The 57671-nt window shown below is 34.7% G+C and carries 51 protein-coding genes and 1 tRNA gene (2 of these 52 only partly in view); 21 read left to right on the top strand and 31 right to left on the bottom strand.

Translation table 11 applies throughout. The features are described from left to right. The 7 genes from ACP7AT_RS03765 to ACP7AT_RS03735 form a co-directional block, all read left to right on the top strand. Positions 1–263, top strand: partial view of an NADPH-dependent FMN reductase gene (locus ACP7AT_RS03765; protein WP_426063016.1) — the 3' portion only. Its footprint begins 301 nt before the window's first position; 263 of the gene's 564 nt are visible here — the last part of the coding sequence; the start codon falls outside the window, past its left edge; it ends in the stop codon at positions 261–263. Between the two features lie 449 nt (positions 264–712). Beyond that, on the top strand, positions 713–1129 hold the full coding sequence (locus tag ACP7AT_RS03760; protein WP_426063015.1) for an aldehyde dehydrogenase family protein: 417 nt from the start codon (positions 713–715) through the stop codon (positions 1127–1129). A gap of 53 nt (positions 1130–1182) precedes the next feature. Next, a complete protein-coding gene (locus ACP7AT_RS03755; protein WP_426063014.1) occupies positions 1183–1278 on the top strand; it encodes a hypothetical protein in 96 nt (31 codons plus the stop codon). Between the two features lie 1236 nt (positions 1279–2514). Continuing rightward, a complete protein-coding gene (locus ACP7AT_RS03750) occupies positions 2515–3339 on the top strand; it encodes a formate/nitrite transporter family protein (protein WP_426063013.1) in 825 nt (274 codons plus the stop codon). A gap of 745 nt (positions 3340–4084) precedes the next feature. Beyond that, positions 4085–4660, top strand: coding sequence for a hypothetical protein (locus ACP7AT_RS03745; protein ID WP_426063012.1), 576 nt, complete (start codon positions 4085–4087; stop codon positions 4658–4660). Positions 4661–5428: 768 nt separating this feature from the next. Next, positions 5429–6880 (top strand): flavin-containing monooxygenase, encoded by a 1452-nt coding sequence (locus tag ACP7AT_RS03740; RefSeq protein WP_426063011.1) that lies wholly within the window; start codon positions 5429–5431, stop codon positions 6878–6880. Positions 6881–7844: 964 nt separating this feature from the next. Further along, positions 7845–8753: an NmrA family NAD(P)-binding protein gene (locus tag ACP7AT_RS03735; RefSeq protein ID WP_426063010.1), complete on the top strand. Its 909-nt coding sequence runs from the start codon at positions 7845–7847 to the stop codon at positions 8751–8753. 408 nt (positions 8754–9161) lie between these two features. Here ACP7AT_RS03735 and ACP7AT_RS03730 read toward each other — a convergent pair. From ACP7AT_RS03730 to ACP7AT_RS03670, 13 genes are all read right to left on the bottom strand, one after another. Further along, positions 9162–9233 (bottom strand) — tRNA-Glu (locus tag ACP7AT_RS03730). Positions 9234–9406: 173 nt separating this feature from the next. Further along, positions 9407–12052: a multicopper oxidase domain-containing protein gene (locus ACP7AT_RS03725; RefSeq protein WP_426063009.1), complete on the bottom strand. Its 2646-nt coding sequence runs from the start codon at positions 12050–12052 to the stop codon at positions 9407–9409. Positions 12053–12090: 38 nt separating this feature from the next. Beyond that, positions 12091–14628, bottom strand: a complete 2538-nt coding sequence (locus tag ACP7AT_RS03720; protein ID WP_426063008.1) for a heavy metal translocating P-type ATPase — start codon at positions 14626–14628, stop codon at positions 12091–12093. A 77-nt stretch (positions 14629–14705) separates the two neighbouring features. Continuing rightward, complete coding sequence (locus tag ACP7AT_RS03715; RefSeq protein ID WP_426063007.1) at positions 14706–14999, bottom strand: heavy metal-binding domain-containing protein; 294 nt, start codon at positions 14997–14999, stop codon at positions 14706–14708. 110 nt (positions 15000–15109) lie between these two features. Then, positions 15110–15823, bottom strand: coding sequence for a DUF3347 domain-containing protein (locus ACP7AT_RS03710; RefSeq protein ID WP_426063006.1), 714 nt, complete (start codon positions 15821–15823; stop codon positions 15110–15112). Between the two features lie 94 nt (positions 15824–15917). Further along, positions 15918–16727 (bottom strand): hypothetical protein, encoded by an 810-nt coding sequence (locus tag ACP7AT_RS03705; protein WP_426063005.1) that lies wholly within the window; start codon positions 16725–16727, stop codon positions 15918–15920. Beyond that, positions 16727–17257, bottom strand: coding sequence for a heavy-metal-associated domain-containing protein (locus tag ACP7AT_RS03700; protein WP_426063004.1), 531 nt, complete (start codon positions 17255–17257; stop codon positions 16727–16729). Before ACP7AT_RS03700 ends, ACP7AT_RS03705 begins: the two co-directional genes overlap by 1 nt. 6 nt (positions 17258–17263) lie before the next feature. Further along, a complete protein-coding gene (locus ACP7AT_RS03695) occupies positions 17264–17734 on the bottom strand; it encodes a TlpA family protein disulfide reductase (protein ID WP_426063003.1) in 471 nt (156 codons plus the stop codon). Positions 17735–17970: 236 nt separating this feature from the next. After that, positions 17971–18846: a DUF3347 domain-containing protein gene (locus ACP7AT_RS03690; RefSeq protein ID WP_426063002.1), complete on the bottom strand. Its 876-nt coding sequence runs from the start codon at positions 18844–18846 to the stop codon at positions 17971–17973. Between the two features lie 154 nt (positions 18847–19000). Further along, a complete protein-coding gene (locus ACP7AT_RS03685) occupies positions 19001–19372 on the bottom strand; it encodes a hypothetical protein (protein WP_426063001.1) in 372 nt (123 codons plus the stop codon). Positions 19373–19459: 87 nt separating this feature from the next. After that, positions 19460–19804: a phage holin family protein gene (locus tag ACP7AT_RS03680; RefSeq protein WP_426063000.1), complete on the bottom strand. Its 345-nt coding sequence runs from the start codon at positions 19802–19804 to the stop codon at positions 19460–19462. Positions 19805–19858: 54 nt separating this feature from the next. After that, a complete protein-coding gene (locus ACP7AT_RS03675) occupies positions 19859–20617 on the bottom strand; it encodes an alpha/beta fold hydrolase (RefSeq protein ID WP_426062999.1) in 759 nt (252 codons plus the stop codon). Positions 20618–20713: 96 nt separating this feature from the next. Beyond that, a complete protein-coding gene (locus tag ACP7AT_RS03670) occupies positions 20714–21427 on the bottom strand; it encodes a pyridoxine 5'-phosphate synthase (protein WP_426062998.1) in 714 nt (237 codons plus the stop codon). Between the two features lie 114 nt (positions 21428–21541). Here ACP7AT_RS03670 and ACP7AT_RS03665 point away from each other — a divergent pair, with 114 nt between their 5' ends. The 8 genes from ACP7AT_RS03665 (at position 21542) to murI (ending at position 29882) form a co-directional block, all read left to right on the top strand. Further along, positions 21542–22201, top strand: a complete 660-nt coding sequence (locus ACP7AT_RS03665; RefSeq protein ID WP_426062997.1) for a CBS domain-containing protein — start codon at positions 21542–21544, stop codon at positions 22199–22201. A gap of 86 nt (positions 22202–22287) precedes the next feature. Next, positions 22288–23172 carry an NAD kinase gene (locus ACP7AT_RS03660; protein WP_426062996.1) on the top strand — a complete coding sequence of 295 codons (885 nt, stop codon included), beginning with the start codon at positions 22288–22290 and terminating at the stop codon, positions 23170–23172. A gap of 168 nt (positions 23173–23340) precedes the next feature. Next, complete coding sequence (locus tag ACP7AT_RS03655) at positions 23341–24015, top strand: DUF6089 family protein (protein ID WP_426062995.1); 675 nt, start codon at positions 23341–23343, stop codon at positions 24013–24015. 4 nt (positions 24016–24019) lie between these two features. Continuing rightward, positions 24020–24760, top strand: a complete 741-nt coding sequence (locus ACP7AT_RS03650) for an isoprenyl transferase (protein ID WP_426062994.1) — start codon at positions 24020–24022, stop codon at positions 24758–24760. Beyond that, positions 24693–27422, top strand: coding sequence for an outer membrane protein assembly factor BamA (bamA, locus tag ACP7AT_RS03645; protein ID WP_426062993.1), 2730 nt, complete (start codon positions 24693–24695; stop codon positions 27420–27422). Before ACP7AT_RS03650 ends, bamA begins: the two co-directional genes overlap by 68 nt. Positions 27423–27459: 37 nt before the next feature. Further along, entirely contained in the window at positions 27460–28470 is a 1011-nt protein-coding gene (locus ACP7AT_RS03640) for an OmpH family outer membrane protein (RefSeq protein ID WP_426062992.1), read from the top strand. Positions 28471–28491: 21 nt separating this feature from the next. After that, entirely contained in the window at positions 28492–28992 is a 501-nt protein-coding gene (locus tag ACP7AT_RS03635; protein WP_426062991.1) for an OmpH family outer membrane protein, read from the top strand. Between the two features lie 110 nt (positions 28993–29102). Beyond that, positions 29103–29882: a glutamate racemase gene (gene murI, locus ACP7AT_RS03630; RefSeq protein WP_426062990.1), complete on the top strand. Its 780-nt coding sequence runs from the start codon at positions 29103–29105 to the stop codon at positions 29880–29882. A 12-nt stretch (positions 29883–29894) separates the two neighbouring features. Here murI and ACP7AT_RS03625 read toward each other — a convergent pair whose 3' ends face one another. Further along, positions 29895–30410: a gamma carbonic anhydrase family protein gene (locus ACP7AT_RS03625; RefSeq protein ID WP_091202831.1), complete on the bottom strand. Its 516-nt coding sequence runs from the start codon at positions 30408–30410 to the stop codon at positions 29895–29897. 11 nt (positions 30411–30421) lie between these two features. Then, on the bottom strand, positions 30422–31420 hold the full coding sequence (locus tag ACP7AT_RS03620; protein ID WP_426062989.1) for a PorP/SprF family type IX secretion system membrane protein: 999 nt from the start codon (positions 31418–31420) through the stop codon (positions 30422–30424). A 169-nt stretch (positions 31421–31589) separates the two neighbouring features. Between ACP7AT_RS03620 and ACP7AT_RS03615 the strand changes: the two genes are divergently transcribed. From ACP7AT_RS03615 to ACP7AT_RS03595, 5 genes are all read left to right on the top strand, one after another. After that, entirely contained in the window at positions 31590–32489 is a 900-nt protein-coding gene (locus ACP7AT_RS03615; RefSeq protein WP_426062988.1) for a NifU family protein, read from the top strand. A 113-nt stretch (positions 32490–32602) separates the two neighbouring features. Next, positions 32603–32803 (top strand): dodecin family protein, encoded by a 201-nt coding sequence (locus ACP7AT_RS03610; protein ID WP_426062987.1) that lies wholly within the window; start codon positions 32603–32605, stop codon positions 32801–32803. A gap of 151 nt (positions 32804–32954) precedes the next feature. Beyond that, complete coding sequence (locus tag ACP7AT_RS03605) at positions 32955–34973, top strand: thioredoxin domain-containing protein (RefSeq protein WP_426062986.1); 2019 nt, start codon at positions 32955–32957, stop codon at positions 34971–34973. 49 nt (positions 34974–35022) lie between these two features. Next, on the top strand, positions 35023–35793 hold the full coding sequence (locus tag ACP7AT_RS03600; RefSeq protein WP_426062985.1) for a hypothetical protein: 771 nt from the start codon (positions 35023–35025) through the stop codon (positions 35791–35793). An 80-nt stretch (positions 35794–35873) separates the two neighbouring features. After that, entirely contained in the window at positions 35874–36722 is an 849-nt protein-coding gene (locus ACP7AT_RS03595) for a mechanosensitive ion channel family protein (RefSeq protein WP_426062984.1), read from the top strand. A 3-nt stretch (positions 36723–36725) separates the two neighbouring features. Here ACP7AT_RS03595 and tsaB read toward each other — a convergent pair whose 3' ends face one another. From tsaB to ACP7AT_RS03580, 3 genes are all read right to left on the bottom strand, one after another. Continuing rightward, positions 36726–37394: a tRNA (adenosine(37)-N6)-threonylcarbamoyltransferase complex dimerization subunit type 1 TsaB gene (tsaB, locus tag ACP7AT_RS03590; RefSeq protein WP_426062983.1), complete on the bottom strand. Its 669-nt coding sequence runs from the start codon at positions 37392–37394 to the stop codon at positions 36726–36728. 84 nt (positions 37395–37478) lie between these two features. Beyond that, complete coding sequence (locus ACP7AT_RS03585) at positions 37479–38783, bottom strand: efflux RND transporter periplasmic adaptor subunit (RefSeq protein ID WP_426062982.1); 1305 nt, start codon at positions 38781–38783, stop codon at positions 37479–37481. A gap of 6 nt (positions 38784–38789) precedes the next feature. Then, on the bottom strand, positions 38790–40226 hold the full coding sequence (locus ACP7AT_RS03580) for a TolC family protein (RefSeq protein WP_426062981.1): 1437 nt from the start codon (positions 40224–40226) through the stop codon (positions 38790–38792). 193 nt (positions 40227–40419) lie between these two features. Between ACP7AT_RS03580 and ACP7AT_RS03575 the strand changes: the two genes are divergently transcribed. Further along, positions 40420–41829: a DUF4403 family protein gene (locus tag ACP7AT_RS03575; RefSeq protein WP_426062980.1), complete on the top strand. Its 1410-nt coding sequence runs from the start codon at positions 40420–40422 to the stop codon at positions 41827–41829. Positions 41830–41941: 112 nt separating this feature from the next. Here the strand turns inward: ACP7AT_RS03575 and ACP7AT_RS03570 are convergent, their stop codons facing one another. The 13 genes from ACP7AT_RS03570 to sprA form a co-directional block, all read right to left on the bottom strand. After that, the gene (locus ACP7AT_RS03570; RefSeq protein ID WP_426062979.1) at positions 41942–42184 is read right to left on the bottom strand and encodes a hypothetical protein; all 243 of its coding nucleotides are present in this window, start codon (positions 42182–42184) and stop codon (positions 41942–41944) included. A gap of 16 nt (positions 42185–42200) precedes the next feature. Further along, positions 42201–42743 (bottom strand): DUF420 domain-containing protein, encoded by a 543-nt coding sequence (locus ACP7AT_RS03565; protein ID WP_426062978.1) that lies wholly within the window; start codon positions 42741–42743, stop codon positions 42201–42203. Between the two features lie 2 nt (positions 42744–42745). Continuing rightward, a complete protein-coding gene (locus ACP7AT_RS03560; protein WP_426062977.1) occupies positions 42746–43432 on the bottom strand; it encodes an SCO family protein in 687 nt (228 codons plus the stop codon). Positions 43433–43438: 6 nt separating this feature from the next. Next, positions 43439–44080 carry a hypothetical protein gene (locus ACP7AT_RS03555; RefSeq protein ID WP_426062976.1) on the bottom strand — a complete coding sequence of 214 codons (642 nt, stop codon included), beginning with the start codon at positions 44078–44080 and terminating at the stop codon, positions 43439–43441. 75 nt (positions 44081–44155) lie between these two features. Further along, positions 44156–44506, bottom strand: a complete 351-nt coding sequence (locus ACP7AT_RS03550) for a cytochrome C oxidase subunit IV family protein (RefSeq protein ID WP_426062975.1) — start codon at positions 44504–44506, stop codon at positions 44156–44158. An 18-nt stretch (positions 44507–44524) separates the two neighbouring features. Next, positions 44525–45502, bottom strand: coding sequence for a cytochrome c oxidase subunit 3 (locus tag ACP7AT_RS03545; protein ID WP_426062974.1), 978 nt, complete (start codon positions 45500–45502; stop codon positions 44525–44527). A gap of 42 nt (positions 45503–45544) precedes the next feature. Beyond that, complete coding sequence (locus ACP7AT_RS03540; protein WP_426062973.1) at positions 45545–46132, bottom strand: cytochrome c oxidase subunit 3; 588 nt, start codon at positions 46130–46132, stop codon at positions 45545–45547. A 2-nt stretch (positions 46133–46134) separates the two neighbouring features. Beyond that, positions 46135–47037 carry a heme o synthase gene (cyoE, locus tag ACP7AT_RS03535; RefSeq protein WP_426062972.1) on the bottom strand — a complete coding sequence of 301 codons (903 nt, stop codon included), beginning with the start codon at positions 47035–47037 and terminating at the stop codon, positions 46135–46137. Between the two features lie 81 nt (positions 47038–47118). After that, the gene (locus tag ACP7AT_RS03530) at positions 47119–49290 is read right to left on the bottom strand and encodes a gliding motility protein RemB (protein ID WP_426062971.1); all 2172 of its coding nucleotides are present in this window, start codon (positions 49288–49290) and stop codon (positions 47119–47121) included. Beyond that, entirely contained in the window at positions 49262–50005 is a 744-nt protein-coding gene (gene deoC / locus ACP7AT_RS03525; protein ID WP_426062970.1) for a deoxyribose-phosphate aldolase, read from the bottom strand. Before deoC ends, ACP7AT_RS03530 begins: the two co-directional genes overlap by 29 nt. Positions 50006–50239: 234 nt before the next feature. Further along, a complete protein-coding gene (locus tag ACP7AT_RS03520) occupies positions 50240–50617 on the bottom strand; it encodes a VanZ family protein (RefSeq protein WP_426062969.1) in 378 nt (125 codons plus the stop codon). After that, entirely contained in the window at positions 50610–50990 is a 381-nt protein-coding gene (gene gcvH, locus ACP7AT_RS03515) for a glycine cleavage system protein GcvH (protein ID WP_426062968.1), read from the bottom strand. The genes ACP7AT_RS03520 and gcvH overlap by 8 nt, the downstream gene beginning before the upstream one ends. A 94-nt stretch (positions 50991–51084) precedes the next feature. Next, positions 51085–57671, bottom strand: the 3' portion of a protein-coding gene (gene sprA, locus ACP7AT_RS03510; RefSeq protein ID WP_426062967.1) for a cell surface protein SprA. Its footprint extends 598 nt past the window's final position; 6587 of the gene's 7185 nt are visible here — the last part of the coding sequence; the start codon falls outside the window, past its right edge; its stop codon occupies positions 51085–51087.

Raw genomic sequence — 57671 nt, 5'->3', positions numbered from 1 at the left:
AATGGAGACACAAACCCGTGGGTATTGTTACCGTTTCATCTGGACCTTTTGCTGGTAATCAAGCCCTCGTATCACTTCAGTTTACACTTTGGAAAATGATGGCTTGGACGATTCCTGCCATGTTTTCTGTTCCAACAGTAGATAATGCCTATGATGAAAATGGAAAAGCGTTGGACAAATCCAATTCCGATAAATTGGCAGCAATTTTTATAAAAGAATTACTCTGGTGTATTGAAGCTGATAAAGCACCTAAACATCTGTAAGGTATGCAATATCAAAATCTAAAGACTAAATTTATGGCAATTTAAGGACCAATCCTGCAACCAACAAAATGGTTAAAACATTTGAAGAAATAACTGAAAATGCGATCGAAAAATCTATTGCAAAATCAGTAGAAATATTTGCAACTTAAAAAAAACGCCTGATTCAAAAAGTACAGCTTTATTACAAAAAATAGCTAATTTGTTAAAAGAAAAAAGAAGAAGCTTGCCCAGTAAATCACCCTTGAAATGAGCAAGTTTATTGTTCAGACTGAAGGAGAAATTACACCAAGTGCAGAAATATTTGATTATTATGCTTGTAATGTGAAAGCATTTTTATCAGATAAAATATGAAATCCAGTTGATGGACAGGCGTTGGTTAGGCATAGTCACACAGTTGTATTTCGGGGGGGTGTAACCGTGGAATTTTCCGTTTTAGCAGGTAGCCGTTGTTGCATCCAATAATGTTGGGTAATGCTAAATTTATTAAGCATTCGTCAATTATTCCACAATGCGCTATAGCCATTGGGAAACTTTTTTTAGATTTAAGAGCCCCAATTGTGCTTTACACCAATCTGTTAGTATCCGTTAGAAGAGCATCGGAATTAGTATTTGATATAAGATTAAAATGCATTTCGCTTACGGGTTGTGAAGTTGCTGGTGCAAGTACTAAAACAAAGGCAGATAAGTATTTTAAAAAAAATATTCTGAAATTAGGAGGAAGCGATATCTTTATTGTTTTTTATGATGTGGATACTAACAAAGCCTCAAAATGGGCAGTCGTTAGCCGAATTAATAATAATGGCGAATGTTGCATTGCAATAAAAAGATTTATCGTAGTTGAAAATATAGATGATGAGTTCTTTTAAAATTTAAAAATAAACAAAAAGCAATTGATTTAGCCAACGATTCTACATTTGGTTTGGGCTGCTGTGTATCTAAAAAAGAAATCGAAAGAGGTAAACGTGTGGCCAATCAAATTCGTACAAGAATGTTTTCTATTAATCATCCAACTTGAACACCAGCCTATTTACTATTTGGCGGTAATAAAGGTTGCAGTTATGGGAGAGAACTTTGTGAAGTAGGTATGGATGAATTTGTAAATAAAAAACTCATTAGGGTTAGTGAAATAAACGATCCCTTTTTATTTGGACATTAATAAAATATAATTAAAATACTATCACCTATTCAACAACAAATCGTTATGTCCAGCAGACCGAAGCAAAATCCTGTATTGGAGAATTTTAAAACTAAATATATAAAACTAACCGAAATTTCGGAGAGTTAGACATTTGTTGAGATAATATTTTTCTGTTGATAAGTATATTAGAGGTTGAGTGAATGGTGCTAAATATTATACTCCGCCATTTTAATTGGGAAAACCAATTACTGGTGGAGTAATAGTTAAAGTATTAAAAAATAATTATATCAATTGTAAAGAAAATGATACCGTAACTGGTAGCTTACATTGGCAGTAGTTTTGCATTGCAGTAGAAATTAGCATAGTAAAAATTGACCCTTCAATTGCCCCTGCAAGTTATTTTCTGGGCGTATTAGGAATACCCAACCTTACCGCCTACTTTGGTTTAACTCGTTTTGGTAGAACTAAAAATGAAGAAACTGATGTGGTATCTTGAGCTACAGGTGCTGTTGATCTTGTAACTAATCTCGATGTTAATCAAACAGTTAAACTGCAGGTTTCAGTATATTTATTGTAACAGGCGGCGATAAAAAAGTAAAATTATAACAGGGAAAATTTGGCTTTGATCAGGTCTTAAATTATAAGTCCTGTACTGATTTAAATATAGCAATTACTGATGCTCGTCCAAAAGCAGTAGTTATCTATTACGATAATCTGGGAGGTGAAACTTTAAATGCTGTAATAAGCAATATAAATTTCAATGTCAGAATTATATTGTGCGGACATATTGCGTTCTACAAAAGCACTGAAATACCAATGGGTCCCCGACTCCAACCCATGTTACTGACCAGAAGTGTTTTAATACAGGGTTTTCTCATTGGCAATTACAAAAGTTAATTTAGTAAAGGTGACAAGCATTTGGCAGCATGGGTACAAAAAGGTAAATTAAAATATGAAGTAAAGATTGTAAAAGACGTTGACAATTTATCTGCATAACTGCTGAGTTTATTTATAGGTGATAACATTGGAAAAATGATTTTGGAAGTGTGAATTCGAAATCAAATAGAAAATAATAACACTATTGACTTCCTTCAGTACTAAAAAAATACGGCAATGGATACTAAAAAAAAAGAAGAGCTACCTACACAAACAGAACATACAGCAGAGCAACCAAAAGAACCTTATGAAATAATGGTTGAGCAAATAGACGCGGGCTTAAAAGAATACCGTCGTTCTAACACAGGGCTCTTTATATCGTCACTTTCTGCAGGTCTTGAGGTCGGTTTCAGCATACTTGTTATTGGTATAATTTATACACTATTTAAAACGGAGATAAGTCCTGGTAAACTATATTTAATGATGGCCTTGGTATATCCTCTTGGCTATATTTTTGTAATTATCGGGCGGTCGGAGCTTTTTACAGAACATACCGTTTTAGCGACTATACCTGTATTTAATGGTAAAGCTTCGCTTAGAAGTTTAGTGAATCTTTGGATAATTATTTATGTAGGGAATTTATTGGGAGGATATCTTTTTGGCTCAATTGTTTTACAATTTAATGCTGGCACACATCTTATTTCACTTGATTTTTTTCACTTTATATCGCAAAAAATGGTAGCGTACAGCAGCGCTAATATTGTAGTAAGCAGCATAATGGCAGGTTGGCTAATGGGTACGCTATCTTGGTTGCTAAGCGCGGCACAAGATACCCTTAGCCGTGTAGCAATGATATTTTTTGTAACATTCATTATTAGCATCGCAGGATTGCACCATTGTATTGTTGGATCTATAGAAATATTTATGGCTTATTTTGCCAATGCAAACGATATAAGCGGGTTGGAATTTTTAAAATTCCAAGTTCTTTCTACGTTGGGTAATATAATCGGCGGAGTAGTTTTGGTAGCTGTCGTAAAGTATGCACATAGCAAACGAAAATAGCAATATATGATTCACACCGCAATGTAAAATAAAAGTGTCAATATGCCTTCAGTTTATAAAGTAAGTGGCTCCCATTTCAGCGGAAGAAGATTTCTTTTTATTAAAAAATGAATTAAAAATAAAATCAGAATTTATTTTAAAAAAGAGGATTGGGCTTCTTATTTTTTAAAAAACGGCATGCTTTACACAAGTTAAAAGGCGACATCTTATCCTGTTGTAGCAAAAGAGTCAGTATAGATTGTGAAAAAACTATTGTTACATCAGCGTAATTTCTAATCATTCAGGTACAAAAAATGAAAAAGAAAAAAAAATTCTTAAAACTACTGTTAAAAGTCACGAGAATTCTTCTGGATGATCCAAATTTTCGGATAGTGACCATTATCATATCTGATAAAGAAACATCTTTAATAAAAATAAAATCTTAAAAAGATTACAACGATTGGTTACAATCAATGACTGTGAAATATTGCAACAGTTCTAAAAAATAATCTCTAAAAGTATTGGCTTAATATTTTGCTGCTCTGACAACGCTTTTTTAATACTTGTTAGCCTTATCTCCTTTTGAGAATGTGAAAGTCACTTCTATTAAAAAGAATTTTAATTGTAGTTTAAATCATATATATTTACTAACTGATTAGCTAAAATGAGCTCGTTTAAAGTTTTTTAGACGAACTAGCCTTAGCGGTCAGGCGATGCGCAACTAGGAAACTATTAGAGATTAGAAAACCTAAAAAAAGGTAAAAAAATGACAGAAAAAGAATTTTTTAAGATCGGTTTATATTTCACTACAATAATCACAGTTGCTATCTGGTCGCTTTTAATTTGGGATCATTTCCATGGTGGTGTACCTAGTCATCACATGCTACAAAATGAAGACTTACCTGAATTTTCAAATTGGTTGGGAGGAATTTTAATTCCATTGCTTACGTGGTTTCTATTTTACAGAGTACAAAAGAGAATTGGAAATGATTTAACTGTTTTTAAGTTCTCAGTAAATATACTTTATGCTTTCATTGCTGCATTATCTTTTAGTTTATTACTATCTGTTTTTTTTACTTTAAAATATTCAGAAATACCATTTTATATGATTGTCTCATTGCTAGTTCTTGCACTCTTTTTACCTATTTATGAGGCTGAGTATTTTCTAGGATTTGTTATCGGTATGACATTTACCTTTGGCGGCGTGCTTTCCATTGGAATAATATCAATTCTTAGTTTAATTGGAGCGATTTTATATCGGATAGTTAAACCAGGACTACTCTTCATCATAGCAAGAACTTCATATTTAATCTCTTCAAAAAAAAATACAAAGACATTATAAAAAACGGAAATCAGGACATGCCCGAACCGCTAAAACACGGTAAGCTCCATTGCCGATTTTTCACTCGCTGGTACTTCTTTTTCAAGAAAAACTTCTAACTTGTCGAAAGAACTCATCTCGCTTTAATCGGCAACGAGAGCCTAGGGAGAGACCGTTAACCGTCAATTTGCAGAATCAAAGAAACCACATAGAAAATATGAAATCGAAATTTTTATTCATTTTACTAATTGTTTTAAGCAATCCCATTTTTTCTCAAGAAAAAAAGGAAGTAATCCGATGGCTTGGAAATATACTCAGTTTTCTTGTTAACTTACAGCGCGGTTATGTAAAACGTGACTTCCAATTGGTGATTAAAACTTAATCGGCAGGGAACAGAAGAAGTAAATCTAACAAAACTATTGAAAAAATCTGACGTGATAACGTAAGAAAGCTTTGCCGTTGTAAGGGGATAGCTTTTCTGACTTGCTTTATTTTCCCTCGTTGGAGGGCACGTTTTGCAAAACCGCGCTATTCTTAGTGACGACATATCTGATAGGTTGGGAAATTTTAAAAGCCAAATTAATAGCTGGACAAAAGAATGACCCCCAGCGTTACAGCGTGTTTATTCAAAAATAAATTTGTCGTTCAATCCTAATAAAAACCCATTTTTTTCCACTTTAAAAGGTTTTCATATCAATTACAAACACCGTTACTTAAGAAAATGTAATGGTGTTTTTTTATTGCTACAATTTTGTATTTTGCAACAGCATTTAATTCTAAAATAAAAACATGAATACCGATCATATAGATATTGTTATAATAGGAGCAGGATTATCCGGTATAGGCGCCGCGTGTCATTTGTCACGCAAAAATCCAGACAAAAATTATGTTATTTTAGAGGCAAGAGCGGAACTTGGCGGTACCTGGAGTTTGTTTCAATACCCCGGAATCCGTTCCGATTCGGATATGTATACTTTTGGCTATTCCTTTAAAACATGGGAAGACCAAAAGTCTTTCGCTGACGGACCTTCTATTTTAAAATATCTGAATGAAGCCGCAGACGAATATAAAGTGCGCGCGCATATCATCTACAATCAACGCGCTCTTTCTTATAACTTCGATACAGAAAAAAAATCATGGACGGTCACTACCGTAAATACCGTTACGGAAGAAGAAACAGTTTACAGGTGCCAGTTTATCTTTAGCTGTAGCGGCTATTATAATTATAACAAAGGATACACTCCTGAATTTAAGGATCAATCCCGTTTTGAAGGCAAAATAATCCATCCGCAAAAGTGGCCTGAAAAATTAGATGTCGCCAATAAAAAAGTGGTTATAATTGGCAGCGGCGCCACTGCTGTGACCATCCTTCCGGAGCTTGCCGCCGAAGGTGCACAAGTTGTCATGCTGCAACGATCGCCAACCTATATTGCTGCTTTACCAAATAAAGACAAAATTGCTGCTCGCCTCAAAAGCCTGTTCCCAAAAAAAGTAGCCTATAGACTGATTCGTTATAAAAATATTTTTTACGCTATCGTCTTTTTTAATCTGTGCAAGTTCTTTCCGGAGGCAATGAAAAAATTCATCATTAAAGGGGCTAAAAAAGCTTTGGGTAACTTTCCCGTGGACCCTCATTTTATACCCAATTACAATCCATGGGAACAACGTTTTTGCATTGCGCCAAACGGAGATTTTTTTAGAGCCATCAGAAAAGGGAACGCATCGGTAGTTACTGACCATATCGATTGTTTTTTAACAAATGGCATTTTACTAAAATCGGGCAAGACACTGGCCGCCGACATTATAATTACCGCAACTGGACTTAATTTAGTGGCGTTTGGAGGCGTAAAAATTCAACTGGATTCGCAACCTTTTGATGTTTCTAAATCTTTTGTCTATAAAGGCCTCATGTTAAGCGACCTGCCCAACTTCTTTATTTTTGTTGGCTATACCAATGCTTCGTGGACCTTGAAAAGTGACCTTACCAGCGAATATATATCTCGGGTTTTAAAATATTTGGACAAACACCATTATAAAGCAGTGCAGGCAAAAGTAGTCGAGACAAATTTAAAACCCGTTCCACTACTAAACTTGAATTCCGGCTACATCAACAGAGCAGCGAATATGCTTCCTAGTCAGGGAAACAAAGCACCTTGGCGTGTTTATCAAAATTATGTGCTGGATTATAAAATGCTTCGCTTGGATGCCGTTAAAGATAAACGACTTACGTTTTTCAAATAAAGGAGGTTTAAGAGTACTGGACAGTAAAGAATTATATATTAATAATCCGAAAAGAAATGGTATTTTAGCTCCAAGATCCTAACAAAACATAGGAACGTCATATCACATATTAATAATTTTCAAATTAAATAGATTGAAAAAATATTTAAAATATCTCATTTCACTCTTTCTGGCTTTTGGCCTGATTGCAAATGATGGTGCTTTAGACTCTCAATCAAATCCAGCAGATTATTATCAATTCTCGAACGTAATTCTTAGAAAAGAATTAAACTATAAGGGTTCAAAATTATGTGCGTTCCACAAGGCAAATCCCTCTGAAAAAACATCATTCCTATTTCACTTAGTTTATCTCCAATTTCAAGATAGTTGTAGTCTTCAAATTACGGTTCTACTTAAATTACAGACGTTGCTTTATCAAAAAGTAAGTTCATTTGCATCTCAATACATTTTTATAAATGAGATGATTACTTCCCAAAACTCCTATAAAAGTTTACACACAGCCTAGATAATTCTTTCTACGCATTTATGCAATTCCATGCATAAAGATGATACCAAATGTCTAATCATTTATCATTTACAAAATGTATAAACACAATAACAAACCACGTTTAGAGCAATATAAACACCCTGTTCTTTGAGTAAAAAGAAAAATTATGCTCCTTATTACTGCATTTATGATCGGAATGTCAAACGGAATGAATGACCGCGATCATACAATTAACGGGAATCAAAATCACACGGAACAACTTAAAAAAGATTAATTTGATTGATTGTGAATATGTTACGCTACAGCCGATTGCTTAAATTTACAATCCATTCTCTTTTATAAAAAACTAATTACAATCTAAATCATCTATATTTACGTTGTATTTAAAAGCCGAGCAACCCAGTTTATCGGTTTTTAGGCGAACTGACGTTAATTTATTGGAAATCTTACAGCGGACAAAATAAAATAGAAAAGAAAATGAAAAAAATAATTTTAGTAGCAGGTGCGACGGGTAATTTAGGATTAAGAATAGTAAAGGCTTTAGTAAACAAAGATGCCGAAATAATTGTGGTTGTTCGTTCGAACAGTGATATTGAAAAAATAAAAGTACTTGAAAATTTAGGTGTTAAAATTTATGAGGTGAATAGTTGGAATTTGGAAGAATTAAAAACTTCTTGCGTTGGTGTTTCCTGCGTAGTTTCCGCTTTAGCCGGATTGCGTGAAGTGGTTGTAGATGCCCAAAAAGTTTTGCTAGAAGCAGCCATAGCAGCGGGCGTTCCTCGCTTTATTCCGTCAGACTACTCTTTAGATTTTACTAAGTTTTCATATGGTGAAAACCGAAACTTAGATCTAAGACGTGAATTTCACGAATATCTTGACAAAATGCCTATTGCTGCAACTTCAATTTTTAACGGAGCTTTTACTGAATTGCTGATAGATGAAATGCCTATGATTCTTTTCAAGCAGAAAATAATTCTATATTGGGGAAATAAGGATTACAAATTGGCCTTTACCACAATGGATAATACAGCAGAATTTACTGCTAAAGTTGCCCTTGACTCAAACACTCCTCGATATCTTAGAATTGCAGGTGATCTAATAAGTCCGCGCGAATTAAAAGTAATAACCAGTCAGGTCACAGGTCAGAAGTTTCGCTTATTTAGACCTGGCGGACAAAAACTTCTTGCCATAATTATAAAGATTGCACGAAAATTGGCACCAGGAAAAAAAGAACTTTACCCTGCTTGGCAAGGAATGCAATACATGCACAATATGATTGATGAACGTTCAAAAATAGCGAAGCTCGATATTAATCGTTACCCAGAAATACAATGGACAACGGTAAAAGATTTTCTATTAAAATATCAAAAGGAAAAAAGTATTTAATCAAATTGAAAGTTATGTTAGGCAGCGAATGAAAAAATTAAGTAACGCTACAAGCAGATTTACGGTAGTCGAGGTTTCGTGCCCAACTCCGCAAAATATCCATTAAAAGAATAAATTTGTTGCATAAGTTGCGCAAATATCTCTGACTTTGCGCCAAAAATTAAAAATAAAAGATATCGTAAATGCAAGGTTTTAACAGCAGAAATTATTTGTTACAAAGCCCCGAAACTAAACACAGCATGGCGCAACCTCAATTAGAGCACCCTGTTTCCTGATACTACCTTATATTTCTAAAATCTGAATTATTTTATTATTTCGTAAAATTCACAAAAAGAACAGCCAAAACCAGTAATGAAAAAAGCCTCGAAAAATAATTTTCGAGGCTTTTTTAGCTTGTGTTTGTGCATGTAGCCCGTAGCGGAATCGAACCGCTCTTACATGGATGAAAACCATGCGTCCTAACCGATAGACGAACGGGCCCTGTTTTTCTATTTCGGGTGCAAAAATAACAATATTTTTGAGATGCACAAAGCCAAAACCAAAAACCTTCCAATAAAAACAGCCTGTATTGAACTTGTGAATTGTAATCAATTCAGAACTAACACTTACCAAAATAAGTTTGCTTTTTTATGCAAACTTATTTTGAGAATTAATTAATAATTCAAACTCACTCCAAAACCCATTCCCATATCACTGTCATAATGCGTTGTAATTCCAAAATTTCTCTTGACAATATAACGCAATCCCGCCATGTATTCTCTATCAGTATTCCACATTAAATTCATGCGCAATCTTTTGGAAACCGGAATATCCATGCGTTCAAATTGCAATCTGAAATTTCCGTCGGTATAGACTTCAGCTTGTGCTTTGATCAGCAAGGGTAAGGTATATTCAACTCCGGCACTGAAAACAGCACGATTGTCTTTGGTATTGGTTTGACCAAAAAGATTTTCTTCCATTGCTCCCATTTCCATTTTTCGATACCGCCAGTCAAAACCGATGAACGGCATTAACCATTGCATTTTCCCGATGTATCGTCCAATGTGTGTTTCAGTTTCATAACCGTGTTCATCGGTATATCCTAAACGCCATTCGGTACCAATACTCCAACGCGTGTTTTGAATCATCAGCATTCCATCATTTCCGTTGGTGGCAAAATCATTTTCGGCCATCACACGAAAAGCTCTGTCATCAGCGAATAATTTGCGTTGCGCCAATTTTGGATTTGGAATCAAAGGATTGGGCTCTTGATTTTCATAGCTAAAAACACGACCCATTCCCGCCATCATGTGATAGAGAATGTGACAATGAAAAAACCAATCGCCTTTTACATTCGCATTAAACTCAATCGTATCGGTTTCCATGGGCATAATGTCAATGATGTTTTTCATGGGAGCGAACTCGTCCTGACCATTCAGGACTCTAAAATCATGCCCGTGTAAATGCATCGGGTGGCGCATCATGGAGCCATTGAAGAGTACAACTCGAACATTCTCTCCTTTTTTAATTAAAATTTTATCGGCTTCCGAAACCACTTTATTGTCCAGACTCCACACGTAGCGATTCATGTTTCCTGATAATTCAAACCGCAATTCTTTTACGGGCGCGTCTTTTGGCAAGGTTGTTTTAGTAGGTGATTTCAGCATGGCATAATTTAAGGTAGTAATATCAGATAATGCATTACTATTATAATCCTCCTCCGTCATTTTCATGCCATCCATCTTCGGAGAGGTCTCCTCCATTTTCATTTTTCCCATATCATGAGACGAATGATCCATTTCAACTTCTTTTTGCGTTCCTTCTTTAGCATCTATCGGCCCCGTGATTTCTGGATACATTACTACATTCATATCCATTTGGTTCAGCGACATTTTCATACCCATATCATCTAAATCGCCATTCATTTTCATCATGCCGTTCATCATTTTCATCCCTTCAAAATATTTTAATTTTGGCAAAGGCAACATCAGTTGTTTCACACCATCTCCTAAATATAACGAAGCGGATTTTGTGCGATCTTCAGAAGTGACTAAAAATTCAAAAGCAGTCTTCTCGGCAGGAATCGTCACGACAACATCATAGGTTTCAGACACCGCAACAATCAAACGATCCACTTCAACTGGCTCCACATCATTTCCATCACTGGCAACAACAGTGATTTTTCCTCCCGCATAATTCAGCCAAAAATAGGTCGAGGCACCACCATTGGCAATTCGCAACCTCACTTTATCGCCCGCTTTGAACTGCGAAAGTTGAGTTTCATTTTTACCGTTAATCAAAAACTTATTATAATAGACATCGCTTACATCCATCGCATTCATTCGTTTCCATTCGTTGGCAACTTTGGTCTTAAAATGTCCCGCTCTAATGGCTTCAGCGTAACTTTGTGTAGTTCCTTTTTGAATCGCAAACCAATCGGTTGCGTTGTGCAGCATCCGATGGACATTTTTTGGATTCAAATCCGTCCATTCACTTAAAATGATTGGTACCGTTGGTAAATCATCAATTCCTGTTCTAAAAGTTGGGTCCTCATTTCTTTTATTCATGATAAAAGAACCATACATACCAATTTGCTCCTGCAAACCCGTGTGACTGTGATACCAATGTGTTCCGTGTTGAATTATAGGAAATGTATATTTATGTACCGTATGTGGTTTAATTGGCATTTGGGTCAAATTGGGCACACCATCTTCTTTATTAGGCAAAAACAATCCGTGCCAGTGCAACGACGTTTCTTCATCCAACTCATTATGCACATAGATTTCGGCAATATCGCCTTCGGTAAAAGTAAGTGTTGGCATTGGAATCTGTCCGTTTACGGCAATCGCTCTTTTGGGTGCATCGCCAAAAGTGACAATGGTGTCCCGAACATATAAATCATACCGAACCGTTTTGGGCGGTGCGTTTTTCGCTGTTCTTTTAACCGGTTCTTCTATAACTTTAGCATATTCTGAGGGAACAATTGTGTGATTTTGATGAGAATCATCACTTGTTGCTTTAGTTTCAATAACGGTTGTTTTTACAGGTACTCCTTGTTTTACAACTGGTTTTGCCACCTGCTTTTTTGGAACAGATTTTTTTACCGATTTGGCTTTTTCCTTGATTAAATCCATGCCACACTTTGGGCATTTTCCAGGTTTATTCGCATGAATTTCCGGGTGCATTACACAAGTGTACGTTACAGGCTGTGCCTGAAGAATCGATGCTTTTCTGGAAATGGCATTTCCACTTTTATTTTCTGCTATTGCAAAAAGAGGAATAAGCATCAGAAATAAAATTAATAAGATCGTATTTTTCATATTTTCTAATTTATAAATAAACTTTTAAATATTTTCGTTTAAAGTTTTAGACCACGCAATCTTAATGCATTTGCAATTACTGAAACCGAGCTAAAACTCATGGCCAAAGCCGCGATCATTGGCGAAAGGAGCACTCCAAAAAACGGATACAAAACACCCGCCGCAATGGGAATTCCAAGTACATTGTAAAAAAAAGCAAAAAATAAATTTTGTTTTATATTTCGCATTACCGCGTGACTTAAATTTTTGGCTTTTACTATGCCTTGTAAATCACCTTTCACCAACGTTATTTTTGCACTTTCTATCGCCACATCAGTTCCGGTTCCCATGGCAATGCCGACATCCGCTTGCGCCAAAGCCGGAGCATCGTTGATTCCGTCGCCTGCCATAGCTACAATTTTTCCTTCAGTTTGCAATCGTTTTATTTCTTTCAGTTTGTCTTCCGGTAAACAACCCGCTTTGTAAGAACTTAAATTCAGTTCCGCTGCCACAGCCTTTGCCGTATTTTCATTATCGCCCGTTAGCATGATTACTTCCACACCCTGACGAATTAATTCTTTTATGGCTGTAACACTTGTTGCTTTTATCGCATCTGTAATTGATACAAATCCCACTGCAATTCCATTAACTGAAATATAAGAAACGGTTTTCCCTAGTTTTTGTTGAGCAATAATTTGATTTTCGAGCTCTGCAGAAATCGTGGCATTCACTTGTTCCATCAATTTTTTATTTCCCAACGCTACTTTTTTATTAGTTACTGTTCCAATCACGCCTTTGCCTGAAATTGCTTCAAAATCCTTTACTTCTATTAAAGTGACTTCTTTCGCTTTCGCAAAATTGACTACGGCTTGCGCCAAAGGATGTTCGCTGTACTGATTTAAAGATGCGATGCTTTGCAATAGTTCATTTTCGTCATTTTGCAGGGAAAATACTTTTTCAACAGAAGGTTTCCCTTCGGTAATTGTTCCTGTTTTATCGGTAATTAAAACATTTATTTTGTTCATGTTTTCCAGTGCTTCGGCGTTTTTTATTAGAACTCCCGATTGAGCCCCTTTCCCAACACCAACCATCACTGACATGGGTGTAGCCAAACCCAAAGCGCAAGGACACGCAATTATCAATACCGCAATAGCGTTGATAAATCCATAGACCATTGCGGGTTCAGGACCAAATTGTGACCAAACAAAAAAGGTTATTATGGAAACTCCAACTACAATTGGTACAAAATATTTAGCGATTTTATCTGCTAATTTTTGAATAGGTGCTCTAGAACGACTCGCATCATTTACCATCTTTACGATTTGCGAAAGCAAGGTTTCCGAACCAACTTTCTCGGCAATCATTACAAAGGATTTATTTCCGTTTATGGTTCCCGCTATAACGGAATCCTCTATTTTTTTATCAACGGGAATAGGTTCTCCTGAAATCATCGATTCATCAATAGTACTTTCTCCATCGGTAATTTTGCCATCCACCGGAATTTTATCTCCCGGTTTTACACGCAACAAATCTCCTTTTTTGATATCATGAATTGAAATTACTTTATCAGCTCCATTGCTAACTAAAGTGGCTTCAGTTGGTGCTAATTTCAACAATTCTTTTATCGCACCACTGGTTCGACTGTGCGCTCTGGCCTCAAGTAATTGTCCCAATAAAACCAATGTTAGTATGACAGTTGTTGCTTCGAAATAAAGCGACACTGTTCCATTATGCGTTTTGAATTCGTCGGGGAACATAGCCGGGGAAAATAATCCAAATAAGCTAAATAAGAAAGCGACTCCAGCCCCAATTCCAATCAAGGTAAACATATTGAGATTCCAAGTAACAATGGATTTCCATGCACGCTCAAAAAACATCCAACACGCATAAAAAACGACTGGAAGCGACAAAATTAGTTGTACCCAATTCCACTTTTCTAAATCCATAATTTTCATTATTGGATTATTCGGAATCATATCTGACATCGCAATTATGAAAATGGGAACAGTACAAACTACCGCTATTTTCATTTTGCGCACCAAGTCATTATAAACCTTATTTTCTTGAGAATCGGTGGGTTCCATTGGCACTAAATCCATTCCGCAGATGGGACAAGAACCCGGACCTTCTTTGATAACTTCGGGATGCATGGGACAAGTATACATTGTTTGACTACTTGTCAATTCTGCTTCTTTAACTAAATCCATTCCACAAACCGGACAATCTCCCGGCTTATCATACACCTTTTCACCCTCACAATGCATCGGGCAATAATATGTTCCAGATACATTATTCGGTGAAGTAACTTTTGACTCCTCTGGTGGTTTATTAGAACCGCAACATGCTTTTTTTGGAGGTTCATTTGATAGTTCTAAAACAGTTTCGATTGGGGATTCCATAGAAATGGAATATTTGCCAGCTTTGGAAAGCGTTTCTTGTAACTGAACTAATGGGATATGCTCTTTCATTATTAAGGTAGCAATTGGCGGATCTAGAGAAACAGTTGCTTCAACTCCCGCAATGCTATTTAATGCCTTTTCAACTGATGAACGACAGCCATTACATGTCATTCCCATTATATGGTAATCATGTTTCATTTTAGTTTATTTTAAATCAACCTTACCGTTTCTTGAGTAGTAAGGTTGTTTAGATTTATATAAGGTGAAATCCTTATTTATTTGCTGCTTTTTGTGGCGGTTTCAGTTACTGGTTCTGTCAATTTCATACCACATTTAGGGCATTTATCATTCAACTTGCCTTGCACTTCGGGATGCATCGGACAAGAATACATTGTCACAGTATTTTTCATCATTAAGGAATCGTTCATCATCTTATTACCGTCAGAACTCTTCATCGCTGAACTATCTTTCATCATTGGAGAATCGATAGTTGAATTTTCTTTGTTCTTTTGGTTACAGGAAACCATTATAATAGCCGTCATTAGGGCTAAAAAAAATATTTTTTTCATCGCATCTATTTTTTAATTGCAGATTAATTTCCACCATTAAAATTTACAAAAAACATTGGTTAAAAAGTTGTATTTTTATTACTCTAAATTACATAATTCACATGTAATAGTTAGAGAAACGCTTGTACCATTCTGCCACAACTTAACATCTCAGAACCGTAATAAGGGTTTTTAACATCTTTTGTTTCGCTTATCCAATACCCATCTTTTCCTTGATTGTACATTGGACAATAATCCTGATATAATTTTTGATCAGTTCCAAAAGTTTTTATCAAATCATGTACTTCTTTACTCAACAAAGCAAAATATTCTCTTTGACGCGCTATTTTACCGGCGTTTTCACCAATATCTTTGACATGTTTCTTTGCATTTACAGCAATTTCATTATACTTATTTTTCAGCTTTGCATTCAAAATGGTATTAGAATTTACTTTTTCAAACGTGGCATACAAAGTGTTTCCAGCTTTGGCGGCGCCATTAGAATCATCTTTTACCAATGCATTTTTTAGCGTTAAATAACTGCTTACTATTTCATTAATAGTAAACGAAGTTGCAGCGACTGTGTTTTCCGTTTTAATAGCAGTCGCACTGGCATCATCTTTTTCTGTTTTTGGCATTTGCACCACTTTTTCTGTTAGTTCCATACCACATTCAGAACATTCTGCACCTTTTTTGCCAGTGATTTCCGGATGCATCGGACACGAATACAATTCCGCAGTTGTTTTGACTGCAACTGATGAATCAGTTTCCAATTCTTTATTTTTTTGGTTACAAGAAACCGACACCAATGCTAATGAGACTATTGATAAGATTATATTTTTCATTTGAATAAATTATTTATTAATAATTGTTGTGGCAAATTGCGATGTTGTTTCACGACTTTTTTTGAAATTTATTTGGTAATGATTATAAATTACTTCATTTTGAAACATTGAAAAAATTATATTCTAAATTCAGATAAAATCCATTTGGCGCAGACCGCAACATTGAACTGTATAATTCGTACCTGTAAGCAACATCAATTCGCGCTTGGCTGTTAATAATAAATTGAATGGAAGGCACAATATCTAAATATGATTTTCCATTTTCGTTTAAGGTTTGCCCAACAAACTCAACCATTGTATTGATATTCGTTTGCTTAAAACTGGTATATTTTTTTGGATACATCAGTTTTCCAAACGACAACGTATAATTAGTGCCGTTATCACCTTGTGCAACAGGAAATCTATAATTCGGCTTGTTATCAAATGCTTTTTCAAAACTAACGGAAGCACTGATGGCTACCCTTTTTATAAGCTGCGTAGCCACTATTCCCGTTTCAAATCCAGTATTATGCCCCATAATTTCTATTTGTTCCTGATGGATATCGGCATTGTTAAAGCTGTATCTTCCAAATGCTGCCATCCTAAAATGACTCTGCAAGTCGTCCGTAGAAAGGAAACGATATTTAGTGTAAAAACTAGCGCCTTCTGTTACCAATTTATTGCTTCTACTGCTGACAAACATTGATGTTCTAACCATCAAATTTTTATTGACACCCCAAGTAACTTCAGGCATAAAATGGTAACTATATCCTGATTCCATTTGTTCCTTAAAAATCGATTGTCCCAAACGAATTCCTAGTGAACCAGCAGGAACATTGCTTGCCGGATCAGTAACCACGAAAAGTTCCTGAGCCGATATTCCCTGAACAAGAAAAAACGTAAATACGATTAAAAATTTTCTCATTAAATTACAGTTTTGATGTGGTAATCATCTTCGTTATCTAATGGATATGATGCAGTTTTTGAAAACGTTTTAAGCAGTTTTTTATGCTCTTTTTGAGTGACATATCCTTTGTCAAAAATCTTTACTTTAGTTTCTCCAGTACTGTTTTTAAGTTCTTCATTCAATAAAACGAAAGTGGAACCGTTTAAAGAAATCGTTTTATCACTTCCAATTTTTAAGCCGTTTGTAGGCATTGTTATTATTAATGAGCCGATAAAGAAACCGGCTTTTTCAACTCCTGCTTTTAATACTCTAGGCATTATTTTACTTTCTTTTTTAAAATAAACCGTGAAAGTATTCGTATTCAAATCAGTACTCACGCTATCCACACCAACGGTTGCTTTCAGTTGTTTATTTATAGCATTAGAACACATAGAACACGTTAAACCTGTAGCAATTATTTCTGCTTTTGAGATTTGAGAATAGGAGTTTACACTTGTTATTAAAAGTAAACAAGCGATACCAATGAATTTTAATTTTATATTTTTCATTTTGTTTTATTTTTTTATTTGCATTATTATTTGTTCCTCCGTAGGATTGATGGCAACTAATTTTCCTGATACATCATATAAATACGAATTAGGTAATTCTTCTACTCCAAAAAGCAGTGCTGATTTCGCATCAAAACCTTTAGCATCGATTAATTGCTCGTACGTTACTTTATCTTTTTGAATGGCATTCATCCATTTCGTTTTATCCGTATCCAGTGATATACCAACGATTTCAAAGTTGTCAATTTTATATTGATTATACAAAGGAGCTAGCTTTTTATTGGCCAGTCTACAAGGCGCGCACCAGGAAGCCCAAAAATCAATCAAGACCGTTTTCCCTTTCAGAGAAGCCAAATTTATTGTTGTTTCTTTATTGTTTTTAAGTTCAAAATCAGGTAAACTGTCTCCAATTTTCATTTGGGCAGTAGCAGTTGAAATACTGATTAGTAAACTGAAAAACAGCATTATTTTTTTCATTTATTATAGTTTTTAACCCGTTGGGTGCAATTATTTAAAATTTAGAACTCTGAAAAGAATTTAAAAATAAACACATAGATATATAGAAAAAAAGAGCAGGATAGCCAAATTCTTGGGCAACAAACCTGTGTTTTTCCATAATAGAGTGAAACGTCTTAATAGAAATACATAAAAACTATGTTTCCATGCGTTAAAAAAAAGAAACTTGAGTTACAGCCAACGCTTTTTTTAAATATTTATTTAATTGTTTCAACCGTTTTACCGCAAGTCATCATTTGGGAACCGTAATATGGGTTTTTAACTGCGTTTTCTTTGCTCAACCAGTTTGCACCTTTACCGTCATTTGCCATTGGACAAAACTGAAGGTAAACCGGAGTTTCGTATTTAGCTACTTTTATCACTTCGTACATTGATTTTGAAAAAGGAACGAAAAACTCTCTTTGACGTTTGATGTCTTGAATTTCTGAAATGTTCTTGGCATTAGCCATTAAACTGTTCATTTCTTTCATCCAAATCATGTGAACATCCATTGCAAGCTCATCCATTTTTACTGCATTTAATGCTGTTGAAACGTCTTTCGCTAAAGTAGCAGCAGCTTTTCCATCAGTTTTTACCAAAGCATCTTTCAAAAGAAAATAGCTATCAAAAACAACTTTTAATTTAGTATCAACCTGTTGTTTTGCAACTGCAGTATCAGAATGATTGGCGTGGTTTGCATGATTTTCTGTAGTATTGGTTTCCATTTTCATTTCTGTTGAAACAGCTACTTTAGCTTCTCTTTCATATTGACAACATCCGTGTAATGCATCATACGTAGCATCCGGAGCAAGAAATTTATCACTGTCGTAACCAGCTAAAGCAATGCGTTTCAAGATTTCGTCCTGACTTGTTTTAGTGGAATCATACGTAAGGGTTGCCATTTTGGAATCTTTATTCCACTCAACTTTCGCCATTTTTTTTAAGTTTCCGGCAGTTTCTATAGTCGTTTTACACATGTCGCAGTTTCCGTATATTTTAACGGTTTCTGTTTTCGCGTTTTTGATTTGCGCGCTTGCAATTGTAACTGAAAGCAATAGGGTTATTGCTATCAACATTTTTTTTAATGTCTTCATTGTATAAATAATTTTAAAGTGAATTAGTCGTAAAAACATTGAAAACAATAGCACATTTCGCTACTTTTCAAACTTTATTTGACTAGAATTTAATGATTGTAAAAGCACAAAATGCTTTAGAAAAAGACAGTTTTTTGGCTGTCAAAAAAGGAATTTAGCTTATTTTAGGTGGAAGCCAGATAGAACGGAAATGGGATGAAATAAAGATTTCCGAGTAATAGTAATTTTGTTTTTCAGAGGAAAAACTAAAAATTTGCTTGTTTAATTCTGTATTAAATATGGACGTTAAACTTAAGTGGATTGCTGAACTGGCACAAGATATATTCTTACAGGCACCGTTACAGCCATCATGCGAACTTTGATCTGATTTTTTTTCTTTCTTGCAACAGTCTTTTTGCTCTGTTTCTGAAGAAGATTCTTTTTTGCAACATGCCTTCTCGGTTTTTGTTCCACATGCAAAGGCTACGCTTGGCATCATAAAGAAACCAAGCATAACTAAAAACAGTATGTAAAACTTTTGAGACATTGTTTATCTTATATAGAAGCACAAAGGTATCAAATTAACAAATACTGTAAATTAATTCATTCACAAATACGTGTTAAAAACGATTCCTTACTTTCCTTCGCCTAATATTCCATTCATTAAGGATTGTAAAACTGACAATATGATACTAAAAATTAAGGCGGTCCAAAACGTATCGACGCTAAATCCGCCCACAATTTTGGTACACAACAAAATCATCAGCGCATTAATAACCAATAAAAACAATCCTAAAGTAATAATCGTAACTGGCAGTGTAAGTATTACCAATATTGGTTTGATAAAAATATTAAGTAACCCTAGAACTATAGCTACTATCAAAGCGGTAGTAAAATTAGCGACATGAACCCCTGGCATAAAGTGAGCAATAAGTAATACTAAACCTGATGTAATAAGGATTCTGAGTAATAAATTCATGGTTTTTGGTTTTAAAATTTAAATAAATGTAAGAAAAATTTAAATCTGATTAATTTATTTTAAGAAAGAAGTGACTTTTTGATAAAATTCAGCCGGGTTTTCGGCATGAAGCCAATGCCCCACATTAAGAATCGTTTCAACACTTGAATCCGGGAAATGTTGTTTTATTTTTTCGAAATCGCTGTCCAAAATATACTTGGAATTTCCACCTCTAATGAACAATGTTGGTTTCTCGAAAACTGCATTCTGAGGTAACGGAATTCCTACTTCATCCATTTTATGATTAAAAATTGCCAAATTAAATCGGAACGCGAGTTGTCCCGGTTCTTGCCAAAATAAATTTTTCATCAGGAATTGTCTGGTTCCAAAATCAGGAATATACTTTTGCATAATTTCTTCAACATCATTTCTACTTGGCTTTTTTGAAAAATCCACAGCATTCAATCCCGCCAAAATATCCTGATGATGCTGAGGATAGAATTTTGGCCCAATATCAGCCACAATTAATTTATCAACTAATTCCGGATGTGCCGCAGCCAGAAGCATCGCTACTTTCCCGCCCATCGAGTGTCCTAAAATATTGATATTTTCTAATTTATGAGCTTGACAGTACTCATAAACATCCTGCGCCATAATTTTATAACTAAAATCTTCTGAATGTAAGCTTCGTCCGTGGTTGCGTAAATCGAGAATATGAACTTGAAAATCAATCGCGAATTGCGTTCCGAGTGTTTTCCAGTTATCGGACATTCCCAGAAATCCGTGGAGAATTAAAAGTGGCTTCCCTGAGCCTTCTATTTTTGAAAAAAGCATTAGATTATAGATTTTAACGTTACAATTTAAATTACAAACCATTAAGAAATTACGGCTGTTAAGCTTTTATCTTAATTTCTTAATGGTTTTAAAAAACTATTTTAATTTTTGTAAATACATGTTCACCACGTTATCCAATCCTAAATAAATAGCTTCTGAAATTAATGCGTGACCAATAGAGACTTCGAGTAATCCCGGAATATTTTGTTTGAAAAACTGAATGTTATCCAAACTTAAATCGTGACCAGCATTGATTCCTAATCCAAATTCATTGGCCAAAATCGCTGATTGTGTGTACGGCAAAATTCCGTTTTGATTTCCAAGACTATATTGATGTGCAAATGCTTCAGTGTACAATTCGATTCTATCGGTTCCAATTTTCTTGGCGCCTTCAATCATCTCGAGAACAGGATCCACAAAAATAGAAGTTCTAATTCCGTTGCGTTGCAATTCCTGAACAATTTCAGTTAAATACACAGCATGTTTTAAAGTATCCCAACCTGCATTAGAGGTGATGGCATCAATTGCATCTGGCACCAAAGTCACTTGAGTAGGTTTTATTTCGAGAACAAGATCTATAAAAGTTTTCTCTGGATTTCCTTCAATATTATATTCGGTGTAAACAATAGACTTTAAATCTCGGGCATCCTGATACCTGATGTGACGTTCATCCGGACGGGGATGAATGGTAATTCCTTCGGCACCGAACTTTTGAATGTCAGCAGCAACTTTTAATAAATCGGGAACATTTCCTCCACGAGCATTACGTAAAGTGGCTATTTTATTGATATTTACACTTAATTTTGTCATTGAAACATATTTTTATTTTGATACTAGTATTTGCTTGGAACAAAAATACAAAGTAAAACTTAGGAGATTTTGCTTATTTTTGATTATTTTGCATGAAATATTGCCGATTGATTTATGACAGAAATAACAGAATATATTGCCAATGACTATAAAGCGATTGATAGCCAGGATTCTATTGCCGCCATTCAAGACTTTTTCAGCGAATTACACTTTTCACATTTTCCAATTGTTGAAGAGGGCGTTTACATTGGCAGTATTGCATCCGAGGATATAGAGACTTTTGAAAGTGATAAAAAAGCGTCTGATTATCGATTTACTTTAGAAGGATTTTTTACCAGGACAAACACAATGTGGCTGGACGTCTTGGAAGTTTTTGCAAAAAACCACACTAATTTAGTTCCCGTTTTGGACGAAAACAATATTTACGTAGGATATTATGAAATTGAAGACATCATGAAATTTTTTCATGAAACACCCTTTTTAAAAGAACCAGGCGGAATTATCGTAGTGAGAAAGCCAATTTTAGATTATTCAATGAGTCAAATTACCCAAATTGTAGAAAGCAATAATGGCAAACTTTTGGGATTATTCATTTCTGAGGCAGATGTTGAGAGTGTTGAAGTTACTTTGAAAATAACTTTGGGCGCAATGAACGAAATCATCCAGACTTTTAGAAGATACAATTATGAAATCATTTCAGAACATCAAGAAGATAATTATATCAATAATTTAAAGGAACGTTCTGATTATTTAGACAAATACCTGAATATTTAACCGCTTATTGGGAAATTTGTTAATTCGGTTATTCGCAACCGCAATCTCAATTAACCACATAATCAAATTAACGATTAAACAAAAAGATGAAAGTAGCTATCTACGGTCAATATTATCAAAACAGTACGGAACCAATCATAAACGACATCTTTGTTTTTTTCAACAAAAACAATGTAGAGATGATTATTGAGTCGCATTTTTTATTGATGCTTAATGAGAAAAAAATAGTAGAAAATAAGTACAAAACTTTTACTTCCCACACGGAACTCGACTCCAGTTTTGACATGCTGATAAGCATTGGCGGAGACGGAACAATACTAAGAGCAGCAACATTAGTAAGAGATTCGGGCATTCCTATATTAGGTATTAATGCCGGCAGACTTGGTTTTTTGGCAACCGTTCAAAAAGAGAATATCGCTGAATTCATGCAATTTGTTATCGATAAAAAATACACGATTTCTAAAAGGGCTTTATTAAGCTTAACTTGCTCGCCAACCAATGAGTCGATTGAGGAAATCAATTTTGCAATGAATGAAATCACGGTCAGTCGAAAAGACACGACATCGATGATTACGATTGACACCTATTTAAATGATGAATTTTTGAATTCCTACTGGGCTGACGGTTTAATCATTTCTACCCCAACAGGATCAACTGGTTATTCCTTAAGTTGTGGCGGACCTATTTTGACACCTGAAGTAAAAAGTTTACTTATAACTCCTATTGCGCCACATAATCTCACCGCAAGACCACTCGTTGTGCCGGACGAAACTGAAATCAAATTAAAAGTTTCTGGAAGAGAGGAAAACTATCTGGTTTCCTTAGATTCCAGAGTAACTTCGGTGAAAAACGAATCGATTCTGATTTTAAAGAAAACGCCTTTTCAGATAAACATGGTTGAAATTCCTGAAGAAACCTTCGTAAAAACACTTCGCAGTAAATTACTTTGGGGACAAGACAAGCGGAATTAAATCAATTTATTCTCCAGCTATACTATTTTATCAATTTTTCCCGTTTTAGTCAAATAAATACTTATTACGTGTTAGTTAGCTCGCTAATTATTAAAAAAACACACATTTAACTGAATGAGTATTGTATAGAATTGATAATTATTATATTTGCACGCAATTTTTGATTTAATGAAGAAGCTTTTTTATTTATTTTTCTGTTTTTTCCCTTTGATGGTGACCCAAGCTCAAATTCATGAGATTGGTGTTTTTCTTGGCGGGAGCAACTACATTGGAGATGTAGGCCCGACGACCTATATTGCACCAAACGAACCGGCTTTTGGTTTGTTGTACAAATGGAACAAAAGTCCGAGACACTCTTATCGATTTTCCTACACCCAATCTGAAATCACATCTAATGATTTGAATTCAAAGGAAACAAGTAGAAACCAAAGAGGTTATCGATTTGAAAACGACTTAAAAGAAGTATCTTTAGGTCTTGAATTCAACTTTTTTGATTTTAATCTACATGAATCGAGCACTAAAATCACTCCTTATGTAGCATCAGGTTTAAACTATTTTTTAGCAAAATACACGTTAACCAACGCAAAAGCTGATCTAACAGTAGCAGGCAGAACCGAAAGAAGAAAATCAATAGCGATACCTATGATTGTAGGAATTAAGTCAAAAATAACACCTAGTTTTGTACTGGCATTAGAAACTGGAGCCAGATGTACTTTGACGGATAATATAGACGGGAGTTTTAATCAAGATTTTGGAAATATAAATAACAATGATTGGTACGTTTTCTCAGGAGTTACTTTAACATATACTTTTGGCGACAAAGCCTGCTATTGTGCAGAATAAAAAAATGAATTTACTACAGAATATCGACGCAACAAAATTACCCAAACATCTCGCCATTATTATGGATGGAAATGGGCGTTGGGCAAAACAGCAAGGCCTTTTACGTGCTTTGGGTCATGAAAGCGGGACAAAATCAGTAAAGTTAATCATAGAAGCCAGTGCTAAACTAGGCATTGAATTCCTTACGCTATACGCTTTCTCTACTGAAAATTGGAACAGACCAAAATTAGAAGTCGAGACCTTGATGAAAGTACTCATCAACTCCTTGAAAAAGGAACTTACCACTTTACAAAAAAACAACATCAAGCTCAATGCTATTGGTAACTTGGAAAAATTACCAAAATCAGCGCAGAAAGAACTTCTAGATGTAATTGATAAAACTAAAGACAACACACAAATGACTCTGACCTTGGCGTTAAGCTACGGATCCAGAGAAGAGCTTGTCAGTGCAATAAAAGACATTTGCAGTAAAGTTAAAAATAATATAATTTCAATAGACACTATTGACGATTCCATTATTAATGAGCATCTTTACACGCAAAATTTACCTGACGTAGATTTACTAATACGAACAAGTGGAGAACATAGGATAAGTAACTTTTTGTTGTGGCAAATAGCCTATGCAGAATTGTATTTTACTGACATATTGTGGCCAGACTTTAAAGAACAAGATTTATATGAGGCTATCATTAGTTATCAAAAAAGAGAACGTAGATTTGGAAAAACAAGTGAACAAATTAAATAATTTTTTAGTGTTAAATAAAAGCATAAAAATAGTCCTTACCGTTTTGATTTTTGGAAGTTTTACACAAATTAAAGCTCAAGAAAGAGTTCCTTTTGATCAGGGTAAAAAATACATTTTAGCCGATGTAGCAGTAGTGGGAGATATCAGTTTCAATTCACAAACTGTTGTTACTTTCTCAGGTTTGCAAAAAGGACAGGAAATTACAATTCCAGGTGAGGAAATCAGTGCTGCTATAAAAAAACTAGGAAAATTAGGTCTCTTTGATGAAATCTCTTTTTATGTAAATAAAATACAGAATGACAGTATATATCTTGACTTAAACATTATTGAATTACCTAAATTAAATGAGGTGAAATTTGTTGGTGTTAAGAAAACAAAAACCGAAGCTTTGATTAAAGACAATTCCTTGAATAAAGGAAAAGTAGTTAATGAAAACTTGATTACTACTACCAAAAATTACATTGAAAACAAATACAAAAAAGATGGCTACTACAATACAAAAGTAAACATCAATACTGTAAAAGACACCGCTACAGTAAACCAGGTCAATATGCTTGTTACTATTGACAAAGGGGACAAAGTGAAAATTCAAAGTATTGACTTTGCAGGAAACACAAAAATATCAGATAAAACGTTGCGTAAGGCAATGAAAGACACGAAACAAAAAAATCCAATTCGAATCTTAAAAGCTTCAAAATTTATAAAGGACAAATACAAAACTGATTTAGAAAAAGTAATTGCAACTTACAAGGAAAAAGGATACAGAGACGCGCGAATACTTTCGGATTCTGTAACTTATGATAAGAATAAAAATGTATTAAATATCAAAATTAAAGTCGAAGAAGGAAACAAATATTATTTTGGAGATGTTAAGTTTTTAGGCAATACCGTTTATCCCGATCAGTTTTTAAGCAGAATTTTAGGTGTAAAAAAAGGAGACACTTACAATGGTGTTCTTCTTGAAAAAAGAATTGCAGACAAGTCTAAACCAGATGCAGAAGACATCACGAATTTATACCAAAACAACGGTTATTTATTCTCGAATGTAAATGCAGTTGAGGTAAGAACTGCGAACGACACTATTGATTTTGAAATACGAATCACAGAAGGTCCAATTGCTTATTTCAACAAAATTACAGTTGTAGGAAATGACAAGACAAATGACCGTGTAATTTATCGTGAATTAAGAACAAAACCAGGAGAAAAATACAGTAAAGAAGAATTAGTACGAACGATTCGTGAGATTGGTCAATTAGGATTTTTTGATCCTGAAGCGATTGATCCCAAGTTCAAGAATGTAGATTCGGGAGCAGGAACTGTAGATATAGAATACAACCTTGCAGAGAAAGGTTCTAGCCAAATTGAATTACAAGGCGGTTACGGTGGAGGTGGTTTCATTGGTACACTTGGACTATCGTTTAATAACTTTTCAGCAAGAAATATGTTTAACAAAGATGCTTACAGACCACTACCTATGGGAGATGGTCAAAAGGTATCGTTACGTTTACAAGCCAGTACGTTCTTTCAAACCTATAGTGTATCATTTTCAGAACCTTGGTTTGGCGGTAAAAAACCAGTACAATTCAGTTCTTCAATATCCTACAGCAAACAGTTTTTAAACAATTTCATAACGCAGAGAGCGGACAGAACTAAAAGTTTTGATATCCTTACGTTATCTGTTGGCTTAGCAAAAAGACTGACAGTACCAGATGATTACTTTGTGTTGTCACAGTCTGTAAGTTACCAGCATTATGCTTTGAACAATTATAACACGGGGTTATTTACTTTTGGAAATGGAACTTCAAGAAACTTAGCGTACACCATAGGTCTTACAAGAAACAGCAAAGGATTAAATCCGATATTCCCAACATACGGTTCTGAATTTAGTGTTTCAGCAAAATTGACCCCTCCTTATTCTCTCTTCAACGGGGTAGATTATGCTACGTTAGGAGACCAAGAGCAATACAAATTAAAAAATACCGTGGACAGGCAAAATGTTCCAGATGCCAATGGAAATATTGTTAATATTGGAGATTATGTTGACACTAACGGAAACAAAGTAGCTACCTTTAATTTAGCCGCAGCTGACGCGAGTAAAGTCGATCAAAAGAGATTTAATTGGTTGGAATACTATAAAGTTAAATTTAAAGCAGACACATATTCCAAAATTTATGGTAAATTGGTATTAAGAGTATTGGCTGAATTTGGCTTCCTAGGTGCATACAATCAAGAAAGAGGTGCTGTTCCATTTGAAAGATTCTATCTTGGTGGAGATGGATTGGCAAATTTTTCGATGGATGGAAGGGAAACGATACAATTAAGAGGTTATCCTAACAACTCTTTGACACCCACAAATAGCGTAGGAGATCAAATTGGCGCGACGGTTTTCAATAAATTCTCGATGGAATTGCGTTATCCAATAACATTAAAACAATCAGCCTCAATATACGCATTAGCCTTTATGGAAGCAGGTTCTTCCTTTAGTGATTTCAAAAGCTACAATCCATTTGCTTTAAGTCGTTCAGCTGGAGTTGGATTACGTGTGTTTATGCCGGCATTTGGCTTATTGGGAATTGATTTCGGACATGGATTTGACGCATTACCAGGACAAGCAAAAGCTAATGGATGGGAAACCCATTTTATCATTGGGCAACAATTCTAAAAAAAATTGGTTTACGATTTTCTAATATGAAACAGTTATGAGAAAACAATTTTTATATATATTTTTGGTTTTACTTGTCATACAAAAAATTGACGCACAAACCAGAGGAAATAAACTGGGCTACATAGATATGGAATACATTTTACAAAATGTACCCGATTACACTGAAGCAAAAGTTCAATTAGAGCAAAAAGCTCAAAAATGGAAATCGGAGATTGATTCTAAAAAAATTGAAATCAATAAATTAAAAGAAGCTTTAAAAGCAGAAAAGGCGTTACTAACTAAGGAATTGATAGACGAAAGAGAAACCGAAATTAGTTTCCTTGAAAACGAAAATTTAGAATACCAACAGAAAAGATTTGGTGCCAACGGAGATTTGATTATTCAAAAATCCGTTTTGATTAAACCAATCCAAGATCAAGTTTTTACAGCAGTTCAGGATATTGCTGAACGATTGAAATATGATTTCATATTTGATAAAACTTCTGATTTGACAATGCTTTTCGCAGCAAAAAGATTTGACATCAGTGATCAGGTTTTACGAGTTTTAAATCGCACCGAAAAAAGAGAACAGCTGACTAAAAAACAGCAAAAAGAAGCAGAGGCAAGAGAAAGCAAAGAAGATGCATTAGATACAAATCCAGCCTTGGCTGAACGCCAAAAACTCTTGGACGATAAAAAGGTTGCCAGAGAAAAAGTTTTAGAAGACCGAAAATTGCTGCAAGAGCAAAAGAAAAAAGAATTTGACGATAAGAGAAAACAACTTCTGGAAGACAGAGAAGCTAGAAAAAATGGCACGGTTTCTGCAAATGTTAAAAAAGAGGATACACCCACTAATTTAACTGGAAATAATGAGACTAAAGCAACTGCCGATGAGGCGAAACAAAAGCAAGCTGACTCGAGAGCAAAAGTATTAGAAGACCGTAAAAAAGTGTTCGAAGATCGCAAAAAAGTTTTAGAAGAAAAAAGAAAAAAAATACTCGAAGACCGAGAGGCTATTAAAAAAGCGAAAGAAGAAAAATTAAAAGAAAATACAAACAATAATTAATTACTAAATATTTTAAAAACGATGAAACAAATTAAAACTCTATTAATTGCTGCAATTTTAATGTTCGGAGCAAATCAAACAATCAATGCACAAGCGAAAACAGCTCATGTTGACGTGAGTGAAATTATGACAAAAATGCCAGCAATGTTAGATGCTCAAAAACAATTAGACAAATTGAGTACCACTTATGATGCTGATTACAAAAAGATGGTTGAAGAATACCAAGCAAAATTAAAAAAATATGAAACCGAAGCTGCAACAGTTACTGAAGCTGTAAACGGCGATCGTTCGAAAGAAGTGCAGGATATGCAAAAAAGAATTGTTGACTTTAGAGATAATGCTCAAAAAGAACTACAACAAAAAGAATCTGATATCGTAAAACCATTAATGGAAAAAGTAAGAGCTTCTATCCAAAAAGTAGGTAAAGCAAAAGGATTCCAATATGTTCTTGATGGTTCTTCTCTTTTACTTGCTGATGGTCCAAACTTGACTATGGATGTAAAAAAAGATTTAGGTTTCTAAAAAAATCATGTATTGCATAAAAACTGCTCAACCTAAAATAGGATTGAGCAGTTTTTTTTGTTTAAAACAAATCATAGGAAATTTAAATTGTAGCGTGTAACTTTGTTTTTATGAATAATAACAATCAACCTATAGGAATTTTTGACTCAGGGATTGGCGGAACATCTATCTGGAAAGCGATCCATCAATTGCTGCCTAACGAAAAAACCATATATCTCGCAGACAGTAAAAATGCACCTTATGGACAAAAATCTAAAGAGGAGATTGTTGCATTAAGTATGAAAAACACCGAATTTCTGCTTGAAATGAATTGTAAGTTAATTGTAGTAGCCTGCAATACAGCCACCACGAATGCAATTCACGAATTAAGAGGTAAATATAACGTTCCTTTCATAGGAATTGAGCCGGCCATAAAGCCCGCAGTGACACATTCGAAAACACAAATCATAGGAATTCTGGCAACACAAGGCACGCTGAACAGTGCTCTTTTTAATAAAACTACTGAGAAGTATCAAGACACCAAAATAATTGAACAGGTTGGTCATGGATTAGTACAGCTTATTGAAAATGGAGAAATTAATTCAGCAGAGATGACTCATTTACTGCTCTCCTATCTCAACCCAATGATTGAAGCCAATATTGATTGTTTAGTTTTAGGCTGCAGCCACTATCCCTATCTTATTCCTCAAATAAAAAAAATACTTCCGGACCACATTCAAATTATTGATTCGGGGGAAGCGGTAGCGAAACAAACGCAAAATGTATTACGTGACAAAGTAGGATTCTCCTCAGCTCAGGATAATCAGCCTATTTTTTATATTAATACAAATCCAAAAGTTTTGAGGGAAATTTTAGGAAATAGATTTACGGTTGAAGAAAAAAAATTCTAAGAACATTTGTTACTATTCCTCTTTAAACCAACTGGAATACATGACATAATTATTAGAAATACGTTCAATTTCACCTGCAAAATCAGATTGGTCAATATCTTTCACCTTTCTTGCCGGAACTCCAGCCCAAATAGAACCTGAAGCAACAACTGTATTTTGAGTGATGACAGCACCAGCGGCCACAATCGAATTACTTTCGATGATGCAATTGTCCATCACAATTGCTCCCATACCGATTAGCACATTATCGTGAACCGTACAACCATGTACAATTGCGTTGTGGCCTATAGAAACATTATTTCCTATAATAGTTGGGTGTTTTTTGTACGTACAATGAATAACTGCTCCATCTTGAATGTTTACCTTATCGCCGATTTTGATAAAATTGACATCACCACGAATTACGGCATTAAACCAAACACTACAATTTGCACCAAAGGTAACATCGCCAACAATAGTGGCATTTTCGGCTACATAACAGTCTTCGGGAATAGAAGGCGATTTGCCGTTAACGGATTTTATTAGCATAATAAAATGAATTAATTAATTGCCGGACAATTGCAATCGTATTTTACTGGTTTACAAAACAAATCAACTCCTAAGGTAATTTGGTGGTAGCCACCATTATCAAACTTTACGGCTCCAGACAATTGGGAATAGGTATAAGCAAACATAAACTTATCAAAATTTACACCTACAATTGGAGTAATGTACTGTAGTTTTTGTTTTGAAATTGTGTTGCCGTCAACATATTCAGCACCATCAAAACTTCTTCGATAGGACAGTCCGCCCCAAACTCTTCCAAAATTTAAATTTTTGTAGGCTTTCAAATTTACGTCAATCGCTTTTTCATTCGTTTTTTCAACCATTTGAAATAAAACAGAAGGCTCCCATAATATTTTGTCTCGATCTCCAAAAACATAACCGGCACTCAACAAATATTTCCGTAAATTATCACTTTCATACTCCGTGTAAATATCTCTTCTGGTCTCTATGACGTTTTTCACGGTTGCATGCGCATAAAAATCCAGAAAATTATATGAAGCTCCAATATCTACATTAAAATAAGAATCCTTTTGCACCACAGTTCCATCAATTATTGGATCAAAATCACCCGACTGCCTGAATTCTGTTTCGTCCAATTGGCTTTGAATTAAACCTGCACTCATACCAAAAGACAATTGATTTAAATCGATTTCATCTCGCGAAAACATCAGATGATAGGCATACGTAAATTTGATTCCTTTTTGAGAATGATATCCGTTTTTATCATTAAAAAGAATAACCCCAGCTCCGGCTTTTTCTCCCACTCTACCATTAAAACTAAGTGTTTGTAATTCCGGTGCATCTTCCTGATCAAACCACTGCTTGCGTCCTGTTAACCTAATTTTAGCACAGTTTGCGGCACCAGCCATGGAAGGATGTATCAGGTAATAATTATCCGATAGATAGTCGGAATATACAGGAATTCCTTCTTGAGAAAAAGAATATTGAGATATAAATAATAAGACGGCTAATATTCTAATTTTATGATACATCGAAATACTTTTAGTAAAATGAATAATTCCAAATCAATATAAATTTTTGTACTAAAAAAGTGATTTGCCTAATTCTAAAATTAAACTAAAGTTAATTTATTCATTAAAAAACCAAATATAGGTATTCGTAGAAAATAACTTTAGTAAATTTGTGAAAATTTCAAAAGCCATGAACAAAGTTACTATAAAAGAAACACAAAACCCAACCATACTAAAGTTTGAATTTCAAGAATTTATAACTCAAAATGAAAGTTTTGAATTTAAAAACATTGATGAAGCAAAAACATCTCCGTTGGCACAGCAATTGTTTTACCTACCCTTTGTAAAAACGATTTATATATCTGGAAATTTTATCGCAATCGAAAAATACAATATTGTGGAATGGGAAGATGTTAAAGATGCTGTAGCAGAACAAATTGAAAAATTTGTGACTGATGGTGGGACAATAATCACTGTTGATGAAAATAAAACTAAAAAACAGCCCGTAACCGTTTATGGAGAATCCACTCCAAATCCTGCTGCTTTAAAATTTGTAGTAAGCAAAATGCTGACTAAAAACGCAATAGAATTCAAAAACATTGATCAAACTACTGCTTCACCATTAGCTAAAGAGCTTTTCAAATTTCCTTATGTAAAAGAAATTTTTATTGATGAAAATTACATTTCTGTAACTAAATATGAAATCAATGAGTGGCAGGAAATAACCTTAGAATTAAGAAGTTTCATCAAACAGTATATTGAAAACGGCGGAACTGTTTTAGACGAAAATTATGTCGCTGCAGTAACCGCAGAAGAAACTTCGAAGGCAAAAGAATTTGACACTCTGGATGTGACATCGCAACAAATCATCAATATATTAGAGGAATATGTTAAACCTGCCGTACAAGCCGATGGTGGAAATATAGCTTTTGATTCATACAATGAAAGTGACAAAACCGTCAAAGTCATCTTACAAGGTGCTTGCAGCGGTTGTCCCTCTTCTACTTTTACCTTAAAAAGCGGTATCGAAAACATGTTGAAAAGTATGTTGAATGATGAAAGTATCAAAGTTGAAGCTGTAAACGCGTAAACACAAAGTACTATCACATTGACAATCTTATCGTTAAGGTAAATTTTTTCTTTTTTAAATGTTCAATTTAAAAAAAATTGTTAAATTTATATTTCACTTAACAAATAGAAATCATGTCAATATTAAAAGTAATTGAGATACTTTCAAGCTCTGAAATAAGTTGGGAAGATGCAGCCCGAAAAGGTGTTGCTAAGGCGTCAAAATCAGTAAAACACATCCGTTCTGTCTATGTTCATGAACAAAGCGCAATGGTTAGTGATGGTGGTATTACAGAATTTCGAGTGAACCTGAAATTGACGTTCGAACTCGAATAAAGAAATTAAAAAACAAAATTAAAGCGTTTCATTTGAGACGCTTTTTTTATTTTTAGGAGCTATTTCCTGTTATCCGTTGCAATCTTTCTCGTCCTGAAAAAATTCAGGACGGGAAAGGATTTCCACTACTACCGGGGCTAAAAACGACCTCATGAACGAACTAAATTTAGAAACCAGTCCATATCTATTACAACACGCCAACAATCCTGTACACTGGAAAGCTTGGAACCCAAAATCATTGGCAGCAGCTAAGGAAAATAACAAACTCATAATCATAAGCATTGGTTATTCCGCTTGTCATTGGTGTCATGTTATGGAACACGAAAGTTTTGAAGATGCAACAGTCGCACAAATAATGAATGCGCATTTTATTGCAATCAAAGTCGATCGGGAAGAACGCCCGGATGTTGATGCCGTTTACATGAAAGCAGTCCAAATAATGACCGGTAGCGGCGGATGGCCATTAAACCTAGTGACACTTCCTGACGGCAGACCCGTTTGGGGTGGCACCTATTTTAAAAAAGAGGAATGGATACAAACCCTGGAACAATTGCAGGAATTCTATCAATCACACCCTGAAAAAATGATTGATTATGCTGAGAAATTACATCAGGGAATTCAAGCCACCGGACTGATACAAAACGAGGAACCAGAAACTGAGGTAAACCAAAACATACTGAAACTCCTAGTCGAAAAATGGAAAAAAAGTTTTGATTTGGAATTTGGCGGCATGGCCAGAGCACCTAAGTTTATGATGCCAAATAATTACCAATTTTTACTGCGTTATGGTTATCAAAAACAAGATGAAAAAGTATTGGATTTTGTAAATCTTACTTTGACCAAAATGGCGTACGGCGGTCTTTTTGACACCATTGATGGTGGATTTTCACGTTATTCCGTTGATATGAAATGGCATATTCCACATTTTGAAAAAATGTTGTACGATAACGGTCAGTTGGTTTCCTTGTACAGCGAAGCCTACAAATTGACAAAAAATCCCCTGTACAAAGAAGTGATTGAAAAAACGCTGCGTTTTGTAGAGAGAGAATTAATGAATTCGGAAGGAGGTTTTTATTCGGCTTTGGATGCTGACAGTTTAAACTCGGATAATGATCTTCAGGAAGGCGCATTTTATGCTTGGAAAATTCCAGAATTAAAGGTAATTCTCAAAAAAGATTTTGATTTATTTGGTCAGCTTTTTAATTGCAATGCGTTTGGAGTATGGGAAGACGAAAAATATGTTTTAATCCAAAATCAAACTTTAGACAGTATTGCAGCACAAAATAAGATTCCCGTTTCAGAGCTTCGAACTAAAAAAATATTTTGGGAAAATTTACTTTATAACGAAAGAGAAAAACGGTCAAAACCAAGACTTGATGACAAATGTCTGACTTCTTGGAATGCAATAATGTTGAAAGGAAATGTTGATGCTTATAAGGCTTTGGGAATCCAAAAATATTTAGATATTGCACAACAAAATGCCTGCTTCATAATAAAAAATCTCTGGTCTAGTGAAGGTAATTTATTCCACAATTATAAAAACGGAAAAACCACCATCAATGGCTATATGGAAGATTATTGTTTTGTAATTGCCGCGTTTATCTCTTTGTATGAAGCAACTTTAAACGAAAAATGGCTTCAAGATTCCAAACAACTGGCAGATTATAGTTTGAAACATTTTTATGACGATAAAAAATCCTATTTTGCTTTAACGTCAAATCTCGACGAAGCCTTAATTACCTCGCATTACGAAATCGAAGACAACGTGATTCCGGCATCTAATTCAGTGATGGCAAAAAACTTATTTCAATTGAGTATCTATTTTAATAATTCCTATTATGAAAAAATCAGCCATCAAATGCTGATGGCCGTACTACCACGAATCGATCATCCGTCCGCATTCTCAAATTGGATGGATTTGGCTTTAAATTACTCGGAACAAAACAAAGAACTAGCCGTTTGCGGTGAAGATGCTTTAGCGCATTGTGCAAAAATAAACAGCCAATATATTCCCAATGTTATTTTGGCTGGGACACAAAAAGAATCCACATTGCCTTTTTTAAATTCCCGTTACCACGACCAAGAAACACTGTTTTACCTGTGTAAAAATAAAACCTGTCTTATGCCAAATACTGATTATCAACAAATTATTAATGATTTAATGAAGTAATCCTAAGAAAAATTGATTACTATTGTAAGACTAATCAAATAATAATACCATGGGACTATCTTCATTTTTTAAAAAATTATTTGGCTCAGCCAAAGAAACAGCCAATCAATTAGCGGACAAAGCAGAAACTACTTTCGAACAAGCAAAAGAAAGTGCAGCTCCTTATCTTGAAAAAGCCGGTACTTTCGCAGAAGAAACGTTTGAAAAAGCTAAAGAAACCGCAACACCTTATCTTGAAAAAGCAGAAGTTTTTGCCGAAGATGCTTTTGAAAAAGTAAAAGAAACTGCTGCTCCAATTATTGAGAAAGTAGAGAATTTTACAGGACACACTAAAGAAGTAATAAGCGAACAGTCAGAGAAAACTGCAGACGCTCTGGAAAATGTAGCAGAACACACAAAAGAAAAAGTTGAAAGCACAACTGATAAAGCCGAGGATTTAGCCAGCGAAGCAAAAATCTCCATGTCAGATACAGCAGAAACATTACAAGAAAAAGCGGATGTAACTTCTAATAAAATTGAAGATGCAACCAGTGAAGCCAAAACTGTCGTTGCGGATACAGTAGAAACTTTGAAAGACAATACAGAAGAAGTAGCCGGTGAAGCTAAAACCACTATTACACATACTGCAGAAACATTAGAAGAAAAGGCCGATACAACTGCTGAAAAAATTACAAATTTTGCCAGTGAAGCCAAAACAAATGCTTCAGATGCTGCTGAAAATGTTGCTGAAAAAGCAAGTGAACTTGCTAATGATCGCGAAGAAGAAACAAAACAAATTACCAAAGAAACTATAAATAAAATAGAAGAAGACGCAGATTAATTTATTAAAAAATAATTTATTCGTATTTTTGCACTTTAAACTTAACCTTCTCCTTTGAGAAGGTTTTTTATTTCACAAAAATGAATTTGAATCCAGACCAACTTACTACTTACGCTAATACTTTTCTGAACGTATTAATTGACTATTCCCCAAAATTAATTTCTGCATTTATTATTTTATTTGCTGGAATATATGTCATCAGACTTATCAACAGATTTATCAGGACATTAATGGTAAGAAGGAATTTAGATCCTACACTGACACGATTTCTTGCCGATATTTTACTTTGGGTGTTGAGAGTAATATTATTTGTATCTTTTATTTCCAAGCTTGGAATTGAAACATCTTCATTTGTTGCCATTCTTGGTGCTATGGGACTTGCTGTTGGTCTGTCACTTCAGGGTTCCTTGTCTAATTTTGCCGGCGGGATGCTGATCATTCTCTTCAAACCTTTTAGAGTAAATGACACCATCGAAGCGCAAGGAGTAACCGGAACGGTGAGCGAAATACAAATATTTGTAACCAAATTAATTAACGCGAACAATCAAACTATTTTTGTGCCTAATGGATCTTTATCAAATGGAAACATTATCAATTATTCGCTGCAAAAAATTAGAAGAGCTGATTTGACCATTGCCATTTCTTATGACACGGATATTAAAAAAGTTAAAGACATAATAACTTCCGTTTTAAAAAATAATCCAAAAGTATTGCAAACGCCTGCTGCTGAAGTTTCCGTGAAAAACCTGACCGATAGTTCCATTCAATTAGCAGTAAGACCGTGGGCAACAAATGAAGATTTTGGGGGCGTTTATGCAGACACTTTAGAGAATTGCAAACACGCTTTTGATTTAGCTGGAATTGTGGTTCAGCCTTTTGTAAAAGAATCTTCTAAAAACAATAACAAAACTACTGATCCGCTACTGTAAAATTTATTTCTTTGGAGCAGTAATCATAAAATCTTTAAGATAATACGGTTCAAAATAAGCGACATCAACCTTGTCGTTTATTTTAAATTTTTTATAACTCAAAGCACTCATCTCTTTCGCCGAAGGATATTTTATATCCTCTAAAAAAACATAATTGTCTTTATTTAATACTGATTTGCACTTTTCCGCACAATCACCCACGAAGTATAGTGTTTCCCGCAAATCTCCAAATGAATTTTCATCAATAATTTCGGCTAGAACTTCTCGTTTTTTTTCTAAAGTTGAAGAAAAAATAGCACTGTACACTTCCATTCTTCGGGCATCAATCATTGGAATAATCAGACCACTTGAAATAGTGACCTGTGACGCTAAAGCCTTTAAAGTATCCAAAGCGATCAACGGAATATCTAATGCGTAACAGAGTCCTTTTGCAGCCGAAACCCCGATGCGCAATCCAGTGTATGAACCAGGCCCTTGACTTACGGCAATAGCTGATAAATCTTTAAACGCTATTCCGGCTTCTTTTATAATTTCTTCAATAAAAACATGAAGTCGTTCCGCATGGGAATACCCTTCCTGTGCAATTTCTTTGCAAAAAATCGTTTTTCCATCTTTTGCAAGAGCGACAGAACAATTCTTTGTCGCGGTTTCAATATTTAATATATAGCCCAATTTTAGATTTTGTTTTAAATTAAAAATCACAATCACAAAATTAGATTTTATGATTGTGATTTCAAAATTGTTACGGTTTTTAGGTTACTTTTTACTTTCTCCTTTTTCTTTATCCGTTTTTAGCGTTACTCTGTCGCCTGAATTTAAATCCTTAGTTACCGTTGCATAAGGTCCCGTAATCACTATGTCTCCTTTTTTGAGCCCAGTCATAACTTCAATATTCGTGTCATCTTGAATGCCGGTTTTAATAATTCTAATTTTAGCTTTATCCCCAACTTTTACAAACACACACTCGAATTTTTTATCGCTTTTAGGCGCAGCTCCCTTTTGCTCTTCCTTAGAATCAACTACAACAATGTCTTTTACAGCGGCAGTATCTGATTTTATAACAACAGCACTAATTGGCAGTGATAACACATTACTTTTAGTTTCAGTAATAATGTCCACCGTTGCTGTCATTCCAGGTCTAAAAGGAGAATAAGTATCTGGTTTTCCTTCCAATAAATCTTCGTATGATTCTTTCAAAATTCTAACTTTAACTTTAAAATTAGTTACTTGATCTGCAGTCAAAGCAGAACTGGCCGAGTTTGAAATACTAGTTACAATACCTTTGAATTGTTTTTTCAAATACGCATCCACTTCCACATTCGCTTCGTCTCCCACTTTTATTTTTACGATATCATTTTCATTAACATCGACTTCAACTTCCATATTATTCAAATTGGCCACTCTCAAAATTTCTGTTCCAGTCATTTGTTGTGTCCCTAAAACGCGTTCTCCTAATTCAACGTTTAACATCGAAATAGTTCCATCTGCGGGAGCATAAATTGTAGTTCGGCCTAAGTTGTCTTTGGCTTCGTTTACTGTTGCGGAGGCACTTTGAACATTAAAATAAGCATTCTGTTTGGCTGCTTTTCCTACCTCATAAGACGCAATTGCTTTATCCCAATCAGCTTTTGAAATAATTCCTTTTTCGAACAAAGTTTTATTTCTGTCGTAATTGGATTTTGATTCTTTGAAAGAGGCATCTGCCTGGCTTAAATTTGCTCTGGTTCCTGACAAGTTTGAAACCGACCTATTGTACCCCGAAGTATATAAATCCGGATTTATTTTTACCAACAAATCTCCTTTTTTTACCACTTGACCTTCTTTTACATTCAAGGAAATAATTTCTCCAGATACTTCTGACGAAATTTTTACTTCAATTTCCGGTTGAATTTTCCCTGTCGCCGAAACCGTTTCGATAATTGTCGTTGGTATGACTTGAGTAATTTCAACTTCGGTTCCCTTATCTTTATTTCCGATAACGCCCGTTTTTGAAAGTATTACAAGACCCGCAATGATTATTACTGCTCCACCTATTAGGATATAAATTGTTTTCTTAGACATAATAAATTAGTTTTTGATAAGAGGAATTCCAAAATAGAATTCTAAAATTTTGATTTTGAAGATATAATCGTACTTGGTTCTGATGACTTCTGATTGTGCGTTGGTCAGTAAGGTTTGCGACTGGTTAAAATCAAAAGAGTTCATCAAACCTACATCGTATCTTTCTTTAGCATAATTATACGCTCCTTGTCTGGCTTCTAATGCGACAACTGACGATTCGTAAGCATTCAACGCTCCTTTTGCATCTGTAAATGCTGTAAAAACATTTCTCTGTAAATCCAAATCTTGTTGCTCCACAGCAATTTTTGATCGCTCTAAACTCACTTTGGAACGCTCTACATTGTTCCTTACTGAAAACCCATTAAATATTGGCACCGAAAGCTGGATTCCAAAAGACTGCCCTTTATTGTCACCGAATTGATTAAAAAACGGAGATGGGTTCCCCAACACCGGAGAGAAGTTATTAGTCAAAACATTTTGATTTGTACCCTGTACATATCCCACGGTCGAAGTAGGATTTAAGGTATTTGGAATAATACTTACAACTCTGTCACTGTAAGCAACCCTGGAATTAAAACTGTAAAACCCTTGTAAAGTAGGCTGAAAAGCACCTCTTGCGATTTTAACATCTTTTTGGGCAATTTCTAAATTAGTTCTAGCAATTTTCAATTCTGTTCTACTTTCTACCGCTTTGTCATAAATAGCGACTGGCGTTTGTGCCAAAATATTATTCCCATCTCTCATATTTGTGTCATCCACAACATCAAAATTTTCAAAATCTTTTAACTGTAATAATTGCGCTAAACTTAATTTCGAGATTAATAATGCATTATCCGCGGCAATAACATTTTGGTTGTTTGATGCTACCGTAGCTTTGATGTCCAATAAATCGCCACGAGGAATCGATCCTGCATTAACTAATTCTTCTGAACGAGTATATTGCTTTTGATTTATCCCCAATTGTTCTTTCTGTACTTTTAAGTTTTCTTTATTGAAAAGCACCTGCAAAAAAGCATTAGCCACATTCAAGGCAATATCTTCCTGCATTTTCAGCAATTGATATTTGGCTGCCACTATTGAAAGGTTGGCTTTGCGAAGCGTATTCTGATTTTGCAATCCCTTGTAAATATCTACACCAACATTAGCACCGGCAGAGGTAAATTGTGTCGTTTGATTTTGAAGTAAACCTGTTGTAATATCCTGGTTTAAACCGATATTCCAAGAATGGGATGCATTGGCATTCAATGATGGAAGGAAATTTCCAAACGCTCCTTTTTTATCAATGGCGGCCGTTTTAATATCTAACTCGGATTGCTTAATGGAAATGTTATTTTGTATGGCGTATTTAACACATTCCTCTAAGGTCCAAATTTTTGGTTGTGCCTGAACTGCTACGCAACAAACTAACATGACAATTAAACTGAGAAAACTTCTTTTTTCCATATATTTTTGAATAAAAGCGCAGCATAGCCGCAAACAAATTTAACTTTTTCTAATAAAAACTTATGAAATAATATAAAATATTTTAATCATAAATCAGTTATAAAACAATTAGACTTTGGAACTTATCATTTGTTACAAAAATTGATAAAAAAAGAATTCTTTTGTTAATTTTGTTTTTTTTAAATCCCGTAAAATGCTTAAATTCTCTTTAATTATACTTTTATTAGGTTCAATTTTACTCGTTTCAAGTTGTGCTACAACCAATAAAATAAACGCTTTAAAACCAGAACCTGACGACGCAACACCATTAGTTTACGAAAACATTGCTTCGTACATAAATATGCCTATCAGTGTCAAACTAAAAGATATCGAGAACCAAACTAATGTTGTATTAACCGGATTAATTTATGAAGACAATAACATTGAAGACGATGATATTGAAATGAAGGTTTGGAAGCTGGCTCCCATTACAATCAAAAATGAAACTGGCGGAAAAGGCGAAAAAATAAGAACCGTTTTACCTTTAAAAGCGATTGTAAAATATAGAATTGGCACCAAAAAAATGGGAGTCGAAATGTACGATACACGTGAATTTAATCTTGATGGTGTTGTGACTTTAGTAAGCGACGTGACGTTGATAAATTGGAAACTAAACACAAAAACGGAACTAAAATCTTTAGATTGGAATGAAAGTCCTACGATTACCGTTTTTGGAAAAAATGTTCCAGTTACTTACCTAATTAATTCCGGCGTAAAACTTTTTAAATCAAAAATTGAAAAGAAAATTGACGATGCCATTGTAAAAGCTATGGATTTTAAACCAAATGTTTTGACAGCTTTAGAAAAAATTTGCGTTCCGTTCCTGATGAATGACACTTATGAAAGCTGGCTACGAATTGTGCCTATTGAAATATACTCGACCAATGCGAAATTGAAAAATGACACTTTCGTACTGGAAATGGGAATGAAATGCAATATGGAAACATTAATGGGAAAACAACCAGAATCCAAATTCAATGCCTCCAAAATTATCTTAAAATCCGTTACCAAAATTCCGGAAGACATTACGGCTAATATAGTTGCCATTTCGACCTATCAAGAAGCTTCAAAAATCATGACTAAGAATTTTGCTGGACAGGTATTTGGCTCGGGTTCCCAGAAAATTCAAGTTCAAAATGTAGCAATTTGGCACAAAAAAGGAAAAATGATTATTGCTTTAGAAGTATTGGGATCTGTAAATGGAACTATTTATTTAACTGGTTTCCCACAATATAACGACGAGACCAAAGAAGTATTTTTCGACCAATTAGATTATGTTTTAGATACAAAAAACAAATTGATGCGAACTGCAAATTGGCTTGCACAGGGATTAGTGCTCAAAAAAATTGAACAAAGTTGCAGATACTCTATAAAACCAAACCTTGAAGAAGGTCAAAAGAGCATGATGACGTATTTAAAAAACTATTCTCCTATGCAAGGTGTTTTTGTTAATGGAAAAATAGAAGAGGTTCAATTCCAAAAAATACAACTAACCAATCAGGCTATCATTGCCTTTATAAATGTGAAAGGAATAGTGAACGTATCAGTAAACGGATTAAAATAGCTTGCACTGTTCGCACTTGGTCGTAAATAGAAAGATACTTTAAACTAAAATACGCTTTATTAAAATTGATTTTAAAATTGAAATAAATATCTTGTCTAAAAAACAGTAATCATTAGCTTGTTTTTTTCTTTTTCATTCGATAAATAGCGTAGCCAATTCCCGCCACCAGAATGTAAGGAATTACCATTAAGTAAACAATACCGTCATTCACCGCTGCAGCTTGCTTTGCATTGCCTTCACTGGTTAATGCAGCGCGACACATGGCACATTGCGCATTCATAGTACCACTGAATAATCCAAAAACCAGCAGAAAGGTATAAATTACAACCTTGCTTACATTGTTTTTGATTGTCATTTCTGTATTCTTATCTTTAATAAACATAGTATGGTGAAATCATTAAATAAACAACTACTCCAGTTACGGCAACATACAACCAGATTGGGAAAGTGATTTTCGCAATTTTTTTATGCCTTTCAAAATTTCCTGATAATGCTCTCACATAGGCAATTAAAACCATAGGAATAATTGCAATAGATAAAATAATATGAGTAATCAAAATAAAAAAATAAATGTATTTGATAGCTCCTTCTCCTCCGAACTTGGTGGAATCAGAAGTCATGTGATACGCAACATACATCACTAAAAAAGCAACAGATAATGCAATTGCACCAGTCATCAATCTTTCGTGAAGTTTTCTTTTACCATTCTTTATCGCAATTACTGCAGCAACTAGTAGGATTGCAGTAATTCCGTTTGTAGTGGCGTAAATGGGCGGTAAAAAAGAAAGAGGTTCCACATTATAACCAAAATCTTTTAGTTTAACTCCAAAAAGAATAGCTACCGCAACTGGTATTATAATTGATACCGCTATGATTAACGAATTGAATTTTTGTTCTAAAGAATTATTTTCCATTTTTATTCTTTTAATAAAATATTAATATCCTGTTGAATGTTTCGAACTCCTTTTTTATCCAAACCATCATAATATAAAATTGGATTTCCAAATTCATCATTTCTACAACGTATGTTTCCATTTTTATCAATCAATGCAAACAAACCTGAATGTTCAAAACCACCGGCTACTTTTTTGTTTTCACCTGCATATAGATTAAATCCTTTATTGGCTAAATTAAAAATATACGCTTTGTCGCCTGTTAAAAAATTCCAGTTGGAAGATTTTGCTCCTAAGAACTTTGCGTGCTCCTTTAATACTTTTGCTGTATCATGTTCGGGATCAATTGTAATTGAAACAATTCCAAAATTAGGATTACCAAAAAAACTCTTTTCTAAAACCAACATACTTTCATTCATTTTTGGACAAATGGTAGGACAGGTGGTAAAGAAAAACTCCAATACATAGACTTTCCCTTTATATGTTTCATTTGTGATCTTCTTATTGTCTTGATTTATTAATTCGAATTTAGGAGCAGCACCTATTTTAAGTAATTGCCCTTCTTCTGCAGTTACAGGATTAACGCTGTCTAAACGGTCTCCTTGAACTACTTTGTCATTCTTAATCCTATCAACAATTTTTGGAATAGCATAAATTCCAAAAATCAAAATAATGAAGGAGATTCCGATGTATGATTTATTTTTAAACATAAAATATTAAATTTTTCTGGTGGCGTTATTGTTCTTTTTTAGCGCTGCACGATATTCATACAGAATCACTTTAAAATCATCAAGCATTTCATTACTCAACTCCGCTGGATGAAATGTATTGTACCCCTCTTTGGCGTTTTTCACTAGTTTTCTGCCACGAAGATTACGTTTTTTATCGATGATGTAAACTTTTGGCGTACCGGTATGTTTATCTAATTTCTCAGCTAATTTTAATTGATCATAATACCTGTTGATAGCTTCGGTTGATGCGAAAACAAATCGCCATTGCTTGACATCAGTGAAAGCTCCCAACGCATCCACCACTTTTTTAGCATCTTTTTCAGTGCCAGTTGGACAAATCATCACAAACTGAACATCTTTAAACTCATGATACCTTTGATAAATTTTTTGATTTAAATTGAAAAGATTTCCTCTATTTTTTAAGAGCTCATTACCCATAAAACCGAGAATCGTTACTTTGCCATTCAAACTAACTTTTTTACCGTCTAAAGATTGCCAATCACCCAAATCAACTGTGTTAGGAGTTATGGTCGGTAATTTGGTAAAACCATTAACACCAGAAGCAAAAAAAAGATACGCAACAATAGGCAAAATAAAAAGAACGAAAAGGACAATATTTTTTTTCATTGTAGTGAAAGTTATTAAAGTACAAAAATAAAAAAAGGTACGCAATGCGTACCCTCTTTTTGAATTAATATCTTATTAAAAATTCCATTTTATCGTAGAATTTTTAAAAACCTCATAAATATAATCCCCTTCTGTCAAAAGAATAAAGAGTATGTATAATATCAGAAAAATTAGGGGAAAAACAACTGCACTTCTTAAAGTACTTTTTTCTCCTTCCATGTGCATGAAGGCATAAACTATATAATACGCTTTATAAACTGTAAGAGCGTAAAATATCCAATTCAGTAAATTCATACCCATAAAATTGTTCATATGAAGCACATCAGGTTTTAAAATACCCAAAATAACTTCTACTACTGTAACGGCGGATAATATTGCGAAAACTTTCCAGATTCTACCGATATTAGATACGTGTTCGTGTGACATGATAATTACTTTTTGAAATTAAACTAGATAGAAAACTGTAAATACAAAAACCCAAACTAAATCGACAAAGTGCCAATAAAGACCTACTTTCTCTACCATTTCATAGCTTCTTCTTTTTTCATATGTTCCAACTAATACATTGAAAAATATGATGATGTTTATGATTACTCCAGAAAAAACGTGGAATCCGTGGAATCCCGTGATAAAGAAAAAGAAGTCAGCAAATAATTTACTTCCGTATTCGTTTCTGACCAAATTGGCACCTTCTACCACATAATGTGCCTGACTCAATCTTGCTTCAGACTCTTTTCTTGATAGAATTGTTTTTTGCTTCTCTTTGGTTATTACCTCAGTTCTGATTAGAAGTTCAGGATGCGCTTTAAATCCCGCTTGAACTTCGGCAACAGAGTACGATGGTAAAACTGGCTCATCCATGAACCATTTCCCTTTATTTTTTGTCAGTTGTTCTCTTTCTTCCGGTAAAATGGCCGCGAAATCAGCCAAAGCTACACGCTTGCCGTCTTTATCCACAAACTGAAGTAAACTTCCTCCTTTTGTTTCAACAGCTCCGTATTCGCCTTTGATGAAATTTTTCCATTCCCAAGCTTGAGATCCTACGAAAATCAAACCACCAATAATGGTTAAAAACATGTAAAGAACTACTTTATTTTTTTTCATCTGATGCCCTGCATCAACAGCTAGCACCATCGTTACAGATGAGAAAATCAAAATAAAAGTCATTAATGCCACATAATACATCGGAGCAGATACTCCATGCATAAATGGGAAGTGAGTGAACACTTCATCAGCCAAAGGCCATGTTTCAATAAATTTAAATCTAGAAAAACCATACGCGGCTAAAAATCCCGAGAATGTTAAGGCATCTGACACGATAAAAAACCACATCATTAATTTGCCATAACTTGCTCCCATTGGCTCATTGCCGCCTCCCCAAGTTTTTCCTTCACTATTTGCAGTAGTAACTGTCGCTTCCATAAAAGTTATTCGTTAAAAAGTTCCCAAATTTACGTTTTTTTCTTATTTAAAGAAATATAAAAACAAAAACAAATAAACCCACAATAAGTCAAGAAAGTGCCAGTACATTGCACCAAGTTCAATTCCAAGGGTTTGAGATGAATTGTATTTTTGTTTAAAATGATTATAAATTATAATTAGAAGTGAAATCACGCCACCCGCAAGGTGAATCAAGTGCACAACGGTAACAACGTATAAAAAAGTAGTGGTTATTGAGCTTCCGCTTCCGGTGAAATAATGACCATTATCTATTATTTGTCCAAAACCTACGAACTGTAAAACTACAAACAATATTCCTAGAACTAAAGTAGTCAAAAGAAAAATTGTCGTTTTACTTTGATTGTTTTTTTGAATTGCTTTTTTAGCCAAATGAAAAGTAATGCTACATCCTATTATCACAATAGTACTGTAATAAAAAGCTGTTGGTAATTGAAAATCCTTCAACCAGTCAGCTCTGGATTTGCTCACTACAAAAGCACTGGTAAGTCCAGCGAACATCATGATCATACTTACCATTCCAAACAACAAAATCAATTTGTAGGATCTTGCCGTTCTGGATTTTTGTTCCTCAGTTGTCATTATCATCTCCATAACTATCTTAAAAATTTATCAAATATATAAACCAATTGTAACAATGTAATGTAAGAAACACTAACTAACATTAATGTTCTTGCTGCTTTTGGAGTTCTCGATTTGTATAATCGAACAGCGTAAAAAAGCATCCATAGTCCAAGTAAAAATACAACAATTGCAGCAATTGGCGTCAGGTAAAGACGTCCAGTATAACCCAATACAGGCAAAAGTGACGCTAAAATTAACCAAATGGTATATAAAATAATCTGCAAGGCGGTGCCTTTATCTTTTTTACCTGTGGGTAACATAAAAAAACCTGCTTTTTCATAATCTTCATACAAAAACCAACCAATAGCCCAAAAATGCGGAAATTGCCAAAAAAACTGAATTAAAAACAAAGTTCCTGCTTCTATTCCAAATTCTCCAGTAGCCGCAACCCAACCCAACATAAAAGGAATTGCTCCTGGAAAAGCTCCAACAAAAACAGACAATGAGGTTACGGTTTTCAAGGGAGTATAAACACTCGTGTATAAAAATATTGAAACAGCACCAAACATTGCGGTTTTTGGATTGATAGTATACAGCAAAGCAATTCCAACAATCGTTAAAAGACTTGCAATAATCAAAGCTGTAACCCGAGACATTCTGCCGGCTGGAACAGGACGGTTTTTAGTTCTGTCCATCAAGGCATCCAAATCTTTTTCGATCACTTGATTAAAAGCATTTGACGCTCCCACCATACAATAACCACCAACTGCTAATTTTAACAAAACCGTCCAATCTAATGAATGCAAATCATAAATACCCAACATAAATCCAGCGATAGACGAAAATACAACACTAATAGCTAAACGCGCTTTAGTGATTTCTCGGAAATCAATATAATTGGATTTTAATGAAAATGTACTTTGTGTTGCGTTCAATACTAGCGTTTATTTGTTCTAAAAAACTTTTGCAAAAGTAGTACATCAAAAGGGATTTGACAAAAAACAATTCACAAAAAATTAATAATCAAAATACCAATTGAAAATATCCGCTCTTAGCCCCAAAGTTAACCAATTAGTGCTCTGATTGAAAGTAGTTGCCGTATTTTTTGTTGGATCAAAACTTCTATAAATATAACTTCCGAAGAGTTTTAAATTTGTAGCCGGATTTACTAAATAACCTCCTTGAAAGTCAGCAATAAAAACAGCGGTTTTATTTCCTTGTCCCACTTTTACTCCGCTATCAAACGGTCTTTTTTCATCATAATCTTTATAGATATTTCCACCGTAATTGAAATTATCCGTAGCGGTATCAAAATCCAGTCCTCGAGTTCCCATAGTAATTTTTGCATCAGCAAAATACCTTCCTTTGTGATAACGGGCAATGGCGATTAATTCTTTGAAATTCCCTCCCCATTGGTGGCCTATACTTTGGTTGTTGTGCCCATAATTTGTAATTGGCATGCTATGAGAATACACATAGGGACGCACATGATTGTATTCTAATTGCAACAGTAAATTATCTACTTTGAAAGCGTTGTAATACTTAACACCCAACTGATAACCGTATTTATTTTTCCAACTATTATCGCCTTTTTTGACGTCTCCGAGAGAAAATTCATCCAGAATAAACTGTCCGTAAAAATTAATTTGATTGCTCCATTTGTATTTATATGTCAACCCTAAAATTGCATTTCCGCTTCTGGCCGAAGATGCAAATTCAACCGAACGATAAAAAATAATTGGATTCACAAAACTCACGTCAAATCCTCTGTCATTCGTATTAGTCCAAATCACAGATTCAAAGAAACCAAGATTTAATTTATTAGAAACATTCCAACTCAAATAATGATTTGCCATAAACTTGGTGGCATACGTTCGTTCTAATGTTACTTCCGGTCGAACATCTTTGAGCCACATGTACGTATTGGTATATTTTATTTTCCAAAAATTAGTATTCAATTTAAAATAAGGATACGGGCTGGCACCATCACTTTCTAATAAAGATCGGTATCCATCCCCAATGAAATTTCTTCCGTAACCCAACTGTAAATCGACATGTTTACTCGGCGTAAAAGTCAAATTGGCTTCCGCCGATGGGAAATCATAAGCATCCGTTTTGAAATCTTTTGCAATTCCCACTCCAGGAATAATAGCTGGATTTCCTCCTGCAGGTCTAATTGATTTTGCGTAATTGTTAAAGTAATCCGCAAAACGTCCCTGACTTTCAAAAACAGTTGTGGTAAAATTCAGCATTTTGCCCAAACCACCACGAAAATTGATTCCGCGTGTATTTACATAGGTATACGAAACATCACTCTTAGAAGCTTTACCAACTTGCAAATCAAATATTGGATTTAGTGTAAACCAATAGTCATCCCCTTGAATTTCGACCATGTTTTCATTCCATAATTTTCTCGCCCACCAACTTGAGGATTTCTTTCTTAGCTTCTCATTTACTGCCTTGAGATCATAATATTTAGAAACTTCTGCATATGTGTACGGCTTTGAAGCCGTATGATTGTTACTCCCCATTTGGTTTAACGAAGCATCAAACTGTGCATAATAACTATGTGAAAACGGGATGTTCAAATGACTCTCGAACTCAGGACTATTGAATTTCTTGTAAATAATACTATCCAGTTCCGTTAGCTTTTTTGTGTTGTTGGGAACGATTTTGGCTTGCGCCAAAGTTTCAGTGTCTACTGCTTCCCTACTTTTCAAAGGAATTGAAATTGTCATGGTAAACTTAGCGTACGTTGGTTTTCCATTGTATGTTGACGACTGTATTTTTGGGAATTTACTAAAAACTCTTTTCGTTTCAGCAATCAATTTCTCCTCAGTTGCATCAACGTAAATCACTTTAAAAAATCCATTACTGTCTACTTCAAAAAGTACTTTTATATTGCCTTGAAAATTGTTTTGTTTCAAATCCTCCGGAACTTCAAAATTTGCAAAAACAAAATCCTGAACCTGATTGTAAAAACACGTCTCTAATGCATTTGATTGTAAGTTGGCGCAATCCGAAAAAATAGGAAAACGTTCCGCAGTACTCCCTGATTGAACAGTAACACTTGTAATTTCTTGTGCAGAAATTAAAAAAGAATTCAAAAGTATCAGTAAAACTAAAAATCCTTTGTTCATGCTTATTTTCTTTTTGAATTTAATATTCATCATTTGAATTTTGACCATTAGCTATCATTTTCGCACCTGAAGTTCCTATTCTTTTTACCCCTAACTGAATCATTGCAACAGCTTCATCATAGGTTCTGACTCCGCCAGCAGCTTTTACCGGAAGAGGCGAGGCATTTTCAAGCATCATCGTTATGGCAGGAATAGTGGCGCCATTTGGTAAATCATTTTCAGTTTTATAAAATCCGGTGGAAGACTTCACAAAAACTTGAGGAAACAGCTCTTGTTCAAAATTAGAAACAACAACATTTTTTATCAAGCTTGATAATTGAATAATTTCTTTTTCGGTTAGTGCTGCCACTTCAATAATCCATTTTACAACTTTCTTGTGAGCCAAACCGAATTGGGTACATTTTAGAATTTCTTCTTTAACGACATCAATTTCACCATTCTTGAAAGCTTCGTAATTGCATACAAAATCCAAATCATCTGCGCCATCCTGAATAGCCTGAGCAGCTTCTTTGAGTTTATCTTCTAATGAAGATTTCCCTTCTGGAAAATCAATTACAGTACCTATTTGGACAATCGAATTCGATTCCGTAATCATTTTTTTTGCTAACGAAACCATATTTGGCCGAATCATAATAAGTTTAAAATGCTCTTCAATAGCTTCCTGAATAAATTCCTTAACGATAAGAATATTTTTTTTTTCACTGATTCCCACTTGTTCAGCCGTTTTTAAATAGGTGGAATCTAAATATTGCTTGATATTCATGGCGTTTTTGATTTCTTTATAATAACGAATTCTGACTCACAAAAATACATTATATCTGCACATAAGTTTCATATAAAACGCTACTATTTCTTTTTTTTAAACGTAAACCAAAGCTCCCTGCCATATATATAAAACAAGACTTTAAATAACATCGTTGAAAACATTATTCATCCCTTTCTTGAAACCTGCAAAAACAAAAAATCCCACCGAAGTGGGACTTTATTTATTTTAAAATTATCTGAGCTTAGTATTTAACCCAAATAAAAGAACAAGCACTACTGCTAAAGTCGCTCCTGATACATTTGCTAAAACATCAAGTATATCTGCATGTCTGGTTGTCGTTAGTAATTCTTGTGCTATTTCGATTCCTATTCCAAAAAAAACAGAAAACAGAAACGAAGTAATCAAGGGATTAAAACTACTGGCATCAATTGCCCGGCTTTTAAAAAACAAAAAACAAAACAATGTAAGCACAAAATGAAAAAAGGCATGCACCAATTTATCCAAATTTGAAACATTTCCCATTGGGACATTATTCAATTGTACCAAACAAAAAAAAGCAATTATTCCAGTCCAAAGTAAAGCGGCCCAAAAATAAAGCTGTTTACGCACCTATTAATTCTTTGTATGATTCACTAGAAAGCAATCCATCAACTTCAACCATATTAGCTATTTTTACTTTGATCATCCATCCAGCACCGTAAGGATCAGAATTTACACTTTCCGGATTACTTTCTAAAGCGTCGTTGAAAGCAATGATTTCACCTGCTACTGGAAGAAACAAATCGGAAACCGTTTTTACCGCTTCCACTGTTCCAAAAACTTCATCTTTTTCTAAGGATTGATCTAAAGTCTCTACCTCAACATAAACGATATCTCCTAATTCTTTTTGAGCAAAATCAGTAATTCCTACTGTTGCGATATCGCCTTCAATACTAACCCATTCGTGATCTTTTGTGTACTTTAAATTTGCTGGTATGTTCATCTAAATTGTAATTGATAATTATTAATTGATAATTGAAATTTTCTTTGACAAATGTAACAATCTTCTATCCAAATCTGGTTTAGATTTTGAAAAATTAATTTCCAAAATTATAACGAAGCGTAAATCCGGAACGAACATTCGTCAGCGGAAAAGAAGTAGAGATTACTGCTTTCGAAAAAGAATGATCATAATAGAAAATCGCCGTCAGGTTTTTGCTGAATGCGTAATCCGCCGTCAATTTTATAGACCATATATTTTGTCCGCCTGCCAATTGATTGTTATCATAATCTAAATAACGAACGATTGTCTGATTGTTTCGATACGATAAATCTCCTTTCAAATTGATGTCGCTTTTTATTATCCCAGTTGGATTATCCGCCAATCGAGAAGAAAAAATCACATCTTTGAATCGATACCCCAATCCTACCACATATTCAATTCCTTTCACTTCCGTCAATAAATTATTATCGAAACTCATTGATAATGCTCTGTCTTTTTTTATTTCAGTCAATACTTTTAAAGAACTTTTTAATTCAAAATCCATTCTTAAAAGTGGGCTAAATTGTTCTACTAAGTTAATATTAGACATAATTGTCTGATTGAAAAAGTTACCGCTGGCATCTACACCATCTGGCGCATTATCATATTCAAAATTCGATCTGAATGCATTTATAGTGTACGACGCACGATAATTGTGTTGCAAAGAGAAGCGTTTGAAATTCTTCTTGAAAATATCATAACGCATCAATCCATTGTATTTTACTGCCCAGTTCGGTATTGGAAAACTCCTAAAAATTCCAAGGGAAACATTTGACGCATCACCTCCGGAATAAGCCGCTAAAAAGGCCGGCAACAATACGGCTTGATTATTTTTTCCATATCCTAATGGAAATCCTTCCGCATCAATATTGACAGGATTATTAATGTCAATTCCTCTTTCTGTTGCTAAACGGTTTGCTACCGTTAGTCGGTTTATTCTAAAATCATCAAACGCTATTGACGAAATTTCATCACTGGTAGAAAATGAGGTCTTTATTAATACTGCCGATATAGAGAAAATACCTGTACTATAAGGCGATCTCGGATTGTAAATTCCATCGGTAACATCGTATTGTTCTGATGAATTTTTAGAATAAGCCCTGTCTAATGTCAAATCAATTTTTAAATCGGGAAACAAATCTACATTGGCAGTAGCCTTAAATAATTTATTGGTGACTTGGGAGAAATTTTGGTTAAAGTCCGCATAATTCGTCAACCAACCATTTTTGGCCGCCTCGTAACGAACATCATCCTGACTCCCAAATATAAATCCTAACGACGGTCTTGAAGATCCCAAAAACCCAACACCCGGCGTATATCCTGGTAAAATTGTACCGCTGTTGTGGGTATAATTCATTTGAATATTCTTTACGCTGGTCAAGACTCCAATTAAACCATCAACAAATACATTGTTTTTGGGAATTTGACTGGCACTTGTATTCACTATTTTTTCGCCTGGTTTCGGCGCCGCCGCTTTTGGTTTTGGAAGCGTTTTATTGTTGTTTTTTGTCACTCCTAAATACTTGTACAACATGTCCATATTGAATGATGCATTCAAATTATTGGAGCTCGCATTCTGAATTGTATTTCCTAAATTATAATCTTGCCCGTCAATTTTAATTTGCGATAATGCATTAGAAGTTCGTTGCCAGCTGTAATCACCCGTGTAGGAGTAATTTGCTTTGACAAAACTGAATAATGGAATCTTACTAATAGGAATTTCATAATTTAGAACCAATTGTTGCATGTGCTGGTTTGGATCTCCAATATCCCAATAACTGTCCCAAATAGTAAAACTGTCAATAGGCTCGTTATCCTCATTCAAATAGTTTTTCACGATATTGCTTGAAGATGCCGTGTAATTTAATTTCAACGATTTTGTCAAATTATAATTGAACCCGTATTGATAATTGAACGCAAAATTTCTGCGGTAGAGCGGGTCAATTCCAATTCCTTCCACCTCAACTTGTCTGAATTGTTGACGGTTGTATTGTCTGTTGATATTTGTATTAAATGAAATATTGGAAGGCAAATAGTTAAAATTGAAATCGCTTAACAGCTTCCAATAATTACTTTTCTTCATGAATTTAGTCTTCTTGAACGGCTCCACTGGTTTAGACTGAAAAGTGTACGCATAATCCACAGATGAATTTGCTTGCTGATCTGCGTAATCTTCTATTTCAAAATCATGGCGTTCCACTTCGTTAAAAGACTGAGAGAACGTGAAGTTTTCAGGATCATAAACATGCTGTTTCTGTTCTGGCTGGCGCTCTTTTCTCACTCCGATAAAGTTGATGCTCTTGCGTTTTGTATAATCAACTGCTCTACTGGTAATATTGTCTTTTTTATTTTGATCGGTTGTATTATCAAGCAACTGTTTTAATTTGATATCTTGATTAAAAGGATCGTATTCCGGAGTTATTGTTTCTTCACCAATAGCGTAATTGAACGGTAAATTGACACCCCATTTTTGCGGCAATAATTTTCCAAGATTTACATTGGTCACAATACTATATTGCTCTGTATCCTCACGGTTTCTCTCGTTTGGCCCTTGTTCTAATGCGCCAAAACCAATAGTGCTTTTTCTACCTGATGCAGAAACGGTGGCAAAATCAGCTAAATTCGAATCTACATTCAATACTGCCGCCATTCCGCCCTGGTTGTCCATATCTGCCAAACGAAGTTCATTGAACCAAACTTCTCCTTTAATATCGTTTAGAAGATCGTTGTTTTTCACACCGACCATAAGTGTGCGGACTAAACCAAAATTTGGATTTCCTTTTATCCCTAACTTCAACGAACTGCTTCCGTCTCCGTCTGGTTTACTAAGATCCGAATCTGGATAATAAATCCCGTCTAAAGGCAGCGTGTTTTGGTCAACACTCATGGCTAAAATCTTCAATTTAGTCAATAATGCCAAAGACAAATCAATTTCGTTCTCTTCTGGCCAAACCGCTTCTGCGCTTAATGCAGAACAATCCTTAATATTTGGATTTTTGGGAATTGGATTATTGGGATCCGGAATAAAAACTTGATCAGCAACCGTTACTTTTAATGGAATCTCAATTTGATAGAAATTTTGAGTAAAGTCATTTCCAAAACGGATAAATCCAACCATTTGATTGTCTTGAAGTGCAATTTCGCCCGTCAAAGATTCTGCGTGCAAAAACATTTTCAATTTCTTGAATTGACGCATATCAATACTCACATTTTTAAAGACTGCTCTGGAATCTTCCGGCTCTAATCCATCGCCGGAAACTCTCAATGCTAACGATTGCTCATTTTGATTGATTATCGTATTATTATTAAATAATTGTTCCCTTTGTACGCCCGGCGGTGTAATATAATTTACCGGACATCTTTCGTTATTTTCCTGAACGTTAACTGCCAAAACATCTAAATTAGTGACGTCATTCAAAACATTCGTATCATTAAAATCAAGGGTATTGGTATACCTTCTCCATTCGCCACGAACTAAATCAAGGGCACCAAAACGAATCGTTACTTCCTCATTAAACCCAGTCATAAACATTCTCATGAAACGGATGGATCTAAAATCAGAAATATTTCCAATCGTATTTTGAGGTTGAGAAACCGGAATTTTGAATTGCAACCATCTGGCCTCAGTAGTAGAACCATCTGGCAGTGTCACTTGTGTATTTCTTATATCGGTGATGTAATTTTGTCCAACATTCATTCCAGGTTGCACATCAACACTATACTCATAATACGCATTGATGGTGTTCATGGTATTGTCTCTGTTTATATCTTCGACATCGGGTACCGTTGATGATCCTCTATTGGGATCAGTGATGTCTACCGCTGAATTCCCATCTGTACCATTATACCTTTTATACCGATCCAAAATTCCTCCTGAAGCATTCAGATAAAAGGTGTAATCATCTGCTGCAGGATCCAGCTCCGAGGCGAAATTCGTATAAACCGCTCCTTCATTGGCATTAGCCAAACCGTCCAGACCAATATCCTGATTTTTTCTGTTATCAGCATTAGTATCAAAAGCATAAATTAAGGATTGGGAAGCAGGAACATCTCCCCACAACGGTCTTGGATTAACCAAAATCTGGTCTGGCCCAAGTCCATTTTCATATTGTTTCCTTCCGTCTTTCAAAACATCTTCTGCTATTTCCCCTAAATTGAAATATATTTTTCCAGTATTCGATTGAGGAGCCTGACCATTTCCAACGTACGGATCTAACACCCAAAACTGAATGTACTCCACATTTCCTTGTTCGAAATTTGTTGAATTTAACGATCGCATAATTCCACCAAAGTTATCTGCTGGATTTGAAGCTTTATTTGGATTATTGTTATATGGTCCTCGCTCCGATGGATAATAACTTAGATCCAATGTGTTTACAAGTTGTGATTGTCCTTGTGCAATATCTGTTAAAGGATACAGTTCCTCACTGAAAATTCTTCGGGTTTTATTGAAAGATAAATCTTCATTTGAGATTCCAACGGGCTTTTGCGTATAAAAAACAGGATCAATAGAATACCACGCTAATTTCGCTCTTTTAAATCCATAACTCAAATCATTGGCACTTGCATTGAAATCATACGTGCTTGATGGGTTTCGCTCCGGTGTGGATGCTAAGCTCCAAGAATACGGGGAACGCATGTCAATGGTAGATTGCGAGCCCTCAAAATCATCAACATAAATGGTCGACTCTCCCTGAAATTGATCCGCTTTTGGCGAGTCCGGTTTCAAAAAAGCTATTTCGCCCCTAACCGAAAGGTTAGAAGGAACATCGGTATCAATATTTGGTAATTTATTTACCAAACGGGTTAAAAAAGGAACTTCAGTGGAGAAATTCGTGTTGAATCCAAAAATAGTATTGTTAACGGATTCCTGACCAAAGCTTGATTTTTGTGTAAACGGTCGTTCAGACATTTTTAAGAATGTACCGCCAACCACAAAGTTATCGGAAATTTTATGCTCGACATTCAGTCCCATGAATCTCCTGGTTTGCTGACCAAAAACCGAGTTGTTTTCCAATGACACTTCAATAGGTGTGTTTGATGCTTGCAACGAGGGGTCCAAAATTTGAACACGGCCTAACTGATAGTTGACGCTGTAATCAATTCCTTCAACCAAAACTCTTCCCGCTGCGGTAACCACAACTGAACCCTGAGGAACATTGAATGCGCCAATTGGGATTCCGTCACTACCGGTCGATTTATATTTTCCTCTCAATAAAAATTTATTTTTATCACTGTCCTGCAAAGCGCCAGATTGTGTATTTCGGTACATACTGCGGAACACATATTTCTTTTGATTTTCATTATAAGTACTACTGTTATTATAATTTTCTGCGGAACCTGTATTAGATAATTTAGAAAATAATAATTCTCCAAAAGGCTCTTTGGTGGTGAATATTATTCTTCCGTTTTGCGCATCAATAGTCAAGCCTGGCATAAAATCAAAAAAACCATCTCCACCAGTTTGCGGATCATTGTTGTAATTTAATTTATCCAAATTGAATACTTTCAACAACGGCGTTTCGGAAACTTCATTTTCTTTCGTAGGATTTGCTGGAAAAGGACTTCCCGCAACTTCGGTAATATAATTTAATGGCGAAGGATCTGTGTAAAGAATATTAAATCTAAAATCTTCTTGTTTCAATTGATAGCCGCCTTGAATTTGATAGATATTTTTCATCATCAAATTCCAAACTGGATTTTTAACATTGGTCAAATTACTTTTCAACATTTTCAATACCAGACTTTGCGAAATAATAGCTTGGTTTGACGGACTGTTTCCTGTAACCACAGTTGCATCTACGCCATCATTACCAAATTCTCCCACCTGGTAAACTTTATCACCAATCGTATACTGGTACGCCACTGCTAAAACCTCATCATTCGCCAATCGTTGTTGCAATGAAATATATCCTAATTGTGGATTGAATGCATATTCATTTGGATTCAGTTTCCTGGCATTTTCCAATTTAGAGTAATCCTGACCTTCGCTTACTGTTGTATTAAAACCGGAATTCGAAGTTACTATTTCGCGAATATTAGGGTTCAGCAAACCAGTTCCCGTGAGAATCTGGGCCGGATCATAATCATTATTGGAATTGTCCGTAGGAGAATCTAAAGGATTGTTGAAAATCCCTGTTGAAGGATCTAAAACAACTACTTCATTATCAGGCAAACCAGATAATTGCCCTTCTCCTAAATCCTGAAGCGCAATGATATTTCTTAGATTATTATTGGTCGCAGTAACTCGGTTTTGTTTGTTGGTTACCCAAATTTCAATTCTAGAAATTTGGACTCTACTATCGATGAAGGGATAATTTGTCAGCGATTTATCATATCTATTTCTAAAATATTGGGATAAGAAAAAGTGCCTGTCGCTATCATAATCCAAAGCAAACATTTCAAAATTCTCAATTGTTCCTCCTCCTTGAGCAATTAAACTCTTTGTTTGTGATTTTTGTTCCGAAAAAACGCCTGTTATTGTTGTTTTTCCAAATTGCAGTTGAGTTTTTACACCAAACAAACTTTGCGCGCCTCGAATTAAAGAACTGTTTAACGGCATGCTGACATTTCCCACTTCAATTTTTTGAATGATATCATCCTCAGTAGGAGCGTAATCTAACTTGATTAAATTTTGAAAAG

The organism is Flavobacterium sp. DSP2-3-1 (assembly GCF_049896865.1).
GTDB lineage: Bacteria > Bacteroidota > Bacteroidia > Flavobacteriales > Flavobacteriaceae > Flavobacterium.
This window is presented reverse-complemented; position numbering and strand designations above follow the sequence as displayed.

Coding starts and splice junctions, on each gene's coding strand:
- ACP7AT_RS03560 (WP_426062977.1), bottom strand. CDS start 43,432: ATGTTTAAAAATAAATCATACATCGGAATCTCCTTCATTATTTTGATT.
- ACP7AT_RS03545 (WP_426062974.1), bottom strand. CDS start 45,502: ATGGAAGCGACAGTTACTACTGCAAATAGTGAAGGAAAAACTTGGGGA.
- ACP7AT_RS03620 (WP_426062989.1), bottom strand. CDS start 31,420: ATGTATCATAAAATTAGAATATTAGCCGTCTTATTATTTATATCTCAA.
- ACP7AT_RS03610 (WP_426062987.1), top strand. CDS start 32,603: ATGTCAATATTAAAAGTAATTGAGATACTTTCAAGCTCTGAAATAAGT.
- ACP7AT_RS03700 (WP_426063004.1), bottom strand. CDS start 17,257: ATGAAAAATATAAAATTAAAATTCATTGGTATCGCTTGTTTACTTTTA.
- ACP7AT_RS03660 (WP_426062996.1), top strand. CDS start 22,288: ATGAAAGTAGCTATCTACGGTCAATATTATCAAAACAGTACGGAACCA.
- ACP7AT_RS03745 (WP_426063012.1), top strand. CDS start 4,085: ATGACAGAAAAAGAATTTTTTAAGATCGGTTTATATTTCACTACAATA.
- ACP7AT_RS03735 (WP_426063010.1), top strand. CDS start 7,845: ATGAAAAAAATAATTTTAGTAGCAGGTGCGACGGGTAATTTAGGATTA.
- ACP7AT_RS03665 (WP_426062997.1), top strand. CDS start 21,542: ATGACAGAAATAACAGAATATATTGCCAATGACTATAAAGCGATTGAT.
- ACP7AT_RS03655 (WP_426062995.1), top strand. CDS start 23,341: ATGAAGAAGCTTTTTTATTTATTTTTCTGTTTTTTCCCTTTGATGGTG.
- ACP7AT_RS03540 (WP_426062973.1), bottom strand. CDS start 46,132: ATGGAGATGATAATGACAACTGAGGAACAAAAATCCAGAACGGCAAGA.
- ACP7AT_RS03675 (WP_426062999.1), bottom strand. CDS start 20,617: ATGCTTTTTTCAAAAATAGAAGGCTCAGGGAAGCCACTTTTAATTCTC.
- ACP7AT_RS03530 (WP_426062971.1), bottom strand. CDS start 49,290: ATGGTCAAAATTCAAATGATGAATATTAAATTCAAAAAGAAAATAAGC.
- ACP7AT_RS03680 (WP_426063000.1), bottom strand. CDS start 19,804: ATGAATTTATTACTCAGAATCCTTATTACATCAGGTTTAGTATTACTT.
- ACP7AT_RS03615 (WP_426062988.1), top strand. CDS start 31,590: ATGAACAAAGTTACTATAAAAGAAACACAAAACCCAACCATACTAAAG.
- ACP7AT_RS03570 (WP_426062979.1), bottom strand. CDS start 42,184: ATGACAATCAAAAACAATGTAAGCAAGGTTGTAATTTATACCTTTCTG.
- ACP7AT_RS03625 (WP_091202831.1), bottom strand. CDS start 30,410: ATGCTAATAAAATCCGTTAACGGCAAATCGCCTTCTATTCCCGAAGAC.
- ACP7AT_RS03595 (WP_426062984.1), top strand. CDS start 35,874: ATGAATTTGAATCCAGACCAACTTACTACTTACGCTAATACTTTTCTG.
- ACP7AT_RS03650 (WP_426062994.1), top strand. CDS start 24,020: ATGAATTTACTACAGAATATCGACGCAACAAAATTACCCAAACATCTC.
- bamA (WP_426062993.1), top strand. CDS start 24,693: ATGAGGCTATCATTAGTTATCAAAAAAGAGAACGTAGATTTGGAAAAA.
- ACP7AT_RS03605 (WP_426062986.1), top strand. CDS start 32,955: ATGAACGAACTAAATTTAGAAACCAGTCCATATCTATTACAACACGCC.
- ACP7AT_RS03575 (WP_426062980.1), top strand. CDS start 40,420: ATGCTTAAATTCTCTTTAATTATACTTTTATTAGGTTCAATTTTACTC.
- murI (WP_426062990.1), top strand. CDS start 29,103: ATGAATAATAACAATCAACCTATAGGAATTTTTGACTCAGGGATTGGC.
- ACP7AT_RS03740 (WP_426063011.1), top strand. CDS start 5,429: ATGAATACCGATCATATAGATATTGTTATAATAGGAGCAGGATTATCC.
- ACP7AT_RS03695 (WP_426063003.1), bottom strand. CDS start 17,734: ATGAAAAAAATAATGCTGTTTTTCAGTTTACTAATCAGTATTTCAACT.
- ACP7AT_RS03550 (WP_426062975.1), bottom strand. CDS start 44,506: ATGTCACACGAACACGTATCTAATATCGGTAGAATCTGGAAAGTTTTC.
- ACP7AT_RS03705 (WP_426063005.1), bottom strand. CDS start 16,727: ATGAGAAAATTTTTAATCGTATTTACGTTTTTTCTTGTTCAGGGAATA.
- gcvH (WP_426062968.1), bottom strand. CDS start 50,990: ATGAACATACCAGCAAATTTAAAGTACACAAAAGATCACGAATGGGTT.
- ACP7AT_RS03670 (WP_426062998.1), bottom strand. CDS start 21,427: ATGACAAAATTAAGTGTAAATATCAATAAAATAGCCACTTTACGTAAT.
- ACP7AT_RS03600 (WP_426062985.1), top strand. CDS start 35,023: ATGGGACTATCTTCATTTTTTAAAAAATTATTTGGCTCAGCCAAAGAA.
- deoC (WP_426062970.1), bottom strand. CDS start 50,005: ATGAATATCAAGCAATATTTAGATTCCACCTATTTAAAAACGGCTGAA.
- ACP7AT_RS03715 (WP_426063007.1), bottom strand. CDS start 14,999: ATGAAAAAAATATTTTTTTTAGCCCTAATGACGGCTATTATAATGGTT.
- ACP7AT_RS03585 (WP_426062982.1), bottom strand. CDS start 38,783: ATGTCTAAGAAAACAATTTATATCCTAATAGGTGGAGCAGTAATAATC.
- ACP7AT_RS03640 (WP_426062992.1), top strand. CDS start 27,460: ATGAGAAAACAATTTTTATATATATTTTTGGTTTTACTTGTCATACAA.
- ACP7AT_RS03565 (WP_426062978.1), bottom strand. CDS start 42,743: ATGGAAAATAATTCTTTAGAACAAAAATTCAATTCGTTAATCATAGCG.
- ACP7AT_RS03635 (WP_426062991.1), top strand. CDS start 28,492: ATGAAACAAATTAAAACTCTATTAATTGCTGCAATTTTAATGTTCGGA.
- ACP7AT_RS03555 (WP_426062976.1), bottom strand. CDS start 44,080: ATGAAAAAAAATATTGTCCTTTTCGTTCTTTTTATTTTGCCTATTGTT.
- ACP7AT_RS03750 (WP_426063013.1), top strand. CDS start 2,515: ATGGATACTAAAAAAAAAGAAGAGCTACCTACACAAACAGAACATACA.
- ACP7AT_RS03690 (WP_426063002.1), bottom strand. CDS start 18,846: ATGAAGACATTAAAAAAAATGTTGATAGCAATAACCCTATTGCTTTCA.
- ACP7AT_RS03685 (WP_426063001.1), bottom strand. CDS start 19,372: ATGTCTCAAAAGTTTTACATACTGTTTTTAGTTATGCTTGGTTTCTTT.
- ACP7AT_RS03710 (WP_426063006.1), bottom strand. CDS start 15,823: ATGAAAAATATAATCTTATCAATAGTCTCATTAGCATTGGTGTCGGTT.
- ACP7AT_RS03580 (WP_426062981.1), bottom strand. CDS start 40,226: ATGGAAAAAAGAAGTTTTCTCAGTTTAATTGTCATGTTAGTTTGTTGC.
- ACP7AT_RS03725 (WP_426063009.1), bottom strand. CDS start 12,052: ATGAAAAATACGATCTTATTAATTTTATTTCTGATGCTTATTCCTCTT.
- ACP7AT_RS03720 (WP_426063008.1), bottom strand. CDS start 14,628: ATGAAACATGATTACCATATAATGGGAATGACATGTAATGGCTGTCGT.